General features: G+C 66.1%; 45 protein-coding genes and 2 tRNA genes (1 of these 47 only partly in view). 26 read left to right on the forward strand and 21 right to left on the reverse strand.

Annotation, left to right across the window (positions count from 1 at the left end):
- Positions 1-2945, forward strand: the 3' portion of a protein-coding gene (locus tag WC729_RS27680) for an SIR2 family protein (protein WP_372857900.1). 1750 nt of this gene lie to the left of the window's left edge; 2945 of the gene's 4695 nt are visible here — the last part of the coding sequence; its start codon lies beyond the left edge, outside the window; the stop codon is at positions 2943-2945.
- Positions 2946-3468: 523 nt separating this feature from the next.
- On the opposite strand, the gene WC729_RS27685 is transcribed toward WC729_RS27680, so the two are convergent.
- Positions 3469-5127: a glycoside hydrolase family 43 protein gene (locus WC729_RS27685; RefSeq protein ID WP_372857901.1), complete on the reverse strand. Its 1659-nt coding sequence runs from the start codon at positions 5125-5127 to the stop codon at positions 3469-3471.
- 164 nt (positions 5128-5291) lie between these two features.
- On the reverse strand, positions 5292-7070 hold the full coding sequence (locus WC729_RS27690; RefSeq protein ID WP_372857902.1) for an IlvD/Edd family dehydratase: 1779 nt from the start codon (positions 7068-7070) through the stop codon (positions 5292-5294).
- Positions 7071-7195: 125 nt separating this feature from the next.
- Here WC729_RS27690 and WC729_RS27695 point away from each other — a divergent pair, with 125 nt between their 5' ends.
- On the forward strand, positions 7196-7885 hold the full coding sequence (locus tag WC729_RS27695) for a DUF4336 domain-containing protein (protein WP_372857903.1): 690 nt from the start codon (positions 7196-7198) through the stop codon (positions 7883-7885).
- A gap of 11 nt (positions 7886-7896) precedes the next feature.
- On the opposite strand, the gene WC729_RS27700 is transcribed toward WC729_RS27695, so the two are convergent.
- The gene (locus WC729_RS27700; RefSeq protein ID WP_372857905.1) at positions 7897-8973 is read right to left on the reverse strand and encodes a LacI family DNA-binding transcriptional regulator; all 1077 of its coding nucleotides are present in this window, start codon (positions 8971-8973) and stop codon (positions 7897-7899) included.
- 475 nt (positions 8974-9448) lie between these two features.
- Positions 9449-11608: an alpha-glucuronidase family glycosyl hydrolase gene (locus WC729_RS27705; RefSeq protein WP_372857907.1), complete on the reverse strand. Its 2160-nt coding sequence runs from the start codon at positions 11606-11608 to the stop codon at positions 9449-9451.
- 157 nt (positions 11609-11765) lie between these two features.
- Between WC729_RS27705 and WC729_RS27710 the strand changes: the two genes are divergently transcribed.
- The 10 genes from WC729_RS27710 to WC729_RS27755 all read left to right on the forward strand — a co-directional run bounded on the left by WC729_RS27710 (position 11766) and on the right by WC729_RS27755 (position 26628).
- Entirely contained in the window at positions 11766-14162 is a 2397-nt protein-coding gene (locus WC729_RS27710; RefSeq protein WP_372858124.1) for a glycoside hydrolase family 3 N-terminal domain-containing protein, read from the forward strand.
- A complete protein-coding gene (locus WC729_RS27715) occupies positions 14159-16528 on the forward strand; it encodes a glycoside hydrolase family 3 N-terminal domain-containing protein (RefSeq protein WP_372857908.1) in 2370 nt (789 codons plus the stop codon). The genes WC729_RS27710 and WC729_RS27715 overlap by 4 nt, the downstream gene beginning before the upstream one ends.
- Positions 16529-16539: 11 nt before the next feature.
- Positions 16540-17751, forward strand: coding sequence for a D-mannonate dehydratase ManD (gene manD, locus WC729_RS27720; RefSeq protein ID WP_372857910.1), 1212 nt, complete (start codon positions 16540-16542; stop codon positions 17749-17751).
- 7 nt (positions 17752-17758) lie between these two features.
- Positions 17759-19105, forward strand: coding sequence for an MFS transporter (locus WC729_RS27725; RefSeq protein ID WP_372857911.1), 1347 nt, complete (start codon positions 17759-17761; stop codon positions 19103-19105).
- Positions 19102-20514 carry a glucuronate isomerase gene (uxaC, locus tag WC729_RS27730; RefSeq protein ID WP_372857913.1) on the forward strand — a complete coding sequence of 471 codons (1413 nt, stop codon included), beginning with the start codon at positions 19102-19104 and terminating at the stop codon, positions 20512-20514. The genes WC729_RS27725 and uxaC overlap by 4 nt, the downstream gene beginning before the upstream one ends.
- Positions 20511-21974, forward strand: coding sequence for a mannitol dehydrogenase family protein (locus WC729_RS27735; RefSeq protein WP_372857914.1), 1464 nt, complete (start codon positions 20511-20513; stop codon positions 21972-21974). The genes uxaC and WC729_RS27735 overlap by 4 nt, the downstream gene beginning before the upstream one ends.
- Positions 21971-23086: an endo-1,4-beta-xylanase gene (locus WC729_RS27740; RefSeq protein WP_372857916.1), complete on the forward strand. Its 1116-nt coding sequence runs from the start codon at positions 21971-21973 to the stop codon at positions 23084-23086. Before WC729_RS27735 ends, WC729_RS27740 begins: the two co-directional genes overlap by 4 nt.
- 10 nt (positions 23087-23096) lie before the next feature.
- Positions 23097-24329: an SGNH/GDSL hydrolase family protein gene (locus WC729_RS27745; RefSeq protein WP_372857917.1), complete on the forward strand. Its 1233-nt coding sequence runs from the start codon at positions 23097-23099 to the stop codon at positions 24327-24329.
- A gap of 185 nt (positions 24330-24514) precedes the next feature.
- Positions 24515-26083, forward strand: coding sequence for an aldehyde dehydrogenase (NADP(+)) (locus tag WC729_RS27750; protein ID WP_372857919.1), 1569 nt, complete (start codon positions 24515-24517; stop codon positions 26081-26083).
- The gene (locus tag WC729_RS27755; RefSeq protein ID WP_372857920.1) at positions 26083-26628 is read left to right on the forward strand and encodes an NADPH-dependent FMN reductase; all 546 of its coding nucleotides are present in this window, start codon (positions 26083-26085) and stop codon (positions 26626-26628) included. Before WC729_RS27750 ends, WC729_RS27755 begins: the two co-directional genes overlap by 1 nt.
- A gap of 48 nt (positions 26629-26676) precedes the next feature.
- Here WC729_RS27755 and WC729_RS27760 read toward each other — a convergent pair whose 3' ends face one another.
- The 4 genes from WC729_RS27760 to WC729_RS27775 form a co-directional block, all read right to left on the reverse strand.
- The gene (locus WC729_RS27760) at positions 26677-29184 is read right to left on the reverse strand and encodes an ABC transporter permease (RefSeq protein ID WP_372857921.1); all 2508 of its coding nucleotides are present in this window, start codon (positions 29182-29184) and stop codon (positions 26677-26679) included.
- A 26-nt stretch (positions 29185-29210) separates the two neighbouring features.
- On the reverse strand, positions 29211-29891 hold the full coding sequence (locus WC729_RS27765; RefSeq protein ID WP_372857923.1) for an ABC transporter ATP-binding protein: 681 nt from the start codon (positions 29889-29891) through the stop codon (positions 29211-29213).
- Positions 29892-29894: 3 nt separating this feature from the next.
- Complete coding sequence (locus WC729_RS27770) at positions 29895-31220, reverse strand: efflux RND transporter periplasmic adaptor subunit (protein WP_372857924.1); 1326 nt, start codon at positions 31218-31220, stop codon at positions 29895-29897.
- Between the two features lie 131 nt (positions 31221-31351).
- Positions 31352-31480 (reverse strand): hypothetical protein, encoded by a 129-nt coding sequence (locus WC729_RS27775; protein ID WP_372857925.1) that lies wholly within the window; start codon positions 31478-31480, stop codon positions 31352-31354.
- Positions 31481-31641: 161 nt separating this feature from the next.
- Between WC729_RS27775 and WC729_RS27780 the strand changes: the two genes are divergently transcribed.
- Positions 31642-33042 carry a sigma-54-dependent transcriptional regulator gene (locus WC729_RS27780; RefSeq protein WP_372857926.1) on the forward strand — a complete coding sequence of 467 codons (1401 nt, stop codon included), beginning with the start codon at positions 31642-31644 and terminating at the stop codon, positions 33040-33042.
- A complete protein-coding gene (locus tag WC729_RS27785; RefSeq protein WP_372857927.1) occupies positions 33032-34345 on the forward strand; it encodes a PAS domain-containing sensor histidine kinase in 1314 nt (437 codons plus the stop codon). Before WC729_RS27780 ends, WC729_RS27785 begins: the two co-directional genes overlap by 11 nt.
- A 55-nt stretch (positions 34346-34400) precedes the next feature.
- Here WC729_RS27785 and WC729_RS27790 read toward each other — a convergent pair whose 3' ends face one another.
- From WC729_RS27790 to WC729_RS27805, 4 genes are all read right to left on the reverse strand, one after another.
- Entirely contained in the window at positions 34401-35384 is a 984-nt protein-coding gene (locus tag WC729_RS27790) for a hypothetical protein (protein ID WP_372857928.1), read from the reverse strand.
- A gap of 242 nt (positions 35385-35626) precedes the next feature.
- On the reverse strand, positions 35627-35773 hold the full coding sequence (locus tag WC729_RS27795; protein ID WP_372857929.1) for a hypothetical protein: 147 nt from the start codon (positions 35771-35773) through the stop codon (positions 35627-35629).
- Positions 35774-35853: 80 nt separating this feature from the next.
- Positions 35854-36273 (reverse strand): response regulator, encoded by a 420-nt coding sequence (locus WC729_RS27800; RefSeq protein ID WP_372857931.1) that lies wholly within the window; start codon positions 36271-36273, stop codon positions 35854-35856.
- The gene (locus tag WC729_RS27805; protein WP_372857933.1) at positions 36270-36425 is read right to left on the reverse strand and encodes a hypothetical protein; all 156 of its coding nucleotides are present in this window, start codon (positions 36423-36425) and stop codon (positions 36270-36272) included. The genes WC729_RS27800 and WC729_RS27805 overlap by 4 nt, the downstream gene beginning before the upstream one ends.
- Positions 36426-36695: 270 nt before the next feature.
- Here WC729_RS27805 and WC729_RS27810 point away from each other — a divergent pair, with 270 nt between their 5' ends.
- Positions 36696-37049, forward strand: coding sequence for a hypothetical protein (locus WC729_RS27810; protein ID WP_372857934.1), 354 nt, complete (start codon positions 36696-36698; stop codon positions 37047-37049).
- Between the two features lie 4 nt (positions 37050-37053).
- On the opposite strand, the gene WC729_RS27815 is transcribed toward WC729_RS27810, so the two are convergent.
- Both WC729_RS27815 and WC729_RS27820 read right to left on the reverse strand, forming a co-directional pair.
- Complete coding sequence (locus WC729_RS27815; protein ID WP_372857935.1) at positions 37054-37674, reverse strand: response regulator transcription factor; 621 nt, start codon at positions 37672-37674, stop codon at positions 37054-37056.
- Between the two features lie 627 nt (positions 37675-38301).
- Positions 38302-38778: a division/cell wall cluster transcriptional repressor MraZ gene (locus WC729_RS27820; protein WP_372857937.1), complete on the reverse strand. Its 477-nt coding sequence runs from the start codon at positions 38776-38778 to the stop codon at positions 38302-38304.
- Between the two features lie 431 nt (positions 38779-39209).
- Between WC729_RS27820 and WC729_RS27825 the strand changes: the two genes are divergently transcribed.
- From WC729_RS27825 to speD, 9 genes are all read left to right on the forward strand, one after another.
- Positions 39210-40703 carry a cell division protein FtsZ gene (locus WC729_RS27825; RefSeq protein WP_372857939.1) on the forward strand — a complete coding sequence of 498 codons (1494 nt, stop codon included), beginning with the start codon at positions 39210-39212 and terminating at the stop codon, positions 40701-40703.
- Between the two features lie 74 nt (positions 40704-40777).
- Entirely contained in the window at positions 40778-41761 is a 984-nt protein-coding gene (locus WC729_RS27830; protein ID WP_372857941.1) for an SPFH domain-containing protein, read from the forward strand.
- A 6-nt stretch (positions 41762-41767) separates the two neighbouring features.
- Positions 41768-42439, forward strand: a complete 672-nt coding sequence (locus WC729_RS27835; RefSeq protein WP_372857942.1) for a DUF4178 domain-containing protein — start codon at positions 41768-41770, stop codon at positions 42437-42439.
- Positions 42436-43743 carry a DUF4178 domain-containing protein gene (locus WC729_RS27840; protein ID WP_372857943.1) on the forward strand — a complete coding sequence of 436 codons (1308 nt, stop codon included), beginning with the start codon at positions 42436-42438 and terminating at the stop codon, positions 43741-43743. The genes WC729_RS27835 and WC729_RS27840 overlap by 4 nt, the downstream gene beginning before the upstream one ends.
- Positions 43740-43886 carry a hypothetical protein gene (locus WC729_RS27845; RefSeq protein ID WP_372857944.1) on the forward strand — a complete coding sequence of 49 codons (147 nt, stop codon included), beginning with the start codon at positions 43740-43742 and terminating at the stop codon, positions 43884-43886. Before WC729_RS27840 ends, WC729_RS27845 begins: the two co-directional genes overlap by 4 nt.
- 16 nt (positions 43887-43902) lie before the next feature.
- Entirely contained in the window at positions 43903-44109 is a 207-nt protein-coding gene (locus WC729_RS27850; protein ID WP_372857945.1) for a DUF350 domain-containing protein, read from the forward strand.
- Positions 44102-45637, forward strand: a complete 1536-nt coding sequence (locus WC729_RS27855; protein ID WP_372857947.1) for a polyamine aminopropyltransferase — start codon at positions 44102-44104, stop codon at positions 45635-45637. The genes WC729_RS27850 and WC729_RS27855 overlap by 8 nt, the downstream gene beginning before the upstream one ends.
- Positions 45638-45641: 4 nt before the next feature.
- A complete protein-coding gene (locus WC729_RS27860) occupies positions 45642-47267 on the forward strand; it encodes an FAD-dependent oxidoreductase (protein WP_372857948.1) in 1626 nt (541 codons plus the stop codon).
- Between the two features lie 8 nt (positions 47268-47275).
- Positions 47276-47641 carry an adenosylmethionine decarboxylase gene (gene speD / locus WC729_RS27865; protein ID WP_372857950.1) on the forward strand — a complete coding sequence of 122 codons (366 nt, stop codon included), beginning with the start codon at positions 47276-47278 and terminating at the stop codon, positions 47639-47641.
- Between the two features lie 3 nt (positions 47642-47644).
- On the opposite strand, the gene rtcA is transcribed toward speD, so the two are convergent.
- The 5 genes from rtcA to WC729_RS27890 form a co-directional block, all read right to left on the reverse strand.
- The gene (gene rtcA, locus WC729_RS27870) at positions 47645-48658 is read right to left on the reverse strand and encodes an RNA 3'-terminal phosphate cyclase (RefSeq protein WP_372857953.1); all 1014 of its coding nucleotides are present in this window, start codon (positions 48656-48658) and stop codon (positions 47645-47647) included.
- A 197-nt stretch (positions 48659-48855) separates the two neighbouring features.
- Complete coding sequence (locus tag WC729_RS27875; protein ID WP_372857954.1) at positions 48856-49326, reverse strand: hypothetical protein; 471 nt, start codon at positions 49324-49326, stop codon at positions 48856-48858.
- Entirely contained in the window at positions 49311-50537 is a 1227-nt protein-coding gene (locus WC729_RS27880; RefSeq protein ID WP_372857956.1) for an RtcB family protein, read from the reverse strand. The genes WC729_RS27875 and WC729_RS27880 overlap by 16 nt, the downstream gene beginning before the upstream one ends.
- A 906-nt stretch (positions 50538-51443) precedes the next feature.
- On the reverse strand, positions 51444-52988 hold the full coding sequence (locus WC729_RS27885) for an RNA-binding protein (RefSeq protein WP_372857958.1): 1545 nt from the start codon (positions 52986-52988) through the stop codon (positions 51444-51446).
- A 14-nt stretch (positions 52989-53002) separates the two neighbouring features.
- A tRNA-Pro gene (locus tag WC729_RS27890) sits at positions 53003-53079 on the reverse strand.
- 254 nt (positions 53080-53333) lie between these two features.
- On the opposite strand from WC729_RS27890, the gene rtcR reads away from it, so the two are divergent.
- On the forward strand, positions 53334-54926 hold the full coding sequence (rtcR, locus tag WC729_RS27895) for an RNA repair transcriptional activator RtcR (RefSeq protein WP_372857959.1): 1593 nt from the start codon (positions 53334-53336) through the stop codon (positions 54924-54926).
- Here the strand turns inward: rtcR and WC729_RS27900 are convergent.
- Positions 54923-55606 carry a FadR/GntR family transcriptional regulator gene (locus WC729_RS27900; protein ID WP_372857961.1) on the reverse strand — a complete coding sequence of 228 codons (684 nt, stop codon included), beginning with the start codon at positions 55604-55606 and terminating at the stop codon, positions 54923-54925. The genes rtcR and WC729_RS27900 overlap by 4 nt on opposite strands.
- Positions 55607-55963: 357 nt before the next feature.
- On the opposite strand from WC729_RS27900, the gene WC729_RS27905 reads away from it, so the two are divergent.
- Positions 55964-57547, forward strand: a complete 1584-nt coding sequence (locus WC729_RS27905; protein ID WP_372857962.1) for a Na+/H+ antiporter — start codon at positions 55964-55966, stop codon at positions 57545-57547.
- A 7-nt stretch (positions 57548-57554) separates the two neighbouring features.
- Here the strand turns inward: WC729_RS27905 and WC729_RS27910 are convergent.
- Positions 57555-57630, reverse strand: a tRNA-Phe gene (locus WC729_RS27910).
- Between the last annotated feature and the right edge of the window lie 41 nt (positions 57631-57671).

The following is a 57671-nucleotide window of genomic DNA, read 5'->3' on the forward strand; positions in this document are numbered from 1 at the left end:
GGCTGCTTTCCAGCCTGAATAGGGACGCGTGGCTGCCCAACGGAGCGCTCGAGCATCCGAATTCGCCGCGGTCCCCCGACAATCTGGTGATCGCGATCACGAAACCCGGTTACGGCCGGGGCACGCTTGCCGAATATCTGGGGCAGATGCAGGCGGTCCACCTCCTTGATGGCGAGAATTCCGAGCCTGACGAAACAGCGAGCACGCGAGGTATCGGCATAGGCAATGCGCTGCTGCGCTGGGCCAGGCCCGAGAACCGCATGATCGTCAATGCGGGCTTCAGCTATGACAGCGATACGATGCTCGTGGGGATTGCACGCTTCCTCCAGCTGCGCTGCCCGGCGATCGAGCGGGGCGCGAAGATATCTCGCGAGCAAGGTTTCACTGACGGATTGCTGCTGCGTACCAGCAAGCGCACGCTCGTGATCATCAACGGCGCGGACCGCTTCTTCAGCCTGGGCGGCGTTCCGCTAAGTGCTGAACTCGATCAGATGTTGCGCAGCGTGCGGAGGCCCGGCGGCAATGTCCAGGTACTGCTTCTCGGGACTGACAGGCTTCGCCACTATGCCAAGGCGATCGGCGTGCCGTTCCAGACGCTCCCGGAGCCGACGTTCCACTTCCCCTGGCTGCCCAAAGGGGGCGCCGGGCAGGAGGATGCCGGGCAGGAGGATGCTGGGCAGGAGGATGCCAGGATCAGTGTCGACTCGCACTATTTCCACGCCATTGAGGATGGTTTCGCTGACCGCCGTGCCGAGACTCTCGAACGGATCGCAAGCGACATGGCACCGGGCCCGCGGCGTGAGCTGCGGTTGAAGCAGGCCGAAGTCAACGACGCTGGACGAGCGCTGGTGCGGCGGGCGATCACCGTCGACCGGGAAGCTCAGTCGCGGGCTTTTTTCGACGCGCATCTTACCCCGAGCCTGCTCCAGGCGCTCTATGTCCGCTGCCCCGCAGCCTTCGAGATCCTGCGCACGATGAGTTTCATCGGCGGCCCGATCGAAGCAGGGGTGCTGCTCTTTGCCCCGAAGATCCGTGCAATTCTCGCCGAAGAGTCCGCTGGCGACAGTGCCGGCACCGACCGCATTGCCGACACCGGCCTCAAGGTTGAATTGTGCAAGGTCATGGATCAATTGCGGGCGCTGGGGCTGGTGACGGTACTCGAGCCGCACGATCCGACACCGGACCGAGAAGGCGCGCGCCAAATCGTCGAGCACCACCACATCCGCGATGGGTATCGCGAGGCGCTGAAGGGCAGTCCCTTGTGGCGACGCTACGCACTGCACCGCTCGCTCACGACCTTTCTTCGCGATCGGCATGGGGCGCCGATTAACGACGCCAAGCTGGCAACGACCTTCAACATGTCGCTGTTCATGAGCGATCCAAGCGAAAACTACACGCCCGAGCCCAATTTTCACGACGAACTCGGCGAACTTGTCGACAGCTTGATCGGCGGCTGGCACGATATTCCTCGTTTCTTCGGCCCGCACGGCTACACGTTGCCGGGCGATCCCAGCATCGAAACCTATCGAAGCGCGCTTCGGGACCTCTATATTCACCCGGGCGACGAACGACACGCTTGGGAGACGCTCAACCACCGCAGCAGCCGGGTCGCTGCCGCGTGCTTGCGGGGCGCCCTTGCCCTTGTTCGAAATTATTACTCGACCGGCGCTCTCCTCAAACTTGATCGCGAGAAGCGTATCGCGAATGCGCAACGCGATGGCGCGCTGACCGAACATGCCCATCGTCTGGACCGCCTCATCACGGCGTTCGGCGACGTCTCGATTGCGCGTACCATCATGAAGAGCATGTTTGCGGCGGCGGCGGACGGTAGCCCTGAAGGTGACTGGGACAATTTCCGGCGCGTTCATATGGGCCCCGATCCCTTCTACGCCGACGATCTGGTCTGGCTGCACAACGAACGCGGGGTCGTCGCCCTCACACAAGGGAATCTGTTCGACGCCCGCGACGCGCTGAGCGCGGCAGCGAAGGTCAACACGGACGAGGTCGAGTTTGGCTATCACGGACATAATTGGCGGCGGATCGCCATCAATCAGGTCGCGACGAAGATCGAGCGGGGCATGCTACGGCCGGCGGAGCGGCAACTGGACCAGATCGAGGACACGATCGGGGCCGCGCCCACTGCGCCAGGATCTGCAGGCACAGGCAGTGAACATATAGCGCGGGTTCGCGCGATCTTTCTCGGTGATGCGCCGCCCGTGCACGGTGACGAGAGCTACAGCCGTGAAACGGTGCTGATGACGGCGATGACGATCGGCTATCGCGGCCTGATCGCACATCTGAACGGCCGACATCTCGACGCGCAGGAACTCTATTCGGACGCAATCCGCATTTTCCAGAGGCTCAACGAACAACGCGCGTTGGCGCACTTCCAGCGGCATCTCGCCCTTCTGGTGCGCGACAGGGCCAAGTCCGAGGGGCAGATCAACGATGCAATCCGCGCAGCGCAATCTGCGCAGCAGATGGATATCCTGCATCGCGCGCGCGTGGTTCGCGCCGATTTCCGATACCGTGCGTCGACGGACCCGGTGATACGCAGCCGCGCGCTGCAGCAAATCAAGAGCGCGCTGCGCTACGCGGCGCTTGCGGACTGCTATCGCTTGCGGATCGAAGCGAGCGCGAGCCTTGCGCGGCACATGCGCGAAAGCGGCGACTATGACACGGCGCTGCGCTATGCGACCGACGCGCTGACAATCGCGAGCCGCTACGGCCACGGTCTGCACAAGACGCTGCTCCGGATCGAGATCGCGCAGATATTAATCGCGCGTGGCGATCCGATGTCGGGCGAGGCATTACTCGAACAGGCGATTCAGATTGCGTCCGGCAAAGGCTATTATTTGGCGCTCGAGCGCGTGAGGCGCGCGCGCGTCGATCACGCCGCGCGACGCTCGAATACCCATCGGGCCGACATCCCGATTTCGGGCTGACTCGGGATCGCAATCCTTTCTGCCTTGGCTGATTGTACGCCAAGGAACGTGGGACTGGGATTGGCCGCGTCTGGTCCAGCGAACTGCCGGCAATGTCTGTCGCGCGCTTTCTCGTGACCGATTCACCAACCCGTGCCGCCGGAATAAGATGCTCGGCCCGGCGATAGCGCCGGCGAATCCGAGGGACTCCGGCGTGCCAGTACAGATTTTCCGTCATGACTATTCGCAACTAGAGCCGATACAAGAACCGATAGGGGTCGCGAAATTCGGCAAGTCGTCCTCTAGTGCGCGCGCTGCAACTGTTCGTGGATCGTTTCTTGGCGTTCCAACATCTGTAGGGCCCTGTACTCGGGGTCCCGCGCAAGCCGGCAATAGCGCTCGATTTCGCCCCTCTCGCAGGTGGGTCGCAAAATTCCGCGAATACTGGGCACGTCCCCGCAGCGTCCAACACCATTACTTCACGCCGTGTCCCGGAGAAATGGGACAGTCCGGTGTCCCCCATCTTCCCGGGTGCGAGGCTGCGCTAGTCGCCCGCCCGCGCGAACGGGCCGATCATCGCGCCGATGAACCCGCCCGCTGTCTTGGTGCTCAGGATCGTCGCGTCCTGGTTCTTCGCCAGCATATGCCAGCGGCCGTCCGCGCCCGCATAGAAGAAGTCGCACACATCGCCGCGCAGCACGATGCGCAGCCGTACGCTCGTCCCGGCATAGGGCGCCGAGGCGACGACTACGCCATCGGCCGGGTCCTTCGGGCCGCTGCGCTTCTCCACCGCGATCGCCGTGCCGTTCAGCGTCAGCGCGTAGAAATAGGCAGTGTCCTGCACCACCGCGATTCCCGCCCGATCGCCCTCGCGCTTCGGCGTGAAGTCGACCGACGTCTCCGCCGTCGCCCAGCCATGCTGCAGCCGCCGCCCGAGAAACGCGGTCTGGCCCGTACCGCCCAACGCCACTGGCCGCGCGTCGATCGACAGCGCCCCACCGGAAAGACGCCGCCAGCCGATATCGGTCGCCCGGATCTGCACCCAATAGGGAGCCAGTTTCGCCCCGGCGAACTCGTCGCGCACATGGAAGGCGCCGCTGTTCGGCACCGGCGCAGCCTTGCCCTGCGCCAGAGCGGGCCGGGCATGGACATAGGGAATGGTCGCCCCGGGCGCGGTCACCTCGGGCCAGCCGTTTCGCCAGCGCACCGGCAGCATGAAGGTCTCGCGGCCGGTATTGTAGAAATCGCCCCTGTACGGCCGCGTGCCGAGGAACACGGTCCACCAGTCGCCCTTGGACGTGGTCACGAAATCGGCATGGCCGGTCGAGGTGATCGGAAAGGGTCGCGCCGGGTCGAGCGTGCGCTGAGTCAGGATCGGATTGACCGGGCCGGGCTCATAGGGGCCAGTGATCGATTTACTGCGGAACACCACTTCGCTGTGGTTCTCCGCGGTGCCGCCCTCGGCCGCGATCAGGTAATAATAGCCGTGCTTGCGGAACAGGTGCGGTCCCTCGATCCAGATCGGCTTGTCCGCCGGCTTGACGCCGCCGTTCACGATGATGGTGCGCTCGCCGAACGGCTTCAGCGTCTTCGGGTCGATGCGCTGAATCCAGATCGCACGATGGCCGCTATAAAGCGGCGTGCTCGCCGGCGGCCCGTTGTTGAGAATCCATGCCGATCCGTCGGTGTCGAAGAACATCGAGGGGTCGATGCCGTCGATGGCGTTCCAGTGCGGGTCGGACCATGGGCCGGCGGGCGTCTTCGCCGTCATCACGAAATTGCCGCCGCACGCGACACAGGTTCCGGCGAGATAGAAGGTCCCGGCGCGGTAGCTGAGGTCGGGCGCATAGATGCCGGCCGACAGGCCGACCTGCTTGAAATCGACCTGGTTCGGCCGGTCGATCGCGTTGCCGATCTGCGTCCAGTTCACCAGGTCGCGGCTGTGGAAGACCGGCAGACCGGGGAAATAGGTGAAGGTCGAATTGACGAGGTAATAATCCTGGCCGACGCGCAGGATCGACGGGTCCGGATAGAAGCCCTGCAGGACCGGATTGCGATATTCCGCCGGTCCGGCCTTCATTGTCCGGTCGACCGGGTCCTCGCCCCTGTAGTCGAACCAGGCGAAACGCGCGACCGGTGCGGGAGCGGCCGCGCCCATAAGCGGCACCGCCAGCAGAGCGGTGATCGCGGCTCGCAGACCCACGGCGACCGTTTCGCTCCACCCCTTCCTTCCCCGGCGAAGGCCGGGGCCCAGTTGGGAGCGGCTTGTGGCGGGCGCTGCGCTTCGTTGCATCGACCTGTCCAACTGGACCCCGGCCTCCGCCGGGGAAGCGACATTGGTTCGATCGGCAAGGCGCACTACGCGCATCAATGGTTATGCCGCGGCGTCTTCGCCGCAATGCCGCGATATTTGACCGCCATCTCCAGCACCGCGCCATCCTCGAGCTGCCCGGTCTTCTCGCGGTACAGCTCTTCCCAGGGCGTGTTGCTCGACGGAAAGGCCGGGGCAGGGCCGCCCTTGCGCCGCGCGATCTCGGCCTCGTCGACCAGCACGTCGCAGCGCCCGGTGTTGAGGTCGATGCGGATCACGTCGCCGGTATGCAGCCAGGCAAGCCCGCCGCCGACCGCGCTTTCGGGCGAGGCGTTGAGGATCGAAGGGCTGTCCGACGTACCCGACTGGCGCCCGTCGCCGAGTGTCGGCAACCAGGCGATGCCGCGCTGGATCAGCGCATCTGGTGGCTGCATGTTGACGACTTCGGCAGAGCCCGGCCAGCCGATCGGCCCGGCGCCGCGGATCACCAGGATGCAATTCTCGTCGATCTCCAACGCAGGGTCGTTGATCCGATGATGATAATCGTCCGACCCGTCGAACACGATCGCGCGGCCTTCGAACACGCCTTCCTTGCCCGGGTGGCTGAGATAGCGGTTGCGGAATTCCTCGGAGATTACGCTCGTCTTCATGATCGCGAAGTCGAACAGGTTGCCCGAGAAAGCGAGGAAGCCGGCCTTCTCTTTCAACGGTTCGGCAAACGCGCGGATCACCTCGCGGTCGCGCGACTGGCGGCCTTCGATATTCTCGCCGATGCTGCGCCCGGTGACGGTCAGGCAGTCGCTATCGAGCACGCCGCCATCCGCCAGCTCGCACAGGATCGCGGGCACGCCCCCGGCGCGGTGGAAGCGCTCGCCGAGGAATCGTCCGGCTGGCTGCACGTCGGCGAGCAGCGGCAGGTCATACCCATGCTCGGTCCAGTCGGACGGGTGGAGCTCGACCCCGGCATGCCGCGCCATCGCCATCAGATGCGGCTGCGCGTTGGAAGACCCGCCGATCACCGTGATGGTGCGGATCGCGTTGAGGAACGCTTCCCGCGTGAGAATCTTCGAGGGGCGCAAATCCTCATAGGCCATGTCGACGATGCGCCGGCCGGTTTCGTACGCGATCTGCCCGCGTTCGCGGTACGGCGCGGGGATGGCGGCGCACCCGGGCAGCGAAAGGCCGAGCGCTTCGGCGACCGCATTCATCGTCGATGCCGTGCCCATCGTGTTGCAATGCCCCGCCGAGGGCGCACTGTCGGTCGCGCGGCGGAGGAACTCCTCCTCGTCGATCTCGCCCGCGGCAAGCTTGCGGCGCGACCGCCAGATGACGGTGCCCGATCCGACCAGCTCGCCCTCGTGCCAGCCGTCGAGCATCGGCCCGCCCGACAGCACGATCGCCGGGATGTCGACGGTCGAGGCCGCCATGATGCCCGATGGCGTGGTCTTGTCGCAGCCGGTGGTGATGACGACCGCGTCGATCGGATAGCCGTACAGGATCTCGACCAGGCCGAGATAGGCAAGGTTGCGGTCGAGCGCCGCGGTCGGGCGGCGGCAATTCTCGAAGATCGGATGCGTCGGGAATTCCATCGGAATGCCGCCCGCATCGCGAATGCCCTCGCGCGTGCGCCGCGCGAGATCGACATGGATGCGATTGCACGGCGAAAGGTCGCTGCCCGTTTGCGCGATGCCGATGATCGGCCGGCCGCTGCGCAGCTCGTTCGCGGTGATGCCGTAATTCATGAACCGCTCGAGATAGAGCGCCGTCATGTCCGACCGCTCCGGATCGGCGAACCAGTCCCGCGAGCGGAATGGTTTTACGGGTTCACGCTGCACTGTGGCCTCTCCTGGTGGTCTCTCATGGTACCGCTAACGCAAAGTCCCGTCAGCTTCAACGGATGGAACGCCCAAACCGGCGTTCGTTCTGGCCACCGACCCAGTCGCGATGGCATGGTTCGGCCATGCTGACGGCATTTGGCCCCGGGATATGGATTGCTGACGGCCCCGATGTGGTTGCCGCACTGGGATTCCATTACCCCACGCGGATGGCGGTCATCAGATTGGCCGATGGCGGCCTCTTCATCTGGTCGCCGACCGTGCTGACCGACGGCCTTCGCTCGGCGGTGGAGGCCCTGGGGACAGTCCGGCACCTGGTCGCTCCCAATGCGCTGCATCACCTGTTCCTCGCCGACTGGAAGCGGGCCTTTCCCGGTGCCTGCCTCCATGCTCCGCCCGGGCTGCGGGACAAGCGCAAGGACCTCGCCTTCGACCATGACCTCACCAACACGCCGATACCAGCCTGGGCCGGGGAAATCGACCAGGTCGTCATGCGGGGCAATGCCATCATCAACGAGGTGGTGTTCTTCCACACCGCGAGTGGCACCGTGCTGTTCACTGATCTGTTGCAGCATCTCCCCGCCGACCGCTTCTCCGGCTGGCGCGCGCTGGTCGCGAAATGGGACCTGATGACTGCTCCGGAGCCGTCTGTGCCCCGCAAGTTCCGCCTGGCCTTCATTGACCGGCGTGCCGCCCGTGCTGCGCTCCATCATGTCCTGTCATGGCCGGCGGAAAGGGTGCTGATGGCGCATGGAGCGCCGGTCAGCGAAGGCGGGCAGGCGCTGATACGCCGCGCCTTTCGCTGGTTGTCATGATGGCAACCGGATCAGGTCCGGGGCGGCGTCACCGCAGGGCGGCGGCGCGGGGCGGCGTCGGACTGGCGCCGCACCAGCTGGAAGTCGAGCTGGCGATGCTGGGTCGGGTCGCGGTGGCCGGCGCGGCGGCTGCGGATCTCCTTCACCAGCAGCTCGACCGCAGCGAGCGACATGTCGGTGATCGGCTGGTGTATCGTTGTCAATTCCGGCCAGATCGTCGTGGCCAGCGCCGTATCGTCGAAGCCGCAAACGGTAAGGTCGTTGGGCACGTCGAGCCCGTGGCGATGCGCGACGGCGACGGTCGCCGCCGCCATGTCGTCATTGCTGGCGAAGATCGCCGAGGGCGGGTTGGGCGTATCGATCAGATGCTCGGCGGCATCCAGGCCGGAGCGATAGGTGAAGAGACCCTGGACGACGAGCTTCTCGTCATAGGGCAGGCCGACCGCTTCGAGCGCGTCGCGGTAGCCGGCAAGGCGCCGCTCGCTCGCGGTCTGGTCGGGGTTGCCGATGATGAAACCGATGCGCTGATGGCCGAGCGCGGCGATGTGGCGGGTCATCTCGAACGCGGCGCGGTGATCGTCGATGCTGACCGCCGAAAAGCCGGGCGCGGGATGACCGCTGGCGACCGTCACGGCCAGGCCATTCGCGCCGCGCAACACATCCAGCAGCGGCAGGGAATCGCACAAAGGCGGGGGCAGCACGATGCCCTCGATGCCGCCGCGGAGCAGGCGGGTGGCGGCTTCCTCGGCCTGCTCCAGCCCGTCGCATTTCTCGACGACGATCTGGATGTTGGCGCGGCTGGCATAATCGAGGCTGCCGACCAGGAACTCGCTGAGATAGGCGGCGCTCGGGTTGCTGTAGAGCAGGCCGATCCGCACCGGCGCCGCGCCGGCCAGGCTGCGCGCGGCGGGGTTGGGCGAGTAATTGAGTGCAGCGATCGCCTCATTGACGACCTCACGTGTGGTCGCGCGGACATTGCCCTCGCCGTTCAGCACTCGGGATACCGTCATCGGGGAAACGCCGGCCTTGCGCGCAACATCGGTAATGGTCGCGGTGGTGCGTTGCCGGCGGGACGTGGGTTGGCTCAAGAAAATGCTCCTCGGCACGGTGGCTATAATGTTGCAGCGCGTGCTGCAATGCGAACGTCGGGAAAGGGCAAAAAGAGGGGCGGCCGGATATGCGCCGGCCGCCCTAGGGGAGATCGTCCGGCATGGGCAGCGAGGAGCGCCCATGCCGGGATTGGATGGCGGCGTGCGACCACAGCCGCCGCCATCCGCATCAGATGCGGCCGCGCGGGCCGAAGAACCTTGTGTCCGATTGATATGGCAGAGCTGCACCGCGCATCGGGCAGGCCGCGCCCGGCATCGGGCCTCGGTGATCTGCGGACACGGGAAACAGCTCGGCGTTCATTTTACCCCTCCAGCATCGGGCATCTTCGTGCCCGTTTCGCTCCACCTCGAATGTGGATGGTAGCGATCACATACAGAGCTATTCCCATGTTAGAGAACTGTCAATCCTCCCGTGCCGGTCTCATTCCTCATTCGTTTTCCGGGCTGTTAGCGCTTATCGTCCTGGCTCGTACGGCCACGACACAGCCTCGTAGTCGGCGAGGGGTTTGGCCGGCGGCGCTTCTCCCGCGGGGAGTTGCCGGCCCGACACGCTGGACCAATAGGCAAGGCTGGCATCCCGCCACCACTGCGCCTCGCGCTGCTGGATCGACAGGAAGGCGTTGGTCTTCGCGAAACGATCCTGGTCGATATAGGGCGCGAGCGCGCTCCACGCGCTGTGCATGTCCGCGACTTCGCGCACGCCCAGCGAATATTTGCCCGCAAGCTCCTCCCACAGCGTCTTGCCCGACTTCATGCGATAGTCCCAGCCGACATGGTGGAACCACAACAGGTCCTGTTCCGGCGTGGTCTTCACATCGCCGAACTGCCTGGCGAGCATCGGGGCATATTGCGCCACGGCATTGCTGCCCGTCTTCGTCCGGTCGTAGCCGATGCCGGTCGCATCGGCCTTGTGGTAATAGACGGGGTTCCATTCGGGCCGGGCGAGATCCTTCACCCAGAGGCCAGGGCCATAATGATGGCTGGTCGCCATCAGATGGGCGAGGCCGAGCGGGGTCATGTAGTTCACCACCGCGTCGCGCGAGGTCATCATGATGTCGACGACCTTGGGCCTGACCGCCGGGTTGGGGCCGAAGGTCAGCTCCGACCATTCGCCCGCGACCTGCTTCGCCGAAGCCTGCGGGTCCCAGGCCATGCGGCCGAACACGAACCAGTTGGCCTGGTTGAAGGTCGATCCGCTCCAGTCGCGGTCGACGCCGATATTGGCGACGCCGGCCATGCCGGTCAGCTTATACTTGTCGAGATCGCCCTCGATCACCTTGGCGACGGTCGATCCCTTGCCGTGCCCGAACGTGTCGGCCTGCAGCACTTCTTCATAGAGCGGCCCGAGATAGACGAGGTGAGTCGCCATCCCGAGATATTCCTTGGTGATCTGGAACTCCATCATCAGCGGCGTCTTGGGCATCGCGCCGAACAGCGGATGGAAGGGTTCGCGCGGCTGGAAGTCGATCGCGCCGTTCTTCACCTGGACGATGACATTGTCGGCGAACTGGCCGTCGAGCGGCTTGAAATCGTCATAAGCCTGTTTGGCGCGGTCTTCGGGGTTCTCGTGCTGATAGACGAAGGCGCGCCACATGATGATGCCGCCATGCGGGCGCACCGCGGCGGCGAGCATGTTGGCACCCTCCGCATGGTTGCGCTTGTAATCCTGCGGGCCGGGCTGGCCTTCGGAATTGGCCTTGACCAGGAAGCCGCCGAAATCGGGGATCGCCTTGTAGATCTCGTCCGCCTTGGCCTTCCACCAGGCGGCGACCTGCGGGTCGAGAGGGTCAGCGGTCTTGAGTCCGCCGATCTCGATCGGGGACGACCAGCGCGCCGAGAGATAGACTTTGATGCCGTAGGGCCGGAACACGTCGGCCAGCGCCGCCGCCTTGGCGATATAGGGCGCGGTGAGGCTGTCGGCCTTGGCATTGACGTTGTTGAGCACGGTGCCGTTGATGCCGATCGAGGCATTGGCGCGGGCATAGTCGGTGTAGCGCGGATCCTTGAAGTCGGGGAGCTTCCACCAGTCCCAGATCGACTGGCCAGCATAACCGCGCTCGACCGTGCGATCGAGATTGTCCCAATGGTTGAGCAGGCGCAGCTTGAGCTTCGGCGCGGAGGCGATATCGAGCCCCTCCAGGCCGAGCCCGCGCTGGAGATGCTGGATCAGCGCGAAGCTGCCGTACAGTACGCCCACGCCGCTGTTCGCCGCGACGACGGTAACGGGCTTGCCGTCCATTACCGTGCTGCGGATGACATAGCCTTCGGTGCCGAGCGGCCCGAGCGGAAGGTTCAGCGCCTTGATCCGCGGCTCGCCGCTGGTGCCGAGCACGATGCCGCCGGCCTGCACGGCCTGGCCATAGGTCGGGGCCTTGGCGCCGAGCATGCCGTCCAGCGCGCGTTCGATTTCGTCGACCGCCGCCAGCACCTGCACGTCATGCTGGTCGGCGTCGAAGATGACAGCCGTGGCGCGGGCCCGGTCGCGGGCCTGAGCATCGGCGGGCAGCGGGCGGTAACGGAGCCAGAGATCATAGCCGTCCTCGGCCTGCGCGATGCCGGGCAGGGCGCCCAGCGTCAGAAACAATGCCGCGCACCACGCGATCAACCGACCCATGTCATTCCTCTCCAAACTCGCGCGCCACAGCCCTTTGCTTGGCCATCGGCGATTGACAGTCTTTGCCTGACTTAGCATGGTAGCGCTATCAGAAAAAGGCGCTGACGTGGGTGTTGGCCGACGAATCAGCGCCACCGAGGGGGTAGCCGAAATGCCGATGGTAGCGCCGCGTACTCTTCACCGCTCGCTGGCGATTCTGCTCGCCTGCACCGCGCCGATCGCGCTCGCCGGCGCTGCGCCGCCGCCCGCGCCCGCTGCGGAGGCCAGCCCGCTCTACAAGGATGCTGCTGCACCCATTGCTGCACGCGTCGACGACCTGCTCAAGCGCATGACGCTGGAGGAAAAGGTCGGCCAATTGCTGACGGTGTGGGGCGCCAAGGCGCAAATGCTCGACGCAAAGAAGCGGATCGATCCGGTCAAGGTCGCCGCGCTCTTTCCCAACGGGTTCGGCGGGTTCGCGCGCCCGTCCGACACGCTCGGCGCCGGCTCGCCGCGGGTGACGCCCGGTCACGACGTGAAGGGCACGATCGACGTGGTCAACACGCTGCAGCGTTATGCGCTGACGAAGACGCGGTTGGGCATCCCCATCCTGTTCCACGAGGAAGGCCTGCACGGTTATGCTGCGCGGGACGCGACCAGCTTTCCGGTGCCGATCGGCCTGGCGTCGAGCTGGGACCCCGACATGATCCGCCAGATCAACACGATCACGGCGCGCGAGATCGCTGCGCGCGGCGTGACCCTGGCGCTGTCGCCGGTGGTGGACGTCGCGCGCGATCCACGCTGGGGGAGGATCGAGGAGACGTTCGGCGAGGATCCCTATCTCGTCGGCGAGATGGGCGTCGCCGCGGTGCAGGGCCTGCAGGGCGCGGACAAGGCGGAGAAGCTCGCGCCTGGCAAGGTGTTCGCCACACTCAAGCACCTGACCGGACACGGCCAGCCCGAGAGTGGCACCAATATCGGCCCGGCCCAGATCTCCGAGCGCGAACTGCGCGAGAATTTCTTCCCGCCCTTCGAACAGGCGATCACCCGCGTCGCGCCGGGCGCGGTGATGCCGAGCTATAACGAGATCGACGGCACGCCGAGCCATGCGAGCAAATGGCTGCTGGGCGATGTGCTGCGCGGCGAATGGGGTTTCACCGGCGCGATCACCAGCGATTATGACGCGATCGATCAGCTGCGGTCGATCCACCATATCGCCGCCGACCGGACCGAAGCGGCATTGCTGGCGATCAACGCCGGCGTCGATTCCGACCTGCCCGAGGGCGACAGCTACAAGACGCTGGTCGACTCGGTCCGCGCGGGCAAGGTCTCCGAGGCCGTGATCGACTCTGCCGTGCGCAAGATGCTGGAGATCAAGTTCCGCGCCGGCCTGTTCGAACATCCTTATGCCGATGTCGCGGCCGCGCTGAAGATCACCAACAATGCCGAGGCACGCGCGCTGGCGCGGACCGCGGCGGCGCGGTCGATGGTGCTGCTCAAGAATGATGGCACGCTGCCGCTCGCCATGCCGACGGGCGCAGCAAAGCCGACCATCGCGGTGATCGGCCCGAGCGCCGCGGTGGCGCGGCTCGGCGGCTATTATGGCCAGCCGCCGGTGACGGTCTCGATCCTCGACGGCATCAAGGCAAAGCTCGGGTCGCGCGCCACTGTCATCACGTCGGAAGGCGTGAAGATCACCGAGAATGACGATTGGTGGGAGGACACGGTCAAGCTGGCCGACCCGGCCGAGAATGCGAAGCGCATCGCCGCGGCGGTCGAGACGGCCAAGGGTGCCGACACGATCGTCCTCGCGATCGGCGATACCGAACAGACCAGCCGCGAGGCTTGGGCGAACAACCATCTCGGCGACCGGTCGAGCCTCGATCTGGTCGGTCAGCAACAGGATCTGTTCGACGCGCTGAAGGCGCTGGGCAAGCCGATCGTGGTGGTGATGATCAACGGCCGGCCGCTCGCGATCAACAAGGTCGCGGCCGAGGCCAATGCGGTGATCGAAGGCTGGTATCTCGGCGAGCAGGGCGGCAACGCCGTCGCCGATGCGCTGTTCGGCGACGTCAATCCTGGCGGCAAGTTGCCGGTGACGATCGCACGATCGGTCGGGCAATTGCCGATGTTCTACAACTACAAGCCTTCGGCGCATCGCGGCTATCTGTTCGGCGAGGCGACGCCGCTTTTCCCATTCGGTTATGGGCTCAGCTACACCAGTTTCACGGTCGGCGCGCCGCAGCTTTCGGCGACGACGATCCGTCCCGATGGTCAGGTCGAAGTGAAGGTCGATGTCGCCAATACCGGCAAGCGCGCGGGCGACGAGGTCGTGCAGGTCTATGTCCGCGACTCGGTGAGTTCGGTGACGCGGCCGGTGAAGGAACTGAAGGCGTTCCGCCGCGTCACGCTCCAGCCGGGCGAAACGAAGACCCTGAGCTTCACGCTCGATCGCCGCGCCTTCCAGATGTGGAATCTGGATATGAAGCGGGTGGTCGAGCCCGGTCAGTTCGAGATCATGGCCGGTGGGAACTCGGTCGATCTGAAGTCCGCTACCCTGACGGTCGCGCCATGATCGGCCGGCGCCGGCTCCTGGTCTGGCTATCCTCGGCCAGCGTCGCGGGGCTGACCCCGGGCGTCGCTTTCGCGCGCGCCGCGAAGCCGCTCTACAAGGATGCGCGCGCGCCGATCGCCGAGCGGGTCAAGGATCTGCTCGGGCGGATGACCCTGGAGGAGAAGGTCGCGCAGACCATCGCGCTCTGGGCGACCAAGGCCGAGATCATGGACGGCCTGGCCTTCGATCCGGCCAAGGCGAGCACTGCCTATCCCAACGGCATCGGCCAGATCAGTCGCCCCTCGGACAAGCGCGGCGGGCCGGGCATCGTCAATACCGAAGGCGGCACCGGCGCGCGCTGGCGGACGCCTGCGGAGAATATCGCGTTTAACAATGCTGCGCAGCATTGGGCGCTGGAAGAGACGCGCCTCGGCATCCCCGTTCTGTTCCATGAGGAAGCGCTGCACGGTTTCATGGCGACCGAGGCGACCAGCTTTCCCCAGGCGATCGCGCTGGCGGGAAGCTTCGACACCGGTCTCGTCCGCCGGGTCAATGCGGTGATCGCCCGCGAGGCGCGGGCGCGGGGCGTGCCCTATGTGCTGTCGCCCGTCGTCGATATCGCCCGCGACCCACGCTGGGGGCGCATCGAGGAAACCTTTGGCGAGGACCCCTATCTCTGCGGCGAGATGGGCGTCGCGGCGGTCGAGGGACTGCAGGGCGTCGGCAAGGGCGAGCGGCTGGCAAAGGACAAGGTGTTCGCCACGCTCAAGCACATGACCGGGCACGGCCAGCCGCAATCGGGCACCAATGTTGGCCCCGCGCAGATATCGCAGCGCGAGCTGCGCGAGAATTTCTTCCCGCCCTTCCGTGAAGTGGTGGAGCGTACCGCGATCGGCGCGGTGATGCCGTCCTATAACGAGATCGATGGCGTGCCGAGTCACGCCAATCACTGGCTGCTGCAGGATGTGCTGCGCGGCGAATGGGGTTTCGACGGTGTGGTCGCGAGCGACTATGGCGCCGTCGAGGAACTCGATCGCATCCACCATGTCGCGGTCGACAAGGCCGATGCGGCACGGCGCGCGCTGGCCGCCGGCGTGGATTGCGAACTGCCCGACGGGATCGCCTACCGCGTGCTGGTCGATGAGGTCCGCGCAGGCCGGGTAAGCGAGGCGGCGATCGATACCGCGGTGTCGCGCATGCTGACGCTGAAGTTCCGCGCCGGGCTGTTCGAGAACCCCTATGGCGATGTGACGCTCGCGGCGCAGATAACCGGCAATGCCGAAGCGCGCGCGCTGGCGCTGGAGGCGGCACGCAAGAGCATCTGCCTGCTCAAGAATGACGGCACGCTCCCGCTCAGGGCCGGCGCGCAGAAGATCGCGGTGATCGGCCCCAATGCCGCCCCGGCGCGGCTCGGCGGCTATTCGAGCGTGCCGAAGCAGAAGATCGGCCTGCTCGACGGCATCAAGGCCAGGCTCGGCACGGACGTGATCCACGCCCGAGGTGTCGCCATCACCACCAGCGAGAATCCGACCGACAATGAGGTAATCCTCGCCGATCCGGCGAAGAACCGCGCGATGATCGCCGAAGCGGTCGAGGCGGCGAAGGCGGCCGATGTGATCGTGCTGGCGGTGGGCGACAATGAGCTGACCAGCCGCGAGGGTTTCGCGAAGAACCATCTCGGGGATCGGACCGGTGTCGACCTGCTCGGCGAACAGAATGCCCTGTTCGAGGCACTGCACGCACTGGGCAAGCCGGTCGTGGTCGTCGCGATCCATGGCCGCCCGGCGAGCTGGCCGACCGTCGCGGCCAAGGCCAATGCGATCCTCGATTGCTGGTATGTCGGGCAGGAAGGCGGCACCGCCATGGCCGAGGCGCTGTTCGGCGATGTGAATCCGGGCGCCAAGCTGCCCGTCACGGTGATCCGCGACGCGGGACAGATTCCGTTCTTCTACAATCACAAGCCAAGCGCGCGGCGCGGCTATCTGTTCGACGACGCGGCACCGCTTTTCCCGTTCGGGCACGGCCTCAGCTACACCCGCTTCACCGTCGGCGCGCCGCAGCTGTCGGCGACCACCATCGCACCGGACGGCAATGTCACCGTCTCGGTCGAGGTCGCCAATACCGGCGCCCTCTCAGGGGATGAGGTGGTACAGCTCTATATCCGCCACCTAGATGCCTCGGTCACGCAACCGGTGATGGCGTTGAAGGGCTTCGAGCGGGTAACGCTCGCGCCGGGCGCGCGGAAGACGGTCCGTTTCACGCTTGGGCCCAAGGCTTTTCGTATCTGGAACGTCGCGATGAAGGAAGTCGTCGAGGCGGGCCGGGTGGAAATCATGACGGGGAATAGCTCCGCCAAGGTACAATCCGCGATCCTCACGATCGCCTGAGTGGAAGAACCATGCCGAAGATCACCAATGCGCGCGTCATCGTCACTTGCCCTGGGCGCAATTTCGTCACCCTGAAGATCGAGACCGACGAGGGCGTCTACGGCTTGGGCGATGCGACGCTCAACGGGCGCGAACTGAGTGTCGCGAGCTATCTGCAGGATCATGTCGTGCCCTGCCTGATCGGGCGCGATGCGCACCGCATCGAGGATGTCTGGCAGTTCCTCTACAAGGGCGCGTACTGGCGCCGCGGCCCGGTGACCATGTCGGCGATCGCCGCGGTCGACACGGCGCTGTGGGACATCAAGGGCAAGATCGCCGGCCTGCCGGTCTATCAGCTGCTCGGTGGCGCGAGCCGCGAGGGCGTGATGGTGTACGGCCATGCCAACGGCAAGACGATCGAGGAAACGATCGACAACGCGCTTCATTACCAGTCGCTCGGTTACAAGGCGATCCGGCTCCAGTCGGGCGTGCCGGGCCTTGCCTCGACCTATGGCGTCTCGAAGGACCGCTATTTCTACGAGCCCGCCGATGCCGATCTGCCAAGCGAGAATGCCTGGTCGAGCGAGAAATATCTCCGCTCCGTCCCGCCACTGTTCGAAAAGGCGCGCGAGGCCTTGGGCTGGGACGTGCATCTGCTGCACGACATCCACCACCGCCTGACCCCGATCGAGGCAGGCCGCCTCGGCAAGGATCTGGAGCAATATCGCCCCTTCTGGCTGGAGGATGCGACCCCGGCCGAGAACCAGGCGAATTTCCGCCTGATCCGTCAGCACACCACTACCCCGCTCGCCGTCGGCGAAATCTTCAACTCGATCTGGGACTGCAAGCAGCTCATCGAGGAACAACTGATCGACTATATCCGCGCGACCGTGGTTCATGCCGGCGGCATCACCCATCTGCGTCGCATCGCCAGCTTTGCCGACATGCACAATGTCCGCACCGGCTGCCATGGCGCGACCGACCTGTCGCCCGTCTGCATGGCGGCGGCGCTCCATTTCGACCTGTCGGTCCCGAACTTCGGCGTGCAGGAATATATGCGCCACACCGACGAGACCGATGCGGTGTTCCCGCATGCCTACACTTATGACAACGGCCTGATGCACCCGGGCGATAAGCCCGGCCTCGGCGTCGATCTCGATGAGGAGCTGGCGGCGAAGTACGAGTACAGCCGCGCCTATCTGCCGGTGAACCGGCTCGAAGACGGCACGATGACGAATTGGTGAGGGCAGCATGAACGCGACCGCCGGCGCGGAAGCGCCCGTCTTGCCCAAGCCGTCAGTCAAGGTCCGCTGGATCGTCTGCGGGCTGCTCTTCGCGGCGGTCGTGCTCAGCTATATCGACCGGCTCGTCCTGTCGGTGCTGAAGCCCGATCTCGCCGCGCAATATCATTGGACGGAGGCCGGCTATGCCGATCTCGCGGTCGCGTTCCAGCTTACCTACGGCGTCGCTTATGTGATCTTCGGTCGGTTGGTCGATCGGGTCGGGGCGAAGATCGGTTATGCCGTCGCCGTCACGCTCTGGACGATCGGGCACGTCTCGCACATCTTCTTCACCACCACGACGGGCATGATGATCGCCCGGCTCACCCTGGCGTTCGGCGAGGCGGGCACTTTCCCCTCGGCACTGGCCGCCGCCAATGAGTGGTTCCCGAAGCGCGAGCGCGCCTTCGCGATCGGCATCTTCAACGCGGGCTCCAATATCGGCGCGATCGTCACGCCGCTGCTCGTGCCGATCATCACCATCGCGTTCGGCTGGCGCTGGGCGTTCATCCTGACCGGCTTGCTGACGGTGGTCTGGCTCGCCGCCTGGCTGGGTTTCTACAACCGCCCGTCAAAGCATCCGCGCGTCTCGCCCGAGGAACTGGCCTTCATCGAATCCGACCCCGCCCAGCCCGAGCAGGTGCGGGTGAAGCGCGGCTTCGTCGACGGTACCGTGGCGCTGTTCCAGGATTATCGTGCGCTGTTCCGCCATCGCCAGACCTGGGCCTATATGGCCGGGCGCTTCCTGATCGATCCGGTGTGGTGGACCTTCCTGTTCTGGCTGCCCGACTTCTTCAACAAGCAATATAATGTGAAGATGCTCGAATTCGGGCCGCCGCTGGTCATGATCTATCTGATCGCGGATGTCGGCTCGGTGGCGGGCGGCTGGATTTCGTCGCGGCTGATCGGCAAGGGTTATTCCATCAACCGGTCGCGCAAGACGGCGATGTTCTTCATGGCCTTGTTTGCGCTGCCGATTGCCTTTGCCACCGCCGCGCCGAACATGTGGGTCGCGGCCGGGCTGATCGGCCTTGCTTGCGCCGCGCACCAGGGCTTCTCGGCCAATGTCTACACCATCCCGGGCGACCTTTTCCCACGCTGGCGCGCCGGCTCGGTGATCGGGCTCGGTGGTCTCGCCGGCGCGATCGGCGGCGCCTTGATGGCGAAATACGCAGGCTATATCCTGGCGACCGTCGGCAGCTTCCAGCCGATCTTCATTCTCGCGGCGTGCTCCTATCTGCTCGCGCTGCTTGTCGTCCACCTGATCGTGCCGCGCTGGGAGCCGGCCGTTCTCGCGCACAACGAAGGCAATCCATGACCAAGCTGACGCTCCACCCCGACCGCCTGTTCCCCGCCGAAGGCCGCACGCGCGACATCGCGCGTGCCTTGTACACCGGTGTCAAAGACCTGCCGATCGTCTCCCCGCACGGCCATACCGATCCGTCCTGGTTCGCCTATGACCAGCCCTTTGCCGATCCGGCGCAGCTGCTGATCGTGCCCGATCACTATGTCTTTCGCATGCTCTACAGCCAGGGCGTTCCGCTGGAGAAGCTCGGTGTACCGACCGAGGATGGCAGCCCCACCGAGACTGATGGCCGCGCGATCTGGAAGATCTTTGCTGACCATTATCACCTGTTCCGCGGCACGCCGTCGTCGATGTGGCTCGATTGGGTGTTCGCTGAATGCTTCGGCTTCGAGGAACGGCTCGATCCGTCGACCGCCGATCATTATTACGACTCGATCGATGCTGCGCTGAAGACGCCGGCGTTCCGCCCGCGCGCGCTGTTCGAGCGTTTCGGCATCGAGGCGATTGCGACCACCGAGAGCCCGCTCGACCCGCTCGACCACCACCGCGCGATCCGCGAGAGCGGCTGGAGCGGCCGGGTGATGACCGCCTATCGTCCCGATCCCGTGATGGACCCGGAGGCCGCAGGCTTCCTCGCCAATATCGCGCGTTTCGGCGAGACGGCGGGCGAGGATATCGCGACCTTCGCCGGCTATCTCCGCGCGCACCAGTTCCACCGCGCGCGTTTCCGCGAGGCCGGGGCGACCTCGACCGATCACGGCCATCCCAGCGCCTTCACGGCGAACCTCCCCGCCGCCGAGGCCGAGGCGCTCTACCAGAAGGTCCGCGCCGGCCAGGCGAGCGCTGCCGAGGCCGAGCTGTTCCGCGGCCAGATGCTGACCGAGATGGCGCGTATGTCGATCGAGGACGGCATGGTGATGCAGCTCCATCCCGGCGCGTTCCGCAGCCACAACCCCGGCGTGCTCGCCCGCTTCGGTCGCGACAAGGGCGCCGACATCCCGCTGCCGAGCGAGTTCGTCCACAACCTCAAGCCGTTGCTTGATGCCTATGGCAATGATCCGCGCCTGACCTTGATCCTCTTCACGCTCGACGAGGATACGTATAGCCGCGAGCTCGCCCCGCTCGCCGGCCATTATCCGTCGCTGCGGCTCGGCCCGCCCTGGTGGTTCCATGACAGCCCCGAGGGCATGCGCCGCTTCCGACAGCGCGCGACCGAGACGGCGGGCTTCTACAACACGGTCGGCTTCAACGACGACACCCGCGCCTTCCTGTCGATTCCGGCGCGCCACGATGTCGCGCGTCGGATGGACTGCACTTTCCTCGCCCAGCTCGTCGCCGAGCACCGGCTTGAAGAGGACGAAGCGCATCAGGTGGCGAAGGCGCTGTCCTATGATCTGGTGAAGGCGGCGTACAAGCTGTGACCCGCCTCTCCAACGAAACGCTCGACGCGCTCCCCGCCGACGTCGCTGTCCCTTCCTATGATCGCTTCGCCGTGAAACACGGCGTCGTGCATCTCGGCATCGGCGCGTTCCACCGCGCACATCAGGCAGTGATATTCGAGGCAGCGCTTGAATCGGGCGACCTGCGTTGGGGCATCACCGGTGCGTCGCTGCGCTCGGCCGGGGTGCGCGACGAGATGAACCCGCAGGATGGGCTCTACACCGTCGTCACGCGCGACGGGTCGGGCGATGCACTGAGAGTCATCGGCGCCGTGCGCGAAGTACTCGTTGCGCCGGAAAACCCGGAGGCGCTGGTCGAGCGACTGGCCGATCCCGACGTGCACATCGTCACGCTCACCGTGACAGAGAAGGGCTACAAGCTCGATCCGGCGACCGGCGCGCTGCTGACCGACGATCCCGACGTCGCGGCCGATTGCGCCGATCTCACCGCGCCGAAGACCGCACCCGGATTCCTCGTCGCGGCACTGTCCGCGCGGCGCGATCTGGGCCTGTCGCCCTTCACCGCGATCTCCTGCGACAATTTGCCGCATAATGGCCGCCGGCTCGAACAGGCAGTGCTCGCCATCGCGCGGGCGCACCGCGCGGATCTGGCCGAGTGGATCGAGACGTATGGCGCGTTCCCTGAGACGATGGTCGACCGCATCGTACCCGCCACCACCCCGGCGGACGTCGAAAAGCTCGAAACCGCCCTGGGCGCGAGCGACCAGGCCATGGTGAAGGCCGAGCCCTTCCTGCAATGGGTGATCGAGGATCGTTTCTGCGGCCCCCGTCCCGCGTTCGAGAAGCTCGGCGTGCAGATCACGGCCGATGTCGCGCCATGGGAAGAAGCCAAGCTGCGCATGCTCAACGGCGCGCATTCGGGCATCGCCTATCTCGGCGGGCTGGCCGGCATCGACTTTGTCCATGAGGTCGTCGCGATCCCGGCGTTCAAGCGCTTCGTCGAGGCGCTGTGGGACGAGGCCGAAGCGACCCTGTCGCCGCCGCCGGGGCTCGACGTTGCCGCCTATCGCACGGCGCTGATGGAGCGCTTCGCCAACCCGGCACTTCAGCATCGCACGCGCCAGATCGCGATGGACGGGTCACAGAAACTGCCGCAGCGCCTGCTCGCGCCGATCGCGGCGCGGCGGGCCAAGGGGCTGGGTGTCGATGCGTTGGCGCTCGCCGTCGCGGCATGGATGCGCTGGCAGGGCGCGCGCGATGACAGCGGGGCTGTTCATGTCGTCGACGATCCGCTCGCCGCCGTCACTGCCGCCCGGCTCGACGGCCTGACGGATCCCGCGGCGCAGGTCGCGGCGCTGCTCTCGATCGACGCGGTGTTCCCGCCGACGCTTGCCGCCGACGAGATGTTCCGCGCGGCGTTGGTGCGGCACCTCGCATCGCTCTCTACCAAGGGTACGCGCGCCGCGGTGGAGGCATTGTGACCGGGTTCAACCGCCGTGAAGCGCTCGGCGCTGCGGCAGCGGCGGCCCTGCTCGTGCCCGGCCAGGCGCTGGCAGCGGCACCGGGGCTCGATGCGATCGGCAAGCAGCGCGGCATTCGCTTCGGCACCTGTCTCGGCGGTCGGGGTTTCCAGGACGCGCGCTACCGTGCGCTGATCGCCGAGCAATGCGGGCTGATCGCGCCCGAGAATGAGCTGAAATGGCAGGCGCTCCGGCCTGACGCGAAGACCTTCGATTTCGCCCGCGCCGATGCGCTGATCGCCTGGGCCAAATCGGTCGGGCTCGGCGTGCGCGGCCATACGCTGCTGTGGCAGAAGACCGAGCGCTATCCGAAATGGCTGATCGAGCATGATTTCGGCACCAGCCCGCGCGCCGAGGCGGAGCGGCTGCTGACCGAGCATGTCTCGACCGTCGCGGGCCGCTATGCCGGCGTACTGGCGAGCTTCGACGTCGTCAACGAGGCCGTCGACGAGAAGACCGGCGAGCTGCGCGAGACCGTGCTGACCACCCCGCTCGGTGCGGAGACGGTGATCGACATCGCCTTCCGCACCGCCCGCGCCGCGGCGCCGCACATGCAGCTCGTCTATAACGACTATATGAGCTGGGAGCCGGGCAACCAGCTCCACCGCAGCGGTGTGCTCAAGCTGCTCGAAGCGCTGAAGAAGCGCGGCACGCCGGTCGATGCGCTGGGCATCCAGTCGCATATCGGCGCGCCCGGTCGCGGCAATGGCGCTCCGTTCGGCACGCGCGACGAAAAGGCCTGGCGCGCGTTCCTCGACGACGTGACCGGCATGGGGCTGAAGCTGCTCGTCACCGAGATGGACGTGAACGACAAGCTGTTGCCGACCGACATCGTCGCGCGCGACCGCGCAGTCGCGGATTATGCCAAAGCGTTCCTCGACTCCCTGCTCATCTATCCGCAGCTCGATACGATCCTCTTCTGGGGGCTGGCCGACAACTATAGCTGGCTTCAGGGCCTGACGCCGCGCCCCGACGGGCTGGCCAAGCGCTGCTGCCCCTATGGCATGGACTATGAGCCCAAGCCGATCCGCGAGGCGGTTGCGGCCGCCCTGCGCGGCGCGGCGCAACGATAGGAGGGGGCCGATGAGCATGATCAAACGCGCGATCGCCGTATCGCTCTTGTGTGTGGCGGTCGCCGGCTCCGCCGTGCCGCCGCCTCAGCGCTGGTTGCGGAGCTGGGCTTCCTCGCAGCAGATTCCCGAGCCGAACAACGCCCTGCCGGAGGCCGATCTGAAGGACGCGACCTTGCGCCAGATCGTGCGGATCAGCACCGGGGGGCAGCAGGTTCGGGTCATCTTCTCGAACGCCTTCGGTACCGAGCCGTTGCGCATCGATGCCGCGCATGTCGCGCTGTCGGCAGGCGGTCCGACATCGAAGATCGATCCCGCGAGCGACCATGCCCTGACGTTCGATGGTGCACCCGAGGTGACGATCCCCGCCGGCGCGAGCTATGCGTCCGACCTGGTTCAGTTGCGCGTGCCCGCGCTGACGAGCCTCGCAATCACCCTTCACCTCCCCGATGCACCCGCGCGGCAGACCAGCCACCCGGGGTCGCGCGCGACCTCCTATGTCATCCACGGCAACAAGGTTCGGGATGTCGAACTGACCGGCGCCAAGACGATCGATCACTGGTACCAGATTGCCGGCGTCGATGTGCTGGCCGGGTATGAGGGAAGCGCGGTCGTGACGCTCGGCGATTCGATCACGGACGGCAACGGCTCCACCACCAATGGTAACGATCGCTGGCCCGATCGCCTGGCCGACCGGCTCCAGGCCTCGCCCGCCACGCGCAAGGTGTCAGTGCTCAACCACGGCATCGGCGGCGGGCGGCTGCTGCTCGACGGGCTTGGCCCCAATGCGCTCGCCCGCTTCGACCGCGACGTGCTGGCCCAGACCGGGGTTCGCTACCTGATCGTGCTGGAGGGCGTGAACGATCTCGGCACCTTCACCCGCGATGCGCCGCAGAGTCCGGAGGCGCATGCCGCGCTCGTCCGGCGGATTATCGGCGCCTATCGCCAGATCGTCACCCGGGCCCGTGCCGCCGGCATCAAGGCGATCGGCGCGACGATCCTGCCCTATGGCGGCAACGACTATTATCATCCCGACGCGCAGAACGAGGCCGATCGCCAGGCGATCAATGCCTGGATCCGCGAGCGCGGCAATTTCGACGCAGTGGTCGATTTCGACGCGGTGATGCGCGACCCGAAGAACCCGATGCGCATGCGTGCCGATGTCGACAAGGGCGATCATCTCCACCCGAGCGTCGCCGGCCACCGTGCGATGGGCGACGCCGTACCCCTGTCGCTGTTCAAATGAGGGAAGCGAACAAGGGCTTTGACACCGCGACACCGGCCACGGCACAGGCGTGCCGCACCGTCGGCGCAGATAGCGGCAAGAATTCATCGGCATCGGTCGATTTGGGGCTCCCGGCCCCTCGAACGCGCCGCAACCGTAACTATTTACACCCCGAACCGGTCGCGATCGCGGCCAAGGAGATCATCATGACCATCAACGGCGAAATGTTCATCGGCGCGCGTGCCGTACGCGGCACCCAGGGCGAGATCCGCGCGGTCCAGGCCGAGACCGGCAAGCCGATGGAGCCCGCATTCGGCGGTGCCACGCTCGAAGACCTCGACGCTGCCTGCGCCCTCGCCGATGCGGCGTTCGACACCTATCGCGAGACCTCGCCCGAGGATCGCGCCAAGTTCCTCGAGACCATCGCCGACAATATCATGGGCGTAGGCGACGACCTGATCGTGCGTGCCATGGCCGAGAGCGGCCTGCCGCGCGGCCGCCTCGAGGGCGAGCGTGGACGCACCTGCGGCCAGCTCCGCCTGTTCGCCCAGGTCGTGCGCGACGGCCATTATCTCGACGTGCGCATCGACCATGCCGATCCGGCCCGCGCGCCCGCGCCCAAGCCCGACCTGCGGCTGCGCAACATCGGCGTCGGCCCGGTCGCGGTATTCGGCGCGTCCAACTTCCCGCTCGCCTTCTCGGTCGCGGGTGGCGACACCGCCTCGGCGCTCGCTGCCGGCTGCCCGGTCGTGGCCAAGGCGCACAGCGCGCATCCCGGCACCTCGGAGCTGGTCGGCCGCGCCGTGCAGAAGGCAGTTGCCGATTGCGGCCTGCCCGAAGGCACGTTCTCGCTGCTCTATGATTCGGGCCGCACCATCGGTCAGGGCCTGGTCGCCGATGCGCGTATCAAGGCGGCTGGCTTCACCGGCTCGCGCGGCGGCGGCACGGCGCTGATGAAGATCGCGCAGAACCGCCCCGAGCCGATCCCGGTCTATGCCGAGATGAGCTCGATCAACCCCGTCATCCTGTTCCCGAACGCGCTGGCGGAAAAGGCTGAGGCGACCGCGAAGGCGTTCGTCGGGTCGCTCACGCTCGGTGCCGGCCAGTTCTGCACCAATCCCGGCCTGATCCTCGCGCTCGACGGCCCCGACCTCGATACCTTCGTCGCGGCAGCGGCCACCGCACTGGGCGACATGCCGGCATCGACCATGCTCACCCCGGGCATCGCCAAGGCGTACCAGACGGGCGTCGAGGCGATCGGCAGCCACAACACGGTGGAGACGGTCGCACGCGGCAAGCCGGGCCATCATTGCCAGGGCCAGGCAGGCCTGTTCCAGACCAGCGCAGCCGATTTCCTGACGCATCACGAGCTGCAGGACGAGATTTTCGGCGCTGCCTCGCTGATCGTGCGGTGCGCCGATCTGGCGTCGGTTACCGAGGTGGTCGATCATCTCGAAGGCCAGCTGACTGCGGCAATCCACATCGTCGAAGCGGATCATCCCGAAGCAGCGAAGCTGATCCCGCATCTTGAGCGCAAGGTCGGCCGCATCCTGGTCAACGGCTTCGGCACCGGCGTGGAAGTGGCGCATGCCATGGTCCATGGCGGTCCTTATCCCTCGACCGCCGATGGCCGCTCGACTTCGGTCGGCAGCAAGGCGATCGATCGCTTCCTGCGCCCGGTGTCGTACCAGGACCTGCCGGAGGGCCTGCTGCCGGCCGCGCTCAAGGAAGCAAACCCGCTGGGTATCGAGCGTCTCGTCGACGGCAAGCGTTGATGGCGCTGCGGCTGGTCGGCATTTCGGGAAGCCTGAGACGGCACTCCTTCAATGCCGGCCTGCTGCGCGCGGCGCGGGACGCGATGCCTGAGGGCGCGGCGCTGGCGATCCACTCGATCGTCGGCGTCCCACTCTATGATGCCGATGTCGAGGCGGAAGGCATTCCCGCCGCCGTCACCGTGTTGAAGGATGCGGTGGCCGCGGCGGACGGGTTGCTGCTCGTCACGCCCGAGTACAACAATGGCGTGCCCGGCGTGTTCAAGAACGCGATCGACTGGATGTCGCGGCCGAGTTCGGACATCGCGCGCGTGTTCGGCGGCAAACCCGTCGCCATGATCGGCGCGTCGCCCGGTAATTTCGGCACGATCCTCTCGCAAAATGGCTGGCTGCCGACCCTGCGCACGCTCGGCGCGGAGCTCTGGACCGGGCAGAGGCTGCTGGTCTCCGGCGCGGGCCAGGCCTTCGATGCCGAGGGCAATTTGATCGACGATGCCGTGCGGGCGAAGCTCGCGCGGTTCATGGCGGGGTTCGTCGCGTCCCTCTAGGATGGTGCCGCGGCAGGCCGAGGAAATGAGCCTGCCGCGACGTCCTCTTTATTCGTAGCGAAGCGCGCGGATCGGGCTCGTCCTTGCCACGCGATAAGCGTGGGCCGAGATCGTGCCGACCGCGATCAGCACCGCCAGCAGCCCGGCCAGCAGGAACGGCACCGGCGTCAGCGCGATCCGCGTGTCGAAGCCGTTCAGCCACCCGCGCATCACCCACCAGGCGATCGGCCAGGCGATCAAATTGGCGACCAGCACCGGCCGGCTGAACTGCCACACCAGCAGCTTCAAAATGTCCCGCGTGCGCGCCCCGAGCACCTTGCGGATGCCGATCTCCTTGGTGCGCCGTTCCGCCGTGAAGGACGCCAGGCCGAACAGGCCGAGGCAGCCGATCACCACCGCCAGGATGGCGAACATGCCGAACAGCTGGGCGCGTGCCTCGTCCGCATTGTAAAGGTCGCGGATGACGTCATCGACGAACTTCGCGCCGAACGGGATGTCCGGGACCTGGCGCTTCCAGATCGCTTCGATCTGGTCGTAGACTGCCTTGGGCGCCACGCCCTGGAAGCGCACGGCCATGCTGTAGAAGGTGTTGGTCTGATAGAAATAGAAGATCGGCTGAAGCGGATCGCGCGCCGAGCGATAGCGCACGTCGCTGACGATGCCGATCACCGTCGCCGGCACCTGGCCATATTCGGCCAGCGTCATGCCCGTCATGACCGTCTTGCCCAGTGCCGTCTGCGGGTCAGTGAAGCCGAGCCGCCGTGCCGCCTCCTCGCTCAGGATGATGTTGACGCCGCGCTGGACGAGCGCCCGCTCCGCCTCTGGAACCGCCGGCTGGGGCGTGGTCGCATCGTCGCGCGGCTGGTTCTCGGAGAAGGTGCGGCCGGCGACCAGCTTGATGCCCATCGTCTTGAAGAAGTCGGGATCGACACCGTAGATGCCGAGCGCGACGGGGTTGGTGCTGCCCGGCAAATTGACCGTGGTCACCGAGTTATTGCCCGGATTGACCCAGATGGTCGACCGCGCGGCGGAGGTGACGCCGGGGATCCGTCTGATCTCCTCCATCAAGGTACGCGACACCCGCTCCGCCTGGGGGCGGGCGATATTGCCGACCTGCAACAGGCCGTCGCGCTTGTACCCGGCGTCCGCCGTGCGGGCATAGACGGTCTGGGAATAGACGATCGCGGTGCAGATGATCAGGCCGATCGACACCGCGAACTGGCCGACGACCAGGACGTTGCGCAACAGGCCCGATCCTTCCGCATCGGCCGCCGATTTGTTGGCCTTGAGCACACGCGCCGGCTGAAAGCGCGACAGCACCAGCGCGGGATAGACGCCGCCGGCCAGGCCGACGAGCAGGGTCAGTCCGATCACCGGCAGCGCCAGGCCATCGAGTGCGAAATAGCGCAGCTCGATATCGGCCTTCAGAAAGGCGTTGAGAGCGGGCAGGGCCAGTTCGACCAGCGCCAGCGCGACGAGCATTGCGATGGCCGCGAGCAGGATCGATTCGCCGATGAACTGGGTGATGAGCTGCCCGCGGGTCGCGCCGAGCACCTTGCGCAGCGCCACTTCGCGGGCCCGCTGCGTCGCCCGGGCAGTGGCGAGGTTGGTGAAGTTCACGCACGCCATGCCAAGGATCAGCAGCGCGACGATGGCGAAGGTGATGATCGTCCCGCGATCGTTGCCCGGCCGCATCGATGCCATCTGCGCCGCGCCGAGATGGATGTCGCGGACATTGACCAGTTTCCAGTCCTGGTCGTCGCCGGCATTATATTTGCGGCTCCCGTCATTCTCGTCGGGGATGTTGCGCTTCTCCCAGGCCGGGAGCGCCGCATGGATCGCGCTCACATCGGCGCCGGGCTTGAGCCGGACGAAGTAATTGCCGCCCTGGCTGTTCCAGCTCGTGAGCACGGCAGGCACCCGGGCGAAAAAGGCACCCGGATCGAAGCGCGCGATCATGTTCATCGCCAGCGATGTGTTCTTCGGCAGGTCGCGGTACACGCCGGTGATCCTGTAGTCCGCGGTCATGTCGCCGGCAGTCAGGGTCAGGGTCCGGCCGACCGGATTGCCGGCGCCGAACAGTTTCTTCGCCTGGGTCTGGCTGAGCGTCATCGCGTGCGGATCGTCGAGCGCATGCGCCGGATCGCCATAGACGAAGGGCATTTCCAGCACGGAGAAGAGTGGCCCGTCCGTGAACACGCCGTCCTCGATGGTGGCCGGCTGCCCATCCTTGATGACCACCGCGTCGGTGTTCTTGACGTAGACGGCGTGCTCGACCTGCGGGAAGTCCTTCTTCAGCGCGACGCCCGAGACATAGCTCGTCACCTGCAGCTTCATGTCCTCGCCGCCCTGGGGCGTGGCATGGTAGAAATCCTGCAGTTCGTAAGTGCGGTCGGCATTGGGCAGCCAGCTGTCGTAGCTGAACTCATATTTCACGAAGCCGAGGATCAGCAGGCATGCGGCGATGCCCAGCGCCAGGCCGGCGATGTTGATGAAGGCATAAGCGCGGTTTTTGGCGAGCGCTCGGATGCCGACGGTCAGGTAATTGCGCCACATGGCTGATCTCCGGGTTTCGTTGCCGTTCAGGCGGCGCGGCGGTGCTGCTGCAGGATGCGCCCGTCGAGCATGTTGACGACGCGGCTGGCATAATCGGCATGTGCCGGGGAGTGCGTGACCATCACGATGGTCGATCCTTCCGCGTTCAGCTGCTGCAGCATGCGCATCACCTCGTCGCCATGATTGGTGTCGAGGTTGCCGGTCGGCTCGTCGGCCAGGATCAGCTTGGGTTCGGCGACGAGCGCGCGGGCGACGGCGACGCGCTGTTGCTGGCCGCCCGAGAGCTGACTCGGTCGGTGGCGGGCACGGTGCGCGATGCCGACCCGGTCCATCACGGCATCGGTGCGCCGCTTGCGTTCGGCGGCGGGCACGTCGTGATAGAGCAGGGCGAGTTCGACATTCTCGCGCACTGACAGCTCGTCGACCAGGTTGAAGCTCTGGAAGATGAAACCGATATTTGCCTTGCGCACTTCGGCGAGGCGGCTTTCGCCGAGGCCGGCGACTTCCTGCCCGTTGAACACATAGGAGCCGCTGCTGGGTGAATCGAGCATGCCCATGAGGTTGAGCAGGGTCGATTTGCCGCAGCCCGACGGGCCCATGATCGCAACGAACTCGCCATCGGCGATATCGAGGTCGATCGCATCGAGCGCGGTCGTCTCGATCGTGTCGGTACGGTAAGTCCGCGAAAGTGCGCGCATCTCGAGCATTGTTCAGTCCTTTCCTTTGGCCGTCAGGTCGAGACGGTCCTTGTCTGCGAAACCGGTATAGGGGGAGGTGATGACGTGCTCGCCGGGGTCGAGCCCTTCGAGCACCTCGATCGAATCGGGGTTGCGGCGGCCGAGGCGGACCGGGCGCTTCACCGCGCTGCCACCGTCGGGCGAGACCACGAACACCCAGTTGCCGCCCGTCTCGTTGTAGAAGGCGCCGGCCGGGATGAGTCGCGCGGGGGCGGGGTCGCCCAGGGTCAGTTTGGCCTGCATCGTCTGGCCGCGCTGGATATTGGCGGGTTCGGTGCCGAGGAACTGCAGGTCGACCTGGAACTGGCCGTTCTGCACCTGCGGATAGATCTTGGTCACGCGGGCAGCGAAGGTCTTGCCGTTCCAGTCGACGCTGGCTTTCTGGCCGAGCTGGACTCGGCCGAGATAGAATTCGTCGACGCCCGCCATCAGCTTGTTGCGGCCGGGGCTGTCGATCTGGCCAATCCGCTCGCCGCGCTGAAGCGACTGGCCGACCTGGATCGAGAAGCCCGAAAGCTGGCCGGCGACCGGCGCACGCAGGTTGAGCGCGTCGAGATTGGCGCGGGCCAGCTGCAGGCTCGATTGCATCGAAGCAGCGGAGGCGCGTTGCTGGGCGAGCTGGCTGCCCTGGAGCCGCTCGTCGGTCGCCTGGCTGCGGCGGGTCACGTCCATGCGCTTCTGCGCGGACATATACTCGTCGCGCGTATCGTTGAACTGCTTGCCCGAGACGAAGCCGCGCGTGGCGAGCGGCTGCTCGCGCTCATACTGCCGGCGCGCCTTGGTCGCGGCGAGATCGGCGTCGATCAGCGACCGCTCATTGGCCAGGCGGGTCTGGGCGAGCGCAAGCTCCTGGCTGCGCATATTGTTGATCTGCTGCTCGACCTCGGTCTGGCGGGCGAGCGTGGAGAGCTGAAGCTCGGCATTGGACAATTCGACGATCAGCTCGCCCTTGGCGAGGCTGGCGCCGTCCTCGGCGATCACCTTCTCGACCCGGCCGCCCTCGATCGCATCGAGATAGACGGTGAGGAGCGGGGTGACGCGAGCACGCAACGGAATGAAGTCCTCGAACTGGCCGGTGCGGACCGGCGAGATGGTCAGCCGGTCGGTCGCGACGGTCTGCGATCCGCCGCGCGGAGCAAAGAACCAGAAAGCGAGGATGGCGACCAACAACACCGCACCGCCAAGCGCGAACTTGGTGCGCGTCGAGAACTTCTTCGTCTCGACCGCGCGGTCCATCCCGCTACCCGTGACCGGACGGTCTCCGCCCGGCTGGTCACCCTTCATGCGTACGACACTCATCTGTGCTCCCCTGATCGGGCCATGCTCAGCAAGCGGCGTGCCAGCTTTGATGTCTCGGAACATCGCGGGTCAGGCCTCGCTCGAGTGTCCGGTTCCGGACAGTGACGTCCGGAACCGGACGCGAATCCGGGTCACGCGATCTGGCCGCTGACGAGCGAGGCGACGGTCACGACAGGCGCGGACGACGCGATGGTTAGGCAGGTGGTGATCGCGATCGCGGCGAGGGCGCTGAGGATCTGCGGGGTGAAAGTGAGTTTCATCGGTCTTCTCCTTGAATGTGCCGGGTTGGCAATGATCCGTTCAGCATGGCGCATGCCAAATGCAGAAACTGGCGGATTTGCGGGGATTCGTGACCGGGAGGGCAATCCTGGCACGGAAATTGACTGTCCGAATTCGCACGCGGATTGTACGGGAGCGGTCAATGGGGAAATCGGCGGACTTTGATCTCTGCGTCGTGGTGGACGACGATGAGGATATATTGACTGCCGCGCGGCTGTTGCTGCGCGGTCTGTTCAACGAGGTGGTGACGGCGCGTGCGCCCGACGAGGCGATCACGGCGATCGCCGGCCGGTCGGCCGACGTCGTGCTGCTCGACGCCAATTTCGCGCGCGGCGCGACGGACGCGGCGGAGGGGCTGGCCTGGCTCGACCGGCTGCTCGCGATCGACCCCGAACTGGTGGTGGTGATGATCACCGCGCATGCCGGGGTGAATGTTGCGGTCGAAGCGATGAAGCGCGGCGCGACCGATTTCGTGTCCAAGCCCTGGTCGAACGAACGCCTGCTCGCGACCGTGCGCACCGCCGCCTCGCTCCGCCGCTCGCGCCGCGCGGTCGCGGTGGAGAAGGCGCGCGTGGTCGCGATCACCGATACCAAGCCTGGCACCAGCACCCCGCTGATCGGCAAGTCGCCCGCCATGGCGCGCGTCCATTCGCTGATCGCCCGCGCCGCGCCGACCGAGGCGAACGTGCTCGTGCTGGGCGAGAACGGCACCGGCAAGGAGATCGTCGCGCGCGAGCTTCACGCCAGGTCGCTCCGTGCGCGTGCGCCGATGCTGACGGTCGATCTCGGCGCGATCGCGACCGAGCTGATCGATTCCGAGCTGTTCGGCCATGTGAAGGGTGCCTTCACCGATGCCCGGGCCGACCGCATCGGCCGGATCCAGGCGGCGGATGGCGGCACCCTGTTCCTCGACGAAATCGGCAATTTGCCGCTGCACCTCCAGCCCAAGCTGCTGACCGTGCTCGAACAGCGCCAGGTCACGCCGGTCGGTGCCAACCGTCCGATCCCGGTCGATATCCGGGTGATCGCCGCGACCAACATGACTCCGGAGACGATGCGCGACGACCGGCATTTCCGGCAGGATCTGCTGTTCCGGCTCAACACCGTCGAGATCGAGCTGCCGCCCCTGCGCGACCGGCGCGAGGACGTGGCGGCGCTCGTCACGCATTTCCTCGATCACTATGCCCGGCGCTACAACCGGCCCGCGCCTGAGCTGACCGCCGGCGCACGGGCGGCGCTCAGCGCGCATGACTGGCCGGGCAATGTCCGCGCGTTGCGCCACGCGATCGAGCGCGCGGTGATCCTGGCGGGCGACGCCCCGCTCGAGGCGGAGGATTTCCCGCTCGGCGCGCCCTCGGCGCCGCGTGTCGCGCCCGAGGCAGTGGTCGCCCCGGCCGCGTCGGAACTCAACCTGGAAAAGGTCGAGCGGCGGCTGGTGGAAGAGGCGCTGAAGAAGAACGGCTACAACATCTCGATGGCAGCGACCGAACTCGGCCTGTCGCGCGCGGCGCTATACCGGCGGATGGAGAAGCATGGGCTTTGATCGCCGCTTCACGCTGATCCTTGGATTGTGGATTGGGGCGCTGCTGGTCGCGCTGGCCGGGTTCATCTGGTCGTTCGAGGTCGAAGGGCTGGGCGCGGCGCGGATCGTCGCCGGGCTGATCGTGCTGTCCGCGGCGGGCGGGCTGTGGAACCATGTCGATCGCACCAACCGCACCGTCGCGCGCTTCGTCGAGGCGCTGAACAGCAAGGATTTCGCCACCCGCTTCGATGGACGCGGCGGTGCCGGCTTCAGCGAGCTGGGTGGGGCGATGGATGCCGCGATGCGCGGGCTCCAGGAGGAGCGCGACCGCTCCGCGCGCGAGATGCGCTATCTTGAGGCGCTCGTCGATGACATGCCGGTAGCGCTGCTGACGATTGATGAAGCGCACGGCGTGACCCCCGCCAACAAGGCGGCGCGGCGGCTGTTCAGCCGGCACCAGGGCGTTCGGCCGGAAGCCTATGCCGTTTATGGCGCGACCTTCGCCTCGCGGCTGGATGTCGATGGCGAGACGCGGCAGGAACTGCTGATCCTGCGCATGCCCGGCGGTCCGCAGCGCGCGATCGTGCGCTCGGCCTCGCTCGAACGCCTCGGCCTGCGCATCCGGGCGGTCACGGTCGAGCCGGTCCAGGGCACGCTCGATACGGTCGAGATGGCGGCGCAGACTGATCTCGTCCGCGTGCTGACGCATGAGATATTGAACTCGCTCACCCCGGTGACCTCGCTCGCCGGGACGGCGGAGATGCTGCTCGACGCCGAGCCGCCCGACGTGGCGGATGCGCGCGTCGCGGTGACGACCCTGTCGCGCCGCGCCGAGGGGCTGCGGCGTTTCATCGACAGCTATCGTGCGGTCTCGCACGCGCCGACTCTGCGCCGTCGCCCGTTCGAGGCCGCACCCTTCGTCGCCGAACTGGCCAAGCTGTTCGCCGCCGAATGGGTCGATGTGCCGCTGACGCTCGAAGTACAGCCGGACGTCACGCTCGATGCTGACCCCGATCTGCTGGCGCAGGTGCTGATCAACCTGCTGCGCAATGCGGCTGAGGCAGCGCACCGCGGCACCAGCGCGCATTGGGTGCGGCTCTCGCTGTCCCATGTCGCCGGCCGTGTCTGGATCGAGGTGGAGGACAGCGGCACCGGCGTGCCGGAGAATCTGCGCCGCGATATCTTCCTGCCCTTCTTCACTACCCGCGCCGAGGGCACCGGGGTCGGACTCAACCTGGCGCGGCAGGTCGTGGTGGCGCATGGCGGCTCGATCGACATCGCCGACGGCCGTACCGGCGGCGCCCTGTTCCGCATCATCCTTTAGGCAGTCTCGCCAGCACCCGGTACCGGGTGCTGGCGTGGACATGGATCGGGCTGATTTACTTCTTCACGAGGTTCGGTGCGGTGAAGCTGCCGTCGGTCGTGTTGCCATCCAGGTAGTTGTCGCCATAGCTTTTCATCGCCGTGTTGAACATCGCGATGCCGGTGGCGTTGTCGGTGATCGACGTGTTGGCGACGCGAACGGTAGACCCCGGCCCGCTGGCAATGACGCCGTAGTAGGTATTGTGCGTCACGACCGAGTCCCGCAGGAAAAGCTGCGAGGTGCCGGTATTGACCGGGCTCGTGACCAGGATGCCCGTGCTATCGTTCGAGAAGACGGTGTTGCTGACCGTGGCGTTGATCGACGAGCCGACAATCCCGGTCGTGTCCAGCTTCAGGCCGAAATTGATATTATCGGAGACCAGGCTGTTGGTGATCGTCACTTTCGCCGAGAAGCCGGCTGCCGGATTGATCAGGATGCCGCCGGTGTTCGCGTTGCTCGCCACGCCGGACTCGGAGATCGTCACATTGTCGAGGAACAGCTGGCCACTGGCGTTGCTCGGCGAGAAGTTGACCCCATAGCCGTTGCGGAAACCGCGGATCTTGGTGTTGCGGATGTGAACGGCGGCGGCGTTCAGGATGTAGAGGCCATTGACACCGGCCGATCCGGTCTGGCCAAGGCCCTCGAAATCGAAGCCACTGATATGCACGACGGCATTCGTGCTGTTGATGATGAAGCCGTTGGTCGCCGCGACCAGGACGCCGCTTTCTGTACTGTCGCAGATCAGCGAAATCGACTTGGTGATCGTCAGCGAGCCGAAGCCGCCCGGATCGAGGCAGTTGATCTCACCGCCCGCGGCCGTTTTTGCGATCGCGCCCTGGAAGGTCTTGCACGGCGCCGTGCGGCTGCATGGATTGACGTCGTCGCCGACGCCGGAAATCCACGTCCGCGTCGCCTGAGCTGATACCGGCGCTGCATAGAAAAGCGAAGTCGCGCAGAGCGTTACAAGCAGTAGCGCAAGACGATTCCAGGTCGATTTCATGTTATCCTCCCCCCATCGTGCCGAAGATCGGCAAAAGGAGGCGCGATATTAGCGAACTTCAGGGTTAACGACGACTCGAATTTTCGTCCCGGGACGTGTCAATTCTGCCCTGGGTTCAATGCAGTGGGCTTCCATGCCGGGCCGGTTCGAGACACCGGAAGCAACCGAGTATCGAGACCGGCTTCCGGCCGTTTGGCCGCGCCGACACGGAAGTGCCTTTTCGCCGATGATCGCCCGTTGCGTCAGGCGGTAGCGCGCTTCGCCTTCTTCGCGGGAGTCGGCGTGGCGGCCGGTGCGGCCGCTGCCGATGTCGCGGCGACCTTGGCGGCAAGCGCGCGGTTGCGCCGCTTGTTGGCGGTGCGGAGCTGACCCATCGAAAATCCTGTCATGCATGAGGCGCCGCAATGCCGGTATTGGCAGCGGCGATAGCGCCCCCGGCTTGGTCACGATCGGCGCGGCAAGACAAGTTTTATCGAGGAAAGCAATGCCGCGGATCACGAGCCCGCGCCGATTTCCCGAGGATCCGCCGGAAATCCTTCGCATGGCTGACGAGATGGGCCTTGTCGAAACAGGCGACTGCGCCGCGCGCCACCGCTTCCTGCGCGGTGTCGCTGCCGTCACGCGTATGGGAGGATACGACCAGCACCGGGGCATGCGGGCTCGCGGCCAGCTCGTCGAGAAAGCTCATGCCATCGATCCCCGGCATGGCGAGGTCGAGCGTGATCACGCTCGGCCGAAGTTCAGCGATCAGCGCCCGCGCCGTATCGACGTCGCTGGCCGAGCCGACCACCCGCCAGTCCCTGTCGGCCGACAGCATCTCTTCGATGATTGCCCGCACGGTAAGCGAATCATCGATGATCAGCACGCCGCCGGGAGCAAAGCCAGTCATTGGCTGGATATCCCGGTGTCGCGCATGGTCGCATCGACCAGCGCCCAATAGCCGCTTTCGTCACCGGGATCGCGTCGGCCTGGCAGGTCGGCCGCGCCGTTCTGCTTCCTGCCAAATCGATAATGCAGCCATAAAAGATGCAGGCGCGCCATAGTCCACTCCCGCGGGAAGGATTACGGTCGTTCCCTTGCCGCATGAATAGCCCCGGGCGTCGGGCCGGCGTAGTGGGGGGATATACATGCGGGAATATACATAAGGCCGGCGCAACGTGCCGGTAACGCGCGTGCGTCATTTAGCTGCATCGCATCGCGAGCCCCCCGGATCAGGCCCGGATTGGGTACGTGTTTTTCCCGAGAGGATGGAACGTGCGCGAGCGATTATGTTTGTTCCGGGGAATTACACCCATCGAGATCGGCGATAGCGTGGCGGCAAAGGAATTGATTGTCCTGATCGTGCGGGACGGTGGGTTGCGGAGCGCGCTGATCGCGCGCCTGTCGCTCCAGGGCGAGAGCCTGGTCACGCTCGACGCCGATCCGGAAGATCCCAAGGTCCACCGCATCGCCCCGGCGCCCCGCATCCTGGTGATCGACAAGGCAGTGCTGGGCGAACGGCTGGCGACGGTGGTTGCCAGCAATCACTGGCGCGGCGTCATTGCGCTGGCCGAGGATGTCGAAGAGGCTGAAGCCGGAGACCCGCTCTGCATCGTCCCGCGCGGTCAGGCGCTGGCCGGCGTGACCGAGGCGCTGGGACGTTGGCGCCTTTCGCGCGACGGATAATGGGTCAGGGCTGGGGGATCATCCCCGCGGCAAAGGCGATGCGCAATGCTTCGGGCAGGCTCCTGACGCCCAGCTTGGTCATCAGGTTGGCGCGGTAGATCTCAACGGTGCGCGGGCTGATATCGAGCTCATAGGCGATCACCTTGTTGGCCCTGCCTTCGATCAGCCCCATCAGCACGTCGCGCTCGCGCGGCGAGAGTGCGTCGATCTTCGCTCTGGCAGTTTCGGCGTGCGCGATGGCGGCGCTGTCCTGGGCGAGGCGCGAAAAGGCCGCATCGACCGTGCGCAGCAGGGTCTCGGCCTCATAGGGTTTTTCGATGAAGTCCAGCGCCCCTGCCTTCATCGCCTGCACTGCCAGCCCGACATTGCCCTCTCCGGTCAGGATCACCGAGGCGAATTTCTTCGGGTCGGTTTCCTGCAGCGCGTTGAGCACTTCGATCCCGTTCGACCCGGGCATGTGGAAATCGAGCAGCAGCACACCAGGGTCCAGATCGCCCGCGCTCGCCAGGAACAGGTCGCCGCTGCGGAAGCTGCGGACCAGCAGGTCCGACTGCAACGACAACAGGCTGTGCAGGGATGCGCGGACGGCATCGTCATCGTCGACAAGATAGATGCTACGAGTCATGGCTCGATCTCCTCCAGCGCTTGCGGTGTGAAACGGTCGATTGCCCCGCGCGCGGCGAGCCCTGCGCAACGATGTGCGCCGGGATCGCCGGCGACGCAGGGGGCAATGACGATGTCGTGCGGATCGGCCGGCCGGACCGACTGGGCCGCGCTGAAGGCGCTGGGCGTGCTGCAGGGCGTAGCTTCAACCTGACGGCACCTCTCTCCCGTGCGAACATGTCAACGAACATCAATAACAGACCTGAAACAAAACGCCACAGATCGCGGTTTCGACGCGCGGATCGAAAAATAGAACCAGAATGAAGGTTTATTGCGGCGCATTATAGTTAGCGCTACGTTAACGATTCCTTCGTCGAGTCACCGTCGGCGCTAGCCAGAAAAATAATCTCAGGCGTGTGAAATACGAAGTATTACTTCACGCTTCTGCGTCGGTCGAGAAAGGCAATCCAGAACGTGCCAGTATAACGCAATCGTGGTGATGTGCAGGAAGTCGGTAATAAGCGAAGTGCCGATGCCGTTTCTCGACGACGACGCTGTCCGATCGCCGCTCTTCGATTGATTTACATCAATGTCTTGCCACGCGATCCTAAATCCTGTGGGCACGGTCCGCCATTTCGCCTCCGCCGACTCAGCGGACCGGATCATGTCGCGGCCGCAGCGCCGGCACTTGCTGAACTCGAGGCCCTGGTTGCGGAGCGCCCGCGGCGCGGCGGCGTGGGTCGACAGACGGCAGAGCAGGGACATGACATTTCTCGATATGAACTTTGAGGTGGAGCGACGCGAGCTTGGTCAGCTCGGATGGGCCGCGGGAAAGGACGTATTCGAGATCCCAGATCTCGAAGCGCTGGCCGGTGGCGACGAGCAATACTGAATCGCCGATCTGTCCGCGTTCGCGCATCAGCGGGCCAAGCGTCATCATGCCGTCCGGTGCGAGCGCGATCTCCTCGACAAAGCCGAAGGTCCGGCGGAGGCGGGTGTAATGCGCCTCCAGGTTGGAGCCGATGAACGCCGCACGGCGCGTGTCGAAATCCCATTGCTGCTGGGCGGCGAAGGCGCGGTCATACACGACCAGGCAGCGCGATTCCTCGTGCAGCCCGACGAACATCTGGCCGCCCAGCGATCGCTGTCGGGCCGTTTCGTGGAAGCCGCGCGGCAGGAGAATCTCGCCCCCGCTGGTCATTTCGCAAACTGCGCTGCCGATAAAGAGTTCGTCCATGTTGCCCGCCTCCCACTGTCGATGAGCAACATGGTTAACGACTCATCTCCGAGTCGGCGTAGCGCGTAAAACTACGATATCGTGGAATCGCGTACCGGTGATTCTGCGGTATCGGTTCGATTCGTTGCCGGTGACCGCAATTGACAGTCATTCGCAGGTCGGACTCGTTTCGATCTCCTCATCTACAGGATAATTACTGAGCCCGGTTAGTATCAGTAGTTAATACTTACTGTGATTCTACGGCATGTTTAACCATGAATTCTGTGACTAGCCATCCTGACACCGGTGCCCACGAGTCGCGCCGGACCAGGAGGCCAGTGATGACGCAGCGGGAACTGAATCTGGACGACACGGTGGGCGTGACGCTCTTCGGTGTCGGGGGTGCCGGCGGCAATGCCGTGGCGCGCCTGTTTCGCGAGCCCGCTCACGGCATGAAGATCATCTGCGCCAACACCGATGTTCAGGCGTTGCGCGCCGCGCCGAGCGCCAGTCAGATCCAGCTCGGCCGCAGCCTCACCGGCGGGCTCGGCGCCGGCGCCCGGTCTGAAGTCGGCCGTGCCGCCGCGCAGGAGGCGTTGCCCGAGATCATCGCGGCGCTGGAAGGTACGTCGCTCTGCTTCGTCGCGGCCGGGTTCGGCGGCGGCACCGGCACCGGCGCCGCTCCGGTGATCGCGCGGGCTGCCCGCGAGCGCGGCATCCTGACGATCGGCATCGCGACCAAGCCCTTCGCCTTCGAAGGCAAGCGGCGCGCGCGGTTGGCGGCGGCCGGCGTCGCCGAGTTCGAGGAGAGCGTCGATGCCCTGGTCGTGGTCTGCAACGAGCATCTGCTGCGCGTCGCCGGGCCGGACACCACCTTTCGCGGTGCGCTCCATCTGTCCGATTCGATCGTCTGCGACAGCGCGACCGATTTTGCCGCGCTGGTCGCCGGGCCCGCGCTGAAGCGTCTAACTCTCGCCGATATCCGGCAGACCCTGACATCGGGCGGCCGCGCGGTGATCGGTTATGGCGAGCGCTGCAGCGGCCGCGACCGTGCCATGCGCGCCGCCGATTCGGCGCTGCGCAACCCGTTGCTGGAGGATGCCCCGCGCGGTGCGCAGCGCCTGCTCGTCACCATCGCGGGCGGGGCGGACATCGGCCTGTTCGAGATCGAGGAGGCGGTCGGGTATCTGCGCGAGAATGTGCATCCCGGGGCGGAACTGGTCTGGGGCTCGGTGATCGATCCCGCGCTCGACGGACAGATGCGCATCGGCATCACTGCGGCAGGCTTGCCGCTGCACGACTCGTTCCAGGAAGCGCCCGCACCCGTCGTCCGAGCGGTGGCCCCGGCCGCGCCGGTCGCAGTTCCCGCGCCGCAGCCCGTCGCAACAGCGCCCGCCGAGCCTGTTGCGGCGCCGGTACCTGCGATCGAGCCGGTGGCAAAGTCCGCGCCCGTCGCGCGACCCGTGACCGCGCAGCCCATGCCTGCCGCCCGGATCGAGCTCCCTCTCCGCGAAGAAATGCTGGAGGCACCGGTGGCGGTCGCCGCAATGGCGCCGGAGCCGGCCCAGCCGATCATCGTCGACTGCCCGGGGGACCGCGACGTGCTGATCCTCAACAGCACCTACAGCCTCGATCTCGATATCGTCGCTGAAAAGCCGCTCGGCAGAGGCCCGATCCGCTCGCGCCGCAATTCCAGCCTGGTCGACCGTATCTATTTCGCGACGCGCGAGCTGAAGCGCAGCTGGCATCGCCAGCCCCGCGTCCCGCTGTTGCCGGCGCCGCCCGCCCGCGTGATCCGTGTGACACGTGGTTTACCGCAACAACTCGCCGGATAGTGCGGTCCTAGGCTCCTTTTACATTTCACCTCCCCGGCGAAAGGCCCTAGATTGGTCGCCAAGGGAGTAGCACCATGGGTATTCTTGATTTCCTGTCGAAGCAGTTCGTCGATGTGATCGATTGGGTGGACGAGCCCGGTGTGCTCGCCATCCGTTATCCAATGCAGGATCGCGAGATCCAGACCGGCGCGCAGCTCACCGTGCGCGAGGGGCAGAAGGCGTTCTTCTACAATGAAGGCCAGATCGCCGATGTGTTCCTGCCCGGGCTGCACACGCTCGACACCGGGAACATGCCGCTCCTCACCGCGCTGAGGAACTGGGACAAGGGTTTCGCCTCGCCCTTCAAGTCCGACATCTTCTTCTTCACCTCGCGCGAGCAGGCCGGGCTGAAATGGGGCACGGCGCAGCCGATCACGGTGCGCGACAAGGAATTCGGGCCGCTGCGCATCCGCGCCTTCGGCAGCTATTCCTTCCGGGTCGAGAATGTGCCGGTGTTCGCCGCCAAGCTGCTCGGCACGCTCGAGAAACTGACGGTCGCCGATATCGAGCCGCAACTGCGCGGCGCGATCACCACGGCGCTCGCCACCGCGCTCGGCGGCGGCGCGATCGCGTTCGTCGATCTCGCGGCCGATCAGGCGGCGATGTCGCAGCGGCTGCTTGCCGCGGTCGAGCCGGCCTTCGAGGCATGGGGCCTGAAATGCTGCAGCTTCTTCGTCGAGAGCCTGTCGCTGCCCGAGGCAGTGCAGGAGCATCTCGACAAGGCGAGCTCGATGCGCGTGATCGGCGATGTCGACCGCTATGTCCGCTTCCAGACCGCCGAGGCGATCGATATCGCCGCGGCCCAGTCGGGCGGCGTGGCCGGGATCGGCGCGGGCGCCGCGGCCGGCATGGCGATCGGCCAGAGCATGGCGGGCGGTTTCGGCCAGGCCGGCGCGGCCCAGCCGGGCGAGGACCCCTATCAGCAGATCGAGAAGCTCCACCGCCTGATGACCGCCGGCGCGATCACTCAGGCGGAGTTCGACGCGAAAAAGGCGGCACTGCTGGCCAAGATCGGCTGATCCTTCGTGATCGACGCGAATTGCCCCAATTGCGGCGCGGCCGTGCATTTCCGCTCGGCCGATCTGCCGGTGAAGATCTGCGACTATTGCCGCAGTTCGCTGGTCCGCAATGGCGACGTCCTGCAGGCGATGGGCAAGATCGCCGAGGTGCCGGAGGATGTCAGCCCGCTGCAGCTCGGCGTGCGCGGCACCGATGGCGGGGTGGGATTCGAGCTGATCGGTCGGGTGCGCTGGCGCTGGACCGATGGTGGCTGGAACGAATGGCTCGCGCTGTTCGATGACGGCTCGACCGCCTGGATCGGCGAGGCGATGGGCCGTTACATGCTGCTGCGCCAGGTCGAGCAGACCGAATCGCTGCCGGCGGTCGCGAAGGAGTTGCGCGACGATATCGACGTGCCGCTCGGCACCGAGACGAGTATCGCCTGGGTCAATTATATCGTCACCGATGTGAAGGAGGCGACCTGCGCCGGTGGCGACGGCGAGCTGCCGTTCAGCACGCCGGCGGGGCTCACCGTGAAGAGCGTCGACCTGATGGCGCCCGACGGCCAGTGCGCCAGCATCCAGAAGGAGCGCGGCGAAATACTCATCTATGCCGGCCGCTACGTCACCTTGGGCGACCTCAAGGCGACCGGGTTGCGTGCATTCGAAGGTTGGCCGATGCCGCGGTTCGCCGCGTGAGCGACGCGCCGTCGACCGTCCGGGCGCTTTCCTGCACCCATTGCGGCGGCACGATATCGCTGCGCGCGGCGGGCTATACCGTCAGCCTGATCTGCGAACATTGCGGTACCACGCTCGACGCGACCGATCCCGATCTGCGCATCATCGCCCAGGCAACCGCGGCGATGCGCGTTCCGCTGATCCCGCTCGGTACCCGCGCCGAGATTCGCGGGACGGCCTGGGAAGTGGTCGGCTATCTCGAGAAATCGGATGGCGGGGACGGCTGGTCCGAATATCTGCTGTTCAACCCCTATCAGGGTTATGCCTTCCTGCTCGACGACGGGCGGCGCTTCAGCATCGGTTTCCTGCTCGATCGTCTGCCGGGGTACGACTGGGGCGAGCTTCAGCTCGACGGCGAAGGCTATAAACGTTTCGGCACACGTTATGCGACCTGGGTGCGGTTCGTCGTCGGCGAATTCTACTGGCGGGTCGCGGAGGGCGAGAAGGTCCGGGTCAGCGACTATGTCCGCCCCGGCCGGATGATCTCCTGCGAGGAGAATGAGAGCGAGCGGACCTGGACCCGGCTGTTCATGCTCGACTGGGGCGAGGCGGAAAAGGCCTTCGGGATCGAGCGCCGCCGGCGCGACTACAGCACCCCGTCGCCGCACGAGCCCTCGCCCTATCGCGACAAGATGGTCGAGGCGCTGATCCTCGGCGCGATCGCCGCCGCCACCCTGTTGCTGATCGCGCTGATGGGCGGCGGATCGACCCGGGCCGCAAGCGCCGAGATGCAGGTCGCGATCGAGGGCGCGCCGGTGACTCAGGTCGTCCGCGGGATCGAAATCCCCGGGCGAAACGCCGCGATCCGCATCGGCGCTCGCGCGCGCCAGCTCGACAATAGCTGGATCGAGATCGATTATTCGCTGGTCAACCGCCGGACTCAGCAGAGCTTCGACGCCTCGACCGTGGCCGAGCGCTATAGCGGCCGGGACAGCGATGGCGACTGGACCGAAGGCGACACCACGCCCAACATCAAGCTGTCGAGCATCCCGCCCGGGACCTATGATCTGGTCGTCGAGATGACCGGGCACCGCTGGTCACCCAGCGGCTCGTCTTTCACCGGCAATGCGGGCATCTTTTCCAGCCTGACGGCCGCGGACTCGACGATCCCGGTGGAGATAGAGGTCGCGCGGGGCGGCATGTTCGGCGGCAATGTCCTGCTCGGGCTGATCCTGCTCCTCATCTGGCCGGCGTTCGCGGTCTTCCGGCATTTCAGCTTCGAAGCGCGGCGGCTGATGCCCGTCGCCGAGGATGACGACGAATGAGCAAATCCACGATCCTCTACGGCGTGTTCTGCCTGCTGGTCGTCGGCGGGTTCACTTATGCGACGATGAACGGTTTTTCTCCCTTCGCCCAGGGCGGCACGCGCGGGTTCGTGCGCACTGCCTATGGCCCCACCCACAAATAGCGAGAAGGGTTTCCCCATGCTCACCACCGCAGTCCTCCTGGCCACCCTCGTCTACGCAGGCATCGGCCTGGTCATCTTCGTCCTCGGCTTCTGGCTGTGGGACCGGGTGACTCCGGTCGACCTGTGGGGCGAAGTCTGCAAGGGCAATGTCGCGATCGCCATCCTGGCGGGGTCGGTCGCGATCGCGCTGGCGATGATCATCTCGGCGGCGATTCATGGATGACGGCCCGGCCGGGGATTTTGCCCGGCCATCGCGCCTCGGTGCGGCGCTCCTGGTTTCCGCTTTCGTCGTTGCCACCTGCGGGCTGATCTACGAGCTGCTCGCCGGCACCCTGGCGAGCTATCTGCTCGGCGACAGCGTCACGCAATTCTCGATCGTCATCGGCACCTATCTGTTCGCCATGGGCATCGGCTCCTGGTGTTCGCGCTACGTGAAGCGCGACGAGCTGGCGGTGTTCGTCCGGGTCGAGATATTGATCGCGGCGATCGGTGGGGCGTCGGCTGCGGTGCTGTTCCTGCTGTTCGATCGGGTCGCCGATTTCCGCATCCCGCTCTACGGCCTGGTGCTGGTGATCGGCGCGCTGGTCGGGCTCGAAATCCCGCTGCTGATGCGCATCCTCAAGGACCGGCTCGAATTCGGCGATCTCGTGTCGAAGGTGCTGACCTTCGATTATGTCGGCGCGCTCGCCGCCTCGCTGCTGTTCCCGCTGCTGCTCGTCCCGCAGCTCGGGCTGATGCGCACGGGGTTCCTGTTCGGCCTTGCCAATGTCGCCGTCGCTATCGCGCTGATCCTCATGCTGCCGGGCAAGCGTCGCCTGCGCACCGAACTGATCGTCGGCATCCTGGTGGCGGTCGGGCTCGCGACAGGGTTCATCGTTTCCGAAAAACTGCAGCGCGCCGCCGAGGTCGGGGTTTACGGCGATCCGATCCTCTATGCGGCGTCGACGCCCTATCAGCGCGTCGTCATCACCAAGCGCGCGGGCGATTTGCGGCTCTATCTCAACGGCAACCTGCAATTCTCGTCGCGCGACGAATATCGCTATCATGAGGCGCTGGTCCATCCGGTGATGAGCCGGGCGCGCAACCCGCGCAACGTCCTGGTGCTCGGCGGCGGGGACGGGCTCGCGGTGCGCGAGATCCTGAAATATCCGGGTGTCGCCTCGGTCACCCTGGTCGATCTCGACCCTGAGATGACCAGCCTGTTCCGTAACAGCGCGATGCTCGCCGCGCTCAATCATGATGCGTTCCACTCGCCCAAGGTGCACGTGATCAATGCCGATGCGTTCCTCTGGCTGCGCGAGAACCAGCGGCGCTTCGACGCGGTGCTGGTCGATTTCCCCGATCCGACCAATTTCGCGATCGGCAAGCTCTACACCGTCAGCTTCTATCGCGAGCTGGCCAGGGCGCTCGCGCCGGGCGCCGTCGTCAGCGTGCAGAGCACGTCGCCGCTGGTCGCGCCGCGCGCCTATTGGACGGTCGCCACCACGCTCGAGGCGGCGGGCCTGATCACGCGTGGTTATCATGTCTATGTGCCGAGCTTCGGCGAATGGGGTTTCGTGCTCGCCTCCAACGAGCCGATCGGCCGGCCCGGACCACTGCCCTCGGGGCTGCGCTTCCTGACGCCGCAGACCGACGCGCTGGCCTTCACCTTCCCGCCGGATATGGCGCGCCGCTCGGTCCCGGTGAACCGGCTCGACAACCAGGCTTTGGTCCGCGAGTTCGAGGCCGAGTGGGCCGTGTACGAGGGCTGACGGCATGGCCGTATCCCGCCGCACTGTGATCGCCGGCTCGGTCACTGCCGCTGCCGCGATCGGTGCGGGTGCTGTCGCTTGGCAGGCCCGCGACAAGCCAATGCCCGGCACGCTGAGCGGCGCCGATTTCACCCGTGGCCACCGCTTGCGCGACGGTGCCACCTTCCCCGTGCCGAAGCGCGAGGTGCATATCGGTATCGCGATCCTCGGCGGTGGCGTCGCCGGTCTGTCCGCCGCCTGGGCGCTGGCCGAAGCGGGCATGACCGATTTCCGCTTGCTCGAGCTGGAGGACCGCACCGGCGGCAACGCACGCTCGGGACGCAACGCCGTCTCCGCCTATCCGCTCGGCGCGCATTATCTGCCGATCCCCAATGCCGAGGCGAAAGGGGTGGTGCGGCTGCTCGAACGGCTCGGCATCGTGACCGGCCATCAGGACGGCAAGCCGCTGTTCGATCCGTATCAGATCGTCTCCGATCCCGACGAACGGCTGCTCAATCTCGGCAAATGGCAGGAAGGATTGATCCCGACCGTTGGCCTCACGCCCGCCGACCGGCACGATCTCGACGCCTTCTTCGCCGCGATGGCCGTCTATCGCGATCGCCGCGATGCGCAGGGTCGCCCGGCTTTCGCGCTGCCGATGGCATTCAGCGCGCGCGATACGGATCTGCTGGCGCTCGACACGCTGAGCTTTACCGCCTGGCTCGACCAGAAGGGCTGGCGCTCGCCGATCCTGCGCGGCCATGTCCGCTATGCCTGCCGCGACGATTACGGGACCGAGCCCGATCAGGTCTCGGCCTGGGCGGGCATCCATTATTTCGCCGGGCGTCGCGGCGTTGCGGCCAATATCTCGGGCGACACGGTGCTGACCTGGCCGGAAGGCAACGGGCATCTCGTCGGGCGCATGGCGCAGCGGCTCAAGGCGCAGATCGATTGCGGCCGGATCGTCTACGCTGTGCGACCGGTGGCGGCGGGGGTAGAGATCGACTGCTTCGATGTGGGGTCAGAGGAGTCGGTGCGCGTGGTCGCCCGCAGCGCGATCCTCGCCACGCCGCATTTCGTGACGCGCCTTCTGTTGCCGCCGGGTGCGATGGCGGCCGGCCAGTTCGGTTACGCTCCCTGGATCGTCGCCAATGTCACGGTCGACCGGCCGCCCGCCGGCAACGGCTTCGAGCTTGCCTGGGACAATGTGTCCTGGACCAGCCGCTCGCTCGGCTATGTCGTCGCGACGCATCAATCGCTCGGTACCGTGCCCGGGCCGACCGTGCTCAGCTGGTACCTGCCGCTGTCCGACATGCCCCCGGCCGACGCCCGTCGCGAACTGCTCGACCGCCCGCTCGACTATTGGCAGGCCATGGTCCGCGACGACCTGCTCCAGACCAACCCGGATCTGGATGGAGCGATCTCGCGCATCGATATCTGGCGCTGGGGCCATGCGATGATCCGCCCAGTGCCCGGCTTCTTCTGGAGCGGCGCGCGCGAGGAAGCGGCGAAACCGCGCCCGCCTTTGTTCTTCGCGCATTCCGATCTGAGCGGCCTCTCGCTGTTCGAGGAAGCGCATTATCGCGGCACGCAGGCGGCGCAGGACGCGATGGCGCATCTTGGCATTCCCTATGAAGACACGCTGATCTAGGAACGCACGTGGATTACAGCGGCACGCACCTCCTCGCCGACTTGTTCGGCTGTACCGGCCTCGACGATATCGGCCGGGTCGAAGCCGCGCTGCGGGGTGCCGTGGCCGCGAGCGGCGCGACTCTGCTCGAGCTTCGCCTGCACGGCTTCGGCGCGGGGCAGGGGGTGACCGGCTTCGCGCTGCTGGCCGAATCGCACATCTCGATCCACACCTGGCCCGAGCGCGACTATGCCGCGGTCGACATCTTCCTGTGCGGCCGCCGGCACGATCTCGATGCTGCGCTGGCTGCCCTCGCTACCGGCCTGGGCGCGGAGCGCCATGCGGAGCAGCGCATCGCGCGGGGCTTCAGCGTCAGCGACATGGCGGCCGGATAGACTCTATCCGACCGTCACGCGGTGCGTTCCGCCTGCTTCGTGCTGGAACGCCGTCTTGCGGTCCAGGAACAAGGCGATGATGTCCGCCGCGGTCGTCGCATGCTGGCTCGGCTTCACCGTGGTGAACACCCCGCCGCCGGCGATCGCGAAGGGCAGCAGCAGCTGGTCCGCGAGATAGGGACCGGCAAAGGCCGTGGAGTCGAGATAGCCCTGCATCCGCGCCGCCGCGCGCTTCGCGAGATGTTCTGCGGGCACGCCGAGCTTGCCGAAACCGCTGACGATTTCGGTGGCATGTTCATAGACAGCTTCGAGCACCAGGATATTGCCCGGCCCCTGCTCCTCGGGCAGTTCGCGCACCGAAAAGGCGCACTCGGGCCAGTCGAGCTGCTTCTTCGCCATCCGGATCTCGCGGTCCGCGACGTCGAAGGGCAGGCCCGCGAAGAATGCGGTCGCCGAACAGGACAGCATCGCCCCGCGTTCGACGCACTCGACCGGCACCAGCGGCGCCGGCTCGATCTCCACCTCGATCCGCCCGCCGCCGCGCGGGTAGAAGCCATGCCGCACCAGCTTGGCGGTGACGCGCGGCCCCATGCGGTTCACGATCGGCAGGAACGCCCGGTCGATGAAGTCGAACGGCGGCGCGAACACATTGTGCGTGCCGCCCTCGAGCACGAGCCGCGACGGCCCGTCCGCAAGCAGCAGCGGCATCAGGACCGTCTGGAGGACAAGGTTGGTGCTCCCCGCCGTGCCGACCGCGAAATGATAATCGCCCGCGGAAGCCTTGCCGGGGCGAAACAGCATCTCGCGCGACCCCACAGCCACGCCCTCGCACTCGCCGCCGCCGATCCTGCAGGCGGCCTCGATCGCGGTGACATGCTGGCGCATCAGCCCGGGCTTCTCCCGCCCGCCGCGCACATTGGTGATGCGGAAGGGCCGACCGGTGACGAGCGACAGCGCGCACGCATTACGCACGATCTGCCCCCCGCCTTCGCCTTCCGATCCGTCGATGATGATCATGCTATTTGCTCTTCAAAACTCCCTCTCCCATCGGGAGAGGGAAGGGGCCCATCGCGAAGCGATGGGAAGGGTGAGGGTGAGTATCATGAGCGTCCCGCACTCAACCTCACCCCGCGCTGCTGCGCAGCTTGCCCCTCTCCTGACAGGAGAGGGGTGGTGTGGCCAAGGCCGGCTCGCCCGCGTGGACTAGGGCCATCTCACTCCTCCGTGCCGAAGTTTTCGATCCATGCTGTCTTGCCCGGTTCCGGAATGAACACACGCGGCGTGACGCAGTCCGTCTGCAGCGTCCCGATCTCCGCGCCGCAGCGACAGATCTGGTTCGGGCCGTTGAAACCGCCCATGCCGCAGCAACCCGACAGATGCTGGTTATCCGGCGTATTACCGACAGCGTCGGTCAGGTCATCCGGATTGAGCCAATATTGCGGCGTGAACTCCAGCGGCGCAGGCGCATCCCCAAACGATCGCATGATCGGTTCGTAGGATTTGAACGCCACCCCAGGCTCGGTCAGCGGCGCGCGATCGACATGTTCCGGCGACGTCACCGATGGGTCCTTGCCTGAAAGGATCCGGAGCGCCCCGGTCAGCTCCGCGCCGCACGCATTGCAGATGAGCCGCTTTTTCATGACCACCTCCAATGGCAGCGTGAAGGGCCTCAGCCCTTCACGCACACCACCTGCTTCAGCGTGTGGACGATCTCGACCAGGTCGGCCTGCGCCGTCATCACGGCCTCGATCGGCTTGTACGCCCGCGGGCTCTCGTCGATCACGCCTTCGTCCTTGCGGCAGGCGACGCCCGCCGTGTCGGCGATGTGATCGGCGAGCGACACCTGCTTCTTCGCCTCGGTACGGGACATCACGCGGCCCGCGCCGTGGCTGCAGCTGTCGAACGACTCCGCATTGCCCAGCCCACGCACGATGAACGATTTCGCGCCCATCGACCCCGGGATGATCCCCAGCACGCCCTTCGCCGCACGCACCGCCCCCTTGCGGGTGACGAGCACATTCTCGCCGAAATGATTCTCCCGCGTCACGTAATTGTGATGGCAGTTGACCGCTTCCAGCTCGGCATCGAACGGCTTGGCGATGACCGTCCGGATCGCCCGGATGACATTGGTCATCATCATCCGCCGGTTGAGCGCCGCATAATCCTGCGCCCAGCCGACCGCCTCGACATAGTCGTCGAAATGCTCGGTCCCTTCGGGGAAGTACGCCAGGTCCTGGTCGGGCAGGTTGATGAACCATTTGCGCATGTCCTGCTTCGCCAGCTCGATGAAGAAACTGCCGATCGCATTGCCCACGCCGCGCGATCCCGAATGGAGCATCACCCATACCCGCTGCTCGGTATCGAGGCAGACTTCGATGAAGTGGTTGCCCGTGCCGAGCGTGCCGAGATGCACGAGGTTGTTCGTGTTCCCCAGCCGCGGATATTTGGCGACGATCTGGCCGAAGCGCTCGGCGAGCGTCGCCCAGGCCTCGACGACCGCCGGCGGCGGATCGCCCCACGAACCCGTGTCGCGCTTGCCCCGGCCGACCGAACGGCCCACCGGAACCGCCCGCTCGATTGCGGCACGCACGCCTTCCAGATTGTCCGGAAGGTCGCTCGCCATCAGCGAGGTCCGCGCCGCCATCATGCCGCAGCCGATATCGACACCGACCGCCGCCGGGATGATCGCACCCTTGGTCGGGATGACCGAGCCGACGGTCGCGCCGATGCCGACATGCACGTCGGGCATCGCCGCCACATGCTTGAACACGAACGGCATCTGTGCCGCCCGCGCGAGTTGCGCGCGCGCCTTGTCGTCGACCGGCACGCCGCGGGTCCACATCTTGATCGGCACGCCGCCCGGGACGTGCTGGTAGTCGAAATTCGTCTCGGTCATCGCGACCTCCTGTCTTCTTGTTGCATGCCGCAGTCGTGGCGACGAGGTGGTGGCGAGACGTTTCGACGCTCTCCCGCTGAGCTACGGGCGATAAACCCGGCCGGAGTCGAACCGGCGACCTTCGCATTACCAATGTAGTCCCGCGCGGCATTCGCCACGGCTGCGTAGTCGGTGCCGGCGACGAGGTTCAGCGAGACATTTTCCTCTGAGCTACCCGGTTGCCCGGGGGTGGAGTTGAACCACCGACCTCCTGCTTTCGCGGCAGACGCTCTGACCTGTAGTCTCGCCAGCATTCGCCAACGTATCTTGGTTCCGGCGACGAGAAATACGTGAGACGGCCCCTTGTGAGGGCCATCGTGGCAAGATGTAGTCCCACGCGGCATTCGCCGGATTGTTCTGGTGCTGGCGACGAGAGTGATGAGACATGCGGATTCGAACCGCTAGACCTTTCGGCCACAACCGGATGTAGTCCCACCGGCATTCGCCAGCTTGAATTTGTTCACGGCGACCAGGTGTTGGCCGGACATCGATTGCTCTATCCAACTGAGCTACAAGCCTTTCGGCAAGGCGGGACTCGAACCCGCGACACATGTAGTCCGACCGGCATTCGCCGTGATGTTTCCTTCTTTCCCTTTTCCCTTCCCCGGCGAAGGCCGGGGCCCAGTGGAGAGACACTGATGAAGACGCGCTTCGGCTGTTCCTTCTGTCCCTCCACTGGGCCCCGGCCTTCGCCGGGGAAGAAGTTCAGGTCGTGGCGACGATATCGGCGAGACGCGGTCCTTAAGCTACATCGCAAGGCGGGATTCGAACCCGCATCTCCCATCCGCCGTTGCCGGCTTCCGGGCGCTTTACTCGTCGGACCTTCATTGGCGCTGTAGTCCCGCCAGCATTCGCCACGACCTGTTCTTACACCTCCGTTTCGTTGACGATGCTCACCCAATCCCGCGCATCGCCGGAAGCGAAGCGCGCAATCGTCTCGAACACCGCGTCGGAGAACCCTCCGACATTCAAAATATCCGCCCGCCCAGAAGCCTGGGTAGACCCATGCGCCTGGATGTCGACGCAGACGAGCTTCGCAGCCCGGTTCCGGCCCTTCAGCTTTTCCCATTCGCGCATCGTCGCGGTCGCGCCGGCCCGGGCGTCAACCCAGGAAGCATTGTCCGAAACGATCACGACGAGATCGACCGCCGCCTTCTCCGCATTGAGCTTCGCCAGCGGCGCCGAGACCGCAGTCCCGCCCCCGCCGATCGCCGCCAGTTTCGCCGTGTTCACGGCAAGACGGGCAAACGGATCGAGCTTGATCGGCACGACATCGACCTCGAAGGGCAGCACGCGCGCCTCCCGGTTGGCCCGGAGCACCGCCGCCGCGACCAGGGCCGCGACATCGTTGCACGAGACCTTCGACGTGGCCCCCTTGCGGTAGCCAGTCGCCGGCGAACGCATCGACCCCGACACGTCGGGGCAGACGACCACCCGGCCAGGCACTGTCGGCACGTTCGAGACCGAAGCCTCGAGCGCATCCTCCAGCGCCGCCTGCACCTTCAGGGGCACGCCCTCTCCGGCCGACTCCAATGCCACCATCAATTGATAGGGCAGGACCCGCGCCTTCGAGATCGCGTCCTTGTCGGACAATCGGATGGCAACCGCCTCGGCGACCCCCTCCACCGCGAACGCGCCGTTGCGCGCCAGGGTGTTGAGGTTCATCCGCAACGCCTGCCAGCCCATCGTGCAGGCCAGCTCTCCCCACTGCTCCGCGGTCAGCGGAAGAGCGGTAAGCCACAGGAACGGCACTGGCGGAAGCGGCCCCGAAGGATCCCGCTTCCAGGCCTCGAACGCCGCGATCTCCACCGGGAGCGCCGCGACATCATAAGGCTTGCCGATCAGCCACCCGTAAAAGGCACGCCGGCTCTCGTCCTTCGGGTTCGGGTGAACCATCCGGACCACATCGGCGAGCGACGGATCATTCCCCGTCGCCGCGGCCATCAGGTCGCGCATCGAGGCATGCTCGAGCCATAGCTTCACCAGCCGCTTCGGCCGGGTCCCGAGCGAAGTCCGCCCCACCTGGCCGGACCGCATGATCTGGACGAAGGTCCGGAGCATCCGGCCATTGTCGATCACGCGCCCGAAGACACGCACGGCAAGGTCGGGCTCGGCCACCGTCAGATACGCGGCGAGCAAAGCAGGCATATCCTTCATCGCGCCGGCCTTGCGGGCATAGACCGCGGCCTTGGCGACGAATATCGGATCGGCCGCCTTGGCCGCAGCGATCGCCTCGGCGAGATGCGTCTGCGCACTCGCATAGAAGCTGTCGTTGAGGGTTCCGGTCGCGGCAAGCTGGGCGAGCGTCGCCTCGGCGCCAAGGGCATAGGCAGGCGCGCCTTCGCGGTTCACCATATCCGGTGCCGGAAGCAGCTTTGCGATCGCGGATGCGAAAAGTCCCGTGTTTGCCATCGTCTTGTTCCCTTTGGTCAGGGCGGCTGGATTCGAACCAACGACCCCCGGCTTCCAAGGCCGGTACTCTGCGCAACTGAGCTACGCCCTGATTGCGATCCGGGGCGGTCGGCCCATTCCGACCGCCCCTCACCGCGCTGCCCTGCCGGATGTTCGACGAACCGGCTGGACGTATTGGATATTGCAGAGCGCGTGCCAGTCTGGTGGGTTGGCGACGATAAAATCGTAAGCACATGATATTTCAATAAATATATCGAGCATATGTGGTTGCGCGATGCGCGGCGCCCGTAGGGCGCTCGCGCAAATGATATCGACATGGATAAGAGTTTATCCTACCGTATCGTGATGAAACCGCTCACCGTCCTCGGATTCCTCGGCTCGACGCTGGACGCGAGCAAATTCGGCCCGTCGCGCTGGAGCAAGTGGCGGCCTTCGGTCGGGCTGACCATGCACGAGGATCTGCGCGTCGATCGCTTCGTGATGCTCCACGGCAGCGCCCACACGCGCCTCGCCGACTATATCGCCGAGGACATCGCCAGCGTCTCGCCCGAAACCACCGTCGACAAGCGCGTGCTCGATTTGAACGATCCGTGGGATTTCGAGGAGGTCTACGGCAAGCTGCTCGATTTCATGCGCGGCTATCCTTTCGATCCCGATGCGGAAGACTATCTCGTCCACATCACCACCGGCACGCATGTCGCGCAGATCTGTCTCTTCCTGCTGACCGAGGCGCACTATATCCCCGGCCGCCTGCTCCAGACTCAGCCGGTGCGCGGCATGCCCACCGGCGCGCCCGGCACCTGGAACATCATCGACCTCGATCTCTCCCGCTATGACAGCATCGCCACCCGCTTCGCCGAGGCGAGTGCCGAGAGCACGTCCTTCCTGAAATCCGGCATCGACACGAAGAACACGGCCTTCAACCACCTGATCGACGAGATCGAGCAGGTCGCGGTGCGCAGCCGCGCGCCGGTGCTGCTGATCGGCCCGACCGGCGCCGGCAAGAGCCAGCTCGCCCGGCGCATCTACGAGCTGAAGAAGCTCAAGCACCAGGTGCAGGGCCCGTTCGTCGAGGTGAACTGCGCGACCCTGAAGGGCGACAGCGCGATGTCGGCGCTGTTCGGGCACCGCAAGGGCGCCTTCACTGGTGCCGCCGCCGACCGCCCCGGCCTGCTGCGCACCGCCGATACCGGCATGCTGTTCCTCGACGAGATCGGCGAGCTCGGCCTGGACGAGCAGGCGATGATCCTGCGCGCGATCGAGGACAAAAGATTCCTGCCCGTCGGTGCGGACAAGGAATCCTCCTCCGATTTCCAGCTGATCGCCGGCACCAACCGCGATCTCGGCCGCGCCGTGGCGGAAGGGCGGTTCCGCGACGATCTCTATGCGCGCCTCAACCTCTGGACCTTCGCGCTCCCCGGCCTCGCCGAGCGCCGCGAGGATATCGAACCCAATCTCGATTACGAACTCGACCGCTTCGCCGAACGCGAGGGCACCCGCGTGACCTTCAACAAGGAAGCGCGGGACCGCTATCTGACCTTCGCGACCGGGCCGGACGCGATCTGGGCCGGCAATTTCCGCGACCTCGCGGCGAGCGTCACGCGCATGGCGACCTTCTCGCCCAAGGGCCGGATCGACGGTGATTGCGTGGAAAGCGAGATCGCCCGGCTGACGCGGCTCTGGGCCTCTGAGAGCGCGGAGGGCGATGACGGGCTCGACCGCCTGCTAGACGATGCGGCGCTGGCCGAACTCGACCCGTTCGACCGGGTGCAACTGGCGCATGTCATCGCGACCTGCCGCCGCAGCCGCTCGCTGTCCGAGGCCGGCCGCGCCCTGTTCGCCGCCTCGCGGACGCGGCGGACCTCGTCCAACGATGCGGACCGCCTGCGCAAATATCTCGCGCGCTTCGGGCTCGAATGGGGGCAGGTGGGCAGTTAGACCTCCGGAAACGGCCGGTGCCCCGCCGCCTCGAGCAACAGGTCGAGCGCGGCCTGGATCAGGCTGCGCATCTGCCGCGCCGCGCGCCCGGGATCGCCCTCGACAATCGCGTCGGCGATCACCTTGTGCTCCATCGCGCTCGCCCGCGTCACGCCCTTGTACGCGTTGGTCTGGCGGATGCTGAAGCGGAGCGCCGTCTCCGACAGATCGGCGAACTGGCGCATGAAGCGGTTGTTGCTCGCCTCCAGCACGGCGGTGTGAAAGGCGATGTCCGCCGCGAGCGAATCCTCCTCGCCGCGCTCGGCCGCGAACATCCGTTCGATCGCGTGGACGATCGCACGCCGCTGCGGCCCGGTCGCGCCCTCGGCGGCGCGGGCCGCGGCGCGCGGCTCGATCGCGATGCGGATCTCGGTGAAGTCGATCAGCAGGTCGATCGAGAAATCGCGCTCGAGCATCCATTTCAGGATATCGGGGTCGAGCAGGTTCCACTGCGCCTCGGGCCGGACCAGGGTGCCCTTGCGTTGCCGGGCGACGAGCAAGCCCTTGGCGGTCAGCATCTTCACGGCCTCGCGTACCACCGGCCGGCTCGCGCCGAATCGCTGGCAAAGCTCGGCTTCGACCGGGAAGGGCGATCCTCGCGAGAACTGCTCGGTCACGATGGCGCGGCCGAGGTCGTGCACTATCCTGCTGGTGAGATTGCGTCCGCCATGGTCCGGTTCGCCCGGACGGTCCGGAATGTTTACTCCTGCCAATCGCTCCCTTTCGCATCGGCGGTGTCATCGCGCGCCGGCGCCGCGGTTGCCCCGCGATCGCCTGACAAAGGGAACGTTATCCGCTGATCGCCGCGCCGTCGATGCCGGGGTGAAGGATGATCCCATGGGTTCGCCCACTGTCCGGGCGGATCGAAGTACGGGCAGGCGGCACCCGTGCGACAGGGCGCTTCAGGCTTTGCTCCCGCCCTTGCGCAATGGCACAGTGCGAAACCGGATCGGGACTGCCATGTCGGCACATCGGTCCGACGATTTGCGGGAGAGCCGATGCATCCTGTCGAGACATTCGAGCTCATCCTGACTCTGCTCGCCGTGGTCGTCGCGCTGCACTGGGCGGCGCAGCGCATCGGCCTCCCGCCGGCCACCGCGCTGCTCGTGGGCGGGGGCCTTCTTGCCTTTGTGCCGGGGCTGCCCCCGGTGACGCTCGATCCCGAGCTGGCGCTGGTGCTGTTCCTCCCGCCCCTGCTGATGGACGGCGCCTATTACACTGCGCTCGGCCGTTTTCGGCAGCACCTTCCGGGCATCCTGTCGCTCGCGGTCGGCGCGGTCATGTTCACCACGCTGGTGGTCGGCCTTGTCGTCCACTGGCTCGTCCCCAGCCTGCCATGGGCAGCCTGCTTCGCGCTCGGGGCGATCGTGTCCCCGCCGGATGCGGTATCGGCCCGCGCCGTGCTGCAGGGCGTGACGCTTCCCCGACGGCTGTCGGCCTTGCTGGAGGGGGAAAGCCTGCTCAATGACGCGACTGGCCTGGTCCTTTTCCGTTTCGCCGTCGCGGCGACACTGAGCGGGGTGTTCAGCGCCGGGGCCGCGATATCGAGCTTCCTCGTCCTCGCGCTTGGCGGTGTCGTTGCCGGCCTCCTGGTATCGGGGGTCTGGATGCTCGCCGTCCGGCGCCTGAACGATCAGACGCTGATCATCCTGGCCAACACGCTCATGTGCTGGGTCGCCTATATCGCGGGTGAGGCGGCGCATGTGTCCGGCGTGATCGCGACGGTCGTCGCCGGCCTGGTGCTTGGCTGGTATCAGCATATCCTCCTGCCGGCACAGGTCCGCCTGCGCGGCGGCGCCTTCTGGCAGACATTGGTGTTTGTCCTCGAAGCGCTGGTTTTCATCCTGGTCGGCTTCACGTTGCGCGGCGTGCTGGACCGGGTCGGCGGGATCGCGGCCGTCTCGACGACGATGGCGATCCCCGTGCTCGGCGTGGTGCTCGTGGTCACGGTGGCGCGCTTCGTCTGGATCTTCGGCAGCGACGGGTTGCTCGCCGCGCTGCGCGGGCTTGGGTGGAAGCGCGCCCGCCCGCTCGGCATGCGGCAGGCGACGGTGCTGGGCTGGGCGGGGATGCGCGGTGTCGTGACGCTGGCGGTGGCGCTCACCTTGCCCGAATCGATGCCGGGCAGGGACCTGATGCTCGTCACTGCCTTCGCGGTGATCTTCGCCACCGTGGTCATCCAGGGCGCGAGTCTGGGCTGGCTGATCCGATGGGTCAGCCCGGTCGACGAGGATCCGCCCGCGAAAATGAGCATGGCCGCCTCGGAAGCGGCCATCGCCCGCGCCAGGACTGAGGCGGTGGAGGCGCACGCCTATGCGCCGGACGGAACCTTGCTCCATCCGAAGCTGCTCGAGGAATATCGCAAGCGCCTCGAGATCATCCAGCGCTACGCGGCGGACGCGGATTCGTTCATGGCGGGTATCAGGACGCATTTCGACGTCGTGCTGATCGGCCTCGCCGCCGGGCGCGCCGAGCTGATCCGCATCCACCGCGCGGGGCTGATCGAGGACGAGGTCCTGCACAATCTCGAGCGCGATCTCGACGTCGAGGAACTGGGCATCATCCTGCAGCGCGACGGCTAAGGAGAAGTGGTGCCCGGGGACGGGATCGAACCGCCGACACTGCGATTTTCAATCGCATGCTCTACCAACTGAGCTACCCGGGCATCGCCGGCGCGCCTGACGGGCGCCGGAAAGAGCGGGCCTC

Origin of the sequence: Sphingomonas sp. (assembly GCF_041661825.1) — a bacterium.
Taxonomy (GTDB): domain Bacteria; phylum Pseudomonadota; class Alphaproteobacteria; order Sphingomonadales; family Sphingomonadaceae; genus Sphingomonas.

Bases quoted from the DNA above. Each gene is read 5' to 3' on its own strand.
- uxaC (WP_372857913.1), top strand. From the start codon at position 19,102: ATGACCAAGCTGACGCTCCACCCCGACCGCCTGTTCCCCGCCGAAGGC.
- WC729_RS27785 (WP_372857927.1), top strand. From the start codon at position 33,032: ATGGGCTTTGATCGCCGCTTCACGCTGATCCTTGGATTGTGGATTGGG.
- WC729_RS27705 (WP_372857907.1), bottom strand. From the start codon at position 11,608: ATGGGTCGGTTGATCGCGTGGTGCGCGGCATTGTTTCTGACGCTGGGC.
- WC729_RS27845 (WP_372857944.1), top strand. From the start codon at position 43,740: ATGAGCAAATCCACGATCCTCTACGGCGTGTTCTGCCTGCTGGTCGTC.
- WC729_RS27790 (WP_372857928.1), bottom strand. From the start codon at position 35,384: ATGAAATCGACCTGGAATCGTCTTGCGCTACTGCTTGTAACGCTCTGC.
- WC729_RS27855 (WP_372857947.1), top strand. From the start codon at position 44,102: ATGGATGACGGCCCGGCCGGGGATTTTGCCCGGCCATCGCGCCTCGGT.
- WC729_RS27815 (WP_372857935.1), bottom strand. From the start codon at position 37,674: ATGACTCGTAGCATCTATCTTGTCGACGATGACGATGCCGTCCGCGCA.
- WC729_RS27715 (WP_372857908.1), top strand. From the start codon at position 14,159: ATGATCGGCCGGCGCCGGCTCCTGGTCTGGCTATCCTCGGCCAGCGTC.
- manD (WP_372857910.1), top strand. From the start codon at position 16,540: ATGCCGAAGATCACCAATGCGCGCGTCATCGTCACTTGCCCTGGGCGC.
- WC729_RS27795 (WP_372857929.1), bottom strand. From the start codon at position 35,773: ATGACAGGATTTTCGATGGGTCAGCTCCGCACCGCCAACAAGCGGCGC.
- WC729_RS27765 (WP_372857923.1), bottom strand. From the start codon at position 29,891: ATGCTCGAGATGCGCGCACTTTCGCGGACTTACCGTACCGACACGATC.
- WC729_RS27885 (WP_372857958.1), bottom strand. From the start codon at position 52,988: ATGGCAAACACGGGACTTTTCGCATCCGCGATCGCAAAGCTGCTTCCG.
- WC729_RS27760 (WP_372857921.1), bottom strand. From the start codon at position 29,184: ATGTGGCGCAATTACCTGACCGTCGGCATCCGAGCGCTCGCCAAAAAC.
- rtcR (WP_372857959.1), top strand. From the start codon at position 53,334: ATGAAACCGCTCACCGTCCTCGGATTCCTCGGCTCGACGCTGGACGCG.
- WC729_RS27780 (WP_372857926.1), top strand. From the start codon at position 31,642: ATGGGGAAATCGGCGGACTTTGATCTCTGCGTCGTGGTGGACGACGAT.
- WC729_RS27880 (WP_372857956.1), bottom strand. From the start codon at position 50,537: ATGACCGAGACGAATTTCGACTACCAGCACGTCCCGGGCGGCGTGCCG.
- WC729_RS27755 (WP_372857920.1), top strand. From the start codon at position 26,083: ATGGCGCTGCGGCTGGTCGGCATTTCGGGAAGCCTGAGACGGCACTCC.
- WC729_RS27725 (WP_372857911.1), top strand. From the start codon at position 17,759: ATGAACGCGACCGCCGGCGCGGAAGCGCCCGTCTTGCCCAAGCCGTCA.
- WC729_RS27860 (WP_372857948.1), top strand. From the start codon at position 45,642: ATGGCCGTATCCCGCCGCACTGTGATCGCCGGCTCGGTCACTGCCGCT.
- WC729_RS27825 (WP_372857939.1), top strand. From the start codon at position 39,210: ATGACGCAGCGGGAACTGAATCTGGACGACACGGTGGGCGTGACGCTC.
- WC729_RS27695 (WP_372857903.1), top strand. From the start codon at position 7,196: ATGCTGACGGCATTTGGCCCCGGGATATGGATTGCTGACGGCCCCGAT.
- WC729_RS27710 (WP_372858124.1), top strand. From the start codon at position 11,766: ATGGTAGCGCCGCGTACTCTTCACCGCTCGCTGGCGATTCTGCTCGCC.
- rtcA (WP_372857953.1), bottom strand. From the start codon at position 48,658: ATGATCATCATCGACGGATCGGAAGGCGAAGGCGGGGGGCAGATCGTG.
- WC729_RS27750 (WP_372857919.1), top strand. From the start codon at position 24,515: ATGACCATCAACGGCGAAATGTTCATCGGCGCGCGTGCCGTACGCGGC.
- WC729_RS27745 (WP_372857917.1), top strand. From the start codon at position 23,097: ATGAGCATGATCAAACGCGCGATCGCCGTATCGCTCTTGTGTGTGGCG.
- WC729_RS27770 (WP_372857924.1), bottom strand. From the start codon at position 31,220: ATGAGTGTCGTACGCATGAAGGGTGACCAGCCGGGCGGAGACCGTCCG.
- WC729_RS27905 (WP_372857962.1), top strand. From the start codon at position 55,964: ATGCATCCTGTCGAGACATTCGAGCTCATCCTGACTCTGCTCGCCGTG.
- WC729_RS27775 (WP_372857925.1), bottom strand. From the start codon at position 31,480: ATGAAACTCACTTTCACCCCGCAGATCCTCAGCGCCCTCGCCGCGATC.
- WC729_RS27830 (WP_372857941.1), top strand. From the start codon at position 40,778: ATGGGTATTCTTGATTTCCTGTCGAAGCAGTTCGTCGATGTGATCGAT.
- WC729_RS27805 (WP_372857933.1), bottom strand. From the start codon at position 36,425: ATGGCGCGCCTGCATCTTTTATGGCTGCATTATCGATTTGGCAGGAAG.
- WC729_RS27820 (WP_372857937.1), bottom strand. From the start codon at position 38,778: ATGTTCGTCGGGCTGCACGAGGAATCGCGCTGCCTGGTCGTGTATGAC.
- WC729_RS27850 (WP_372857945.1), top strand. From the start codon at position 43,903: ATGCTCACCACCGCAGTCCTCCTGGCCACCCTCGTCTACGCAGGCATC.
- WC729_RS27800 (WP_372857931.1), bottom strand. From the start codon at position 36,273: ATGACTGGCTTTGCTCCCGGCGGCGTGCTGATCATCGATGATTCGCTT.